At 44.7% G+C, this 57,671-nt stretch carries 34 protein-coding genes (1 of these 34 running past the window's edge); 24 read left to right on the top strand and 10 right to left on the bottom strand.

What is annotated here, in order from left to right; all coding sequences use genetic code 11:
- The 5 genes from ACVBDU_RS22680 to ACVBDU_RS22660 all read left to right on the top strand — a co-directional run.
- Positions 1–613, top strand: the 3' portion of a protein-coding gene (locus ACVBDU_RS22680; protein ID WP_447181953.1) for a helix-turn-helix transcriptional regulator. Its footprint begins 371 nt before the window's first position; 613 of the gene's 984 nt are visible here — the last part of the coding sequence; its start codon lies beyond the left edge, outside the window; the stop codon is at positions 611–613.
- Positions 614–1,070: 457 nt separating this feature from the next.
- Positions 1,071–3,725: a TonB-dependent receptor gene (locus tag ACVBDU_RS22675; protein WP_447181952.1), complete on the top strand. Its 2,655-nt coding sequence runs from the start codon at positions 1,071–1,073 to the stop codon at positions 3,723–3,725.
- 18 nt (positions 3,726–3,743) lie between these two features.
- Complete coding sequence (locus ACVBDU_RS22670; protein WP_447181951.1) at positions 3,744–5,096, top strand: DUF4876 domain-containing protein; 1,353 nt, start codon at positions 3,744–3,746, stop codon at positions 5,094–5,096.
- A gap of 12 nt (positions 5,097–5,108) precedes the next feature.
- The gene (locus ACVBDU_RS22665; RefSeq protein WP_447181950.1) at positions 5,109–6,689 is read left to right on the top strand and encodes a DUF6850 family outer membrane beta-barrel protein; all 1,581 of its coding nucleotides are present in this window, start codon (positions 5,109–5,111) and stop codon (positions 6,687–6,689) included.
- 15 nt (positions 6,690–6,704) lie between these two features.
- On the top strand, positions 6,705–7,871 hold the full coding sequence (locus ACVBDU_RS22660) for a cytochrome-c peroxidase (protein WP_447181949.1): 1,167 nt from the start codon (positions 6,705–6,707) through the stop codon (positions 7,869–7,871).
- A gap of 63 nt (positions 7,872–7,934) precedes the next feature.
- Here the strand turns inward: ACVBDU_RS22660 and ACVBDU_RS22655 are convergent, their stop codons facing one another.
- The 10 genes from ACVBDU_RS22655 to ACVBDU_RS22610 form a co-directional block, all read right to left on the bottom strand.
- Positions 7,935–9,029 (bottom strand): bile acid:sodium symporter family protein, encoded by a 1,095-nt coding sequence (locus ACVBDU_RS22655; protein ID WP_447181948.1) that lies wholly within the window; start codon positions 9,027–9,029, stop codon positions 7,935–7,937.
- A gap of 30 nt (positions 9,030–9,059) precedes the next feature.
- Positions 9,060–9,548 carry a nuclear transport factor 2 family protein gene (locus ACVBDU_RS22650; protein ID WP_447181947.1) on the bottom strand — a complete coding sequence of 163 codons (489 nt, stop codon included), beginning with the start codon at positions 9,546–9,548 and terminating at the stop codon, positions 9,060–9,062.
- 39 nt (positions 9,549–9,587) lie between these two features.
- Positions 9,588–10,829, bottom strand: coding sequence for an aminotransferase class V-fold PLP-dependent enzyme (locus ACVBDU_RS22645; protein WP_447181946.1), 1,242 nt, complete (start codon positions 10,827–10,829; stop codon positions 9,588–9,590).
- Positions 10,830–10,856: 27 nt separating this feature from the next.
- Positions 10,857–11,786 carry an RraA family protein gene (locus ACVBDU_RS22640; RefSeq protein ID WP_447177242.1) on the bottom strand — a complete coding sequence of 310 codons (930 nt, stop codon included), beginning with the start codon at positions 11,784–11,786 and terminating at the stop codon, positions 10,857–10,859.
- Between the two features lie 24 nt (positions 11,787–11,810).
- Positions 11,811–13,076: an amidohydrolase/deacetylase family metallohydrolase gene (locus ACVBDU_RS22635; protein WP_447181945.1), complete on the bottom strand. Its 1,266-nt coding sequence runs from the start codon at positions 13,074–13,076 to the stop codon at positions 11,811–11,813.
- Positions 13,076–14,308 (bottom strand): DegT/DnrJ/EryC1/StrS family aminotransferase, encoded by a 1,233-nt coding sequence (locus tag ACVBDU_RS22630; RefSeq protein WP_447181944.1) that lies wholly within the window; start codon positions 14,306–14,308, stop codon positions 13,076–13,078. Before ACVBDU_RS22630 ends, ACVBDU_RS22635 begins: the two co-directional genes overlap by 1 nt.
- A gap of 3 nt (positions 14,309–14,311) precedes the next feature.
- On the bottom strand, positions 14,312–14,800 hold the full coding sequence (locus tag ACVBDU_RS22625; protein WP_447181943.1) for a RidA family protein: 489 nt from the start codon (positions 14,798–14,800) through the stop codon (positions 14,312–14,314).
- A 14-nt stretch (positions 14,801–14,814) separates the two neighbouring features.
- On the bottom strand, positions 14,815–16,353 hold the full coding sequence (locus ACVBDU_RS22620) for a SusD/RagB family nutrient-binding outer membrane lipoprotein (protein ID WP_447181942.1): 1,539 nt from the start codon (positions 16,351–16,353) through the stop codon (positions 14,815–14,817).
- Between the two features lie 11 nt (positions 16,354–16,364).
- Complete coding sequence (locus ACVBDU_RS22615) at positions 16,365–19,823, bottom strand: SusC/RagA family TonB-linked outer membrane protein (protein WP_447181941.1); 3,459 nt, start codon at positions 19,821–19,823, stop codon at positions 16,365–16,367.
- A gap of 139 nt (positions 19,824–19,962) precedes the next feature.
- Entirely contained in the window at positions 19,963–21,126 is a 1,164-nt protein-coding gene (locus ACVBDU_RS22610; RefSeq protein WP_447181940.1) for a FecR family protein, read from the bottom strand.
- A 117-nt stretch (positions 21,127–21,243) separates the two neighbouring features.
- On the opposite strand from ACVBDU_RS22610, the gene ACVBDU_RS22605 reads away from it, so the two are divergent.
- The 19 genes from ACVBDU_RS22605 to ACVBDU_RS22515 all read left to right on the top strand — a co-directional run bounded on the left by ACVBDU_RS22605 (position 21,244) and on the right by ACVBDU_RS22515 (position 57,641).
- Entirely contained in the window at positions 21,244–21,864 is a 621-nt protein-coding gene (locus ACVBDU_RS22605; protein WP_447181939.1) for an RNA polymerase sigma factor, read from the top strand.
- 658 nt (positions 21,865–22,522) lie between these two features.
- Positions 22,523–25,387: a TIM-barrel domain-containing protein gene (locus ACVBDU_RS22600; protein ID WP_447181938.1), complete on the top strand. Its 2,865-nt coding sequence runs from the start codon at positions 22,523–22,525 to the stop codon at positions 25,385–25,387.
- Positions 25,388–25,435: 48 nt separating this feature from the next.
- Positions 25,436–29,440 (top strand): hybrid sensor histidine kinase/response regulator transcription factor, encoded by a 4,005-nt coding sequence (locus ACVBDU_RS22595; protein ID WP_447181937.1) that lies wholly within the window; start codon positions 25,436–25,438, stop codon positions 29,438–29,440.
- A gap of 191 nt (positions 29,441–29,631) precedes the next feature.
- Positions 29,632–32,799, top strand: a complete 3,168-nt coding sequence (locus tag ACVBDU_RS22590; RefSeq protein WP_447181936.1) for a SusC/RagA family TonB-linked outer membrane protein — start codon at positions 29,632–29,634, stop codon at positions 32,797–32,799.
- Between the two features lie 13 nt (positions 32,800–32,812).
- A complete protein-coding gene (locus ACVBDU_RS22585) occupies positions 32,813–34,396 on the top strand; it encodes a RagB/SusD family nutrient uptake outer membrane protein (protein WP_447181935.1) in 1,584 nt (527 codons plus the stop codon).
- A gap of 18 nt (positions 34,397–34,414) precedes the next feature.
- The gene (locus ACVBDU_RS22580) at positions 34,415–35,629 is read left to right on the top strand and encodes a glycan-binding surface protein (RefSeq protein ID WP_447181934.1); all 1,215 of its coding nucleotides are present in this window, start codon (positions 34,415–34,417) and stop codon (positions 35,627–35,629) included.
- Positions 35,630–36,041: 412 nt separating this feature from the next.
- Positions 36,042–38,792, top strand: coding sequence for a T9SS type A sorting domain-containing protein (locus ACVBDU_RS22575; protein ID WP_447181933.1), 2,751 nt, complete (start codon positions 36,042–36,044; stop codon positions 38,790–38,792).
- 370 nt (positions 38,793–39,162) lie between these two features.
- Positions 39,163–41,124: a sialate O-acetylesterase gene (locus ACVBDU_RS22570; protein ID WP_447181932.1), complete on the top strand. Its 1,962-nt coding sequence runs from the start codon at positions 39,163–39,165 to the stop codon at positions 41,122–41,124.
- Positions 41,125–41,160: 36 nt separating this feature from the next.
- Complete coding sequence (locus tag ACVBDU_RS22565) at positions 41,161–42,639, top strand: cellulase family glycosylhydrolase (protein ID WP_447181931.1); 1,479 nt, start codon at positions 41,161–41,163, stop codon at positions 42,637–42,639.
- A 35-nt stretch (positions 42,640–42,674) separates the two neighbouring features.
- Complete coding sequence (locus tag ACVBDU_RS22560) at positions 42,675–44,261, top strand: glycoside hydrolase family 43 protein (RefSeq protein WP_447181930.1); 1,587 nt, start codon at positions 42,675–42,677, stop codon at positions 44,259–44,261.
- Positions 44,262–44,381: 120 nt separating this feature from the next.
- A complete protein-coding gene (locus ACVBDU_RS22555) occupies positions 44,382–46,367 on the top strand; it encodes a retaining alpha-galactosidase (RefSeq protein WP_447181929.1) in 1,986 nt (661 codons plus the stop codon).
- A gap of 501 nt (positions 46,368–46,868) precedes the next feature.
- Entirely contained in the window at positions 46,869–47,678 is an 810-nt protein-coding gene (locus tag ACVBDU_RS22550) for a PhzF family protein (RefSeq protein ID WP_447181928.1), read from the top strand.
- Between the two features lie 486 nt (positions 47,679–48,164).
- Positions 48,165–48,335, top strand: coding sequence for a beta-xylosidase family glycoside hydrolase (locus ACVBDU_RS22545; protein ID WP_447181927.1), 171 nt, complete (start codon positions 48,165–48,167; stop codon positions 48,333–48,335).
- Between the two features lie 5 nt (positions 48,336–48,340).
- Positions 48,341–49,975, top strand: coding sequence for an alpha-L-fucosidase (locus tag ACVBDU_RS22540; protein WP_447181926.1), 1,635 nt, complete (start codon positions 48,341–48,343; stop codon positions 49,973–49,975).
- Positions 49,976–49,986: 11 nt separating this feature from the next.
- Positions 49,987–52,413: a glycoside hydrolase family 2 TIM barrel-domain containing protein gene (locus ACVBDU_RS22535; RefSeq protein WP_447181925.1), complete on the top strand. Its 2,427-nt coding sequence runs from the start codon at positions 49,987–49,989 to the stop codon at positions 52,411–52,413.
- Positions 52,414–52,436: 23 nt separating this feature from the next.
- Positions 52,437–52,877, top strand: coding sequence for a nuclear transport factor 2 family protein (locus tag ACVBDU_RS22530; RefSeq protein ID WP_447181924.1), 441 nt, complete (start codon positions 52,437–52,439; stop codon positions 52,875–52,877).
- Between the two features lie 25 nt (positions 52,878–52,902).
- Positions 52,903–54,702: a glycoside hydrolase family 2 protein gene (locus ACVBDU_RS22525; protein ID WP_447181923.1), complete on the top strand. Its 1,800-nt coding sequence runs from the start codon at positions 52,903–52,905 to the stop codon at positions 54,700–54,702.
- 53 nt (positions 54,703–54,755) lie between these two features.
- Positions 54,756–56,951 (top strand): glycoside hydrolase family 3 C-terminal domain-containing protein, encoded by a 2,196-nt coding sequence (locus ACVBDU_RS22520; RefSeq protein WP_447181922.1) that lies wholly within the window; start codon positions 54,756–54,758, stop codon positions 56,949–56,951.
- 519 nt (positions 56,952–57,470) lie between these two features.
- Positions 57,471–57,641, top strand: coding sequence for a hypothetical protein (locus ACVBDU_RS22515; RefSeq protein ID WP_447181903.1), 171 nt, complete (start codon positions 57,471–57,473; stop codon positions 57,639–57,641).
- The last annotated feature ends 30 nt before the right edge of the window (positions 57,642–57,671 follow it).

Here is a 57,671-nt window from a genome sequence, read left to right as displayed (position 1 = left end):
TCTTCAATTTGTATGCATACAACTAAACCGTGACTTTTTAGAAAAGTTTCTGCCATCGGATGAACGTTTTAATGACTTTCGAAAAATGATGGTCAACGGACAAACGGGCTGCATTAAAAATGTCAACTGCCCAATAACCCCGGAAATGCATTTTCTCCTTAGAGATATTGTACAATCCACGGAAGAAAATCATTTCCGAAAAACCTTTTTGTATGCCAGAATACTGGAACTTCTTTTGCTGCAAACGCAACAATACGGTGACCCGTATACGGAAGCCCTGAAAGACATTTCGCATTCGGACAGGGATAAAATATACAGTGCTAAAGCGTATCTGTTAAAAAACTACAGCCAGAAGATCACCCTGCCCCAACTTGCCAGGAAAATCGGCACTAACGAATTCCTGCTCAAAAACGGGTTTAAGACGGTTTTCGGAACTACGGTCTTTGGCTGTATTCACCATTTGCGGATGACAAAAGCAAAAAAACTCCTGTTGGAACAAAAACTGACCATAAGCCAGGTATCGGACATTGCCGGATATAAAAATCCGCAACACTTCTCCACGGCCTTCAAGAAAAAATTCGGGATGACTCCCAGTAAATTAAAGAATTGCTGATCTTGAGGATACTTTCTTAGAACAAATTATTTCCGGATTTTTATCCGAAGTACTTTCTTCTGGTTTCTGACGAGTGAAGTGTCATGAGGATATTTTAATTCTATTAAACGGGTCTAATTCCCAACGCCCGTCCTGATCCCGAATTATCGGGATTATCGGGATGCTCCAAGGTAGTTGATTTAAGAATTTTTTATGTTCCTCATTTTAAACAAATGTTTCAGATAAAGTCAGGGAACTCTATGCTATAAAAATCATTGGCTGTGAACTGTTTCAGTAATCAAAAATATAGTTTGTTTCGCACGAATAACTAAATCAAAATTATATAATAAAATTATATAAATCTGGTATAACCAAATGAAAAATCTTACCAATTATCATATCTGAAGATTATCGAATATTTTATTTTTATTCAATCTAAATAAATATATATTTGCATCCGATTTTTAGGAATTAAACCATGAAGTATCTGTTTTTCACTTTCTTTTTTTTAGTCCATATTTTGACATCAGCGCAAGAAAATGTTATTAGCGGTGTCCTATTTGACGGTACTACCAAAGTAGCCTTGGATGGAGTGGAGATCATAGATAAACGAAGCGGGAAGTGGACAATCTCGGAAAAAGACGGTCGGTTTAGCATTTACGTCAACCCGGAAGACTTTAAACTTTACTTTCATATTCTGGGTAAGGAAGAAATAATATTAACCCCTAAAAACACCAAACCGGGTCAAAATCTTTCTTTATACCTAAAGGACAATAACCTCAGACTTGAAGAGGTGGAGGTAGTCGTTGCTCCTAATCGGAATAAACTGGGGTCTTCCGTAGTGTTCGATAAATATGCTATAAACCAGGTTCAAGCTTTCAGCCTTGCAGAAATTTTATCACAACTACCAGGTCATACCATTAAAAATCCGTCACTTAACAAAGCTAATATATTAACACTTCGCACTGCCATGCAGCAAGATATTAACTCATCGGGGATATCCTTTGTAATCGACGACATGCAATTGTCCAATGATGAAAACATGCAGATCTACCCGGGCATAAAGACTTTTACGTCATATAACAATGCCGGTTCCGGAATTGATCTTCGTAATATACCTGCATCAAACATAGAGAAAATAGAGGTCGTCGCCGGAATTCCTGATGTTCGCTATGGCAATCTCACCACCGGATTGGTAACAGTAGACCAACGCGCAGGAGTGTTTCCTTTGAGATCACGCGTAAGTATCCAGCGCGGTAATACCTCTGCCAGTGTAGATCGAGGAATTTCCCTAGGTGACCGGGCCGGAAAACTAAGCCTGTCCCTGGACTATCTAAACGCCAACTCCGATCCTAGAAAAAGCCTGGAACAATACAACAGGGTTACAATCGGTGCTATATGGAGTACCCAAAACAAGATGAAGAGTTTTCGTAATACACTGTCCTTATCATTTCAAAGTAATCTTGACAACAAAAAATACGACAAGGATGCCGACAGCGGTAAAAAAGAAACCCGGCATCATAAAAATTCCGGGGTCCGCCTTAATAACAGGGCCAATTGGAGGATAAAATCTGTCTTGATGGACCAGTTGAGCCTTAATACCGGGATTTCTTTTTACACTCAGGAAACACAAAAGCAGATATTCATGAACGACGGAGCAAAAGTGGCTCCCGTATCAACAGAGACGGCCCTGGCACCTGGGGTATATACTCCGGTTGCCTATCTACAAACCACGAAAGTACACGGTAAACCTTTCAATGCTTCAATTCGTCTGGAAGCTGAAAAAAAACTGGTACAATCCGGTATCAACCATTTACTGAGCTTGGGAGTGGATATGGCTTTCAGCCATAATTTTGGCAGAGGCCGGATCTACGACACTTCTCATGTACCTGCTTCCGCGTCTCTTTCGGGAGTATCAGCATCCAATGAAGGTGCACGTCCTCTTGATTTTAACACCTATGTAAGACCACAATTAAAACTTGGTATATACCTACAGGACAACATTAACTATAATTTCCTGGACAACACCGCATTCTATGCCAATATAGGTGTTCGGTTCGATAATCAAAGTGGATATTCGAGTTTTAGTCCGAGAATAAATATGGCCTATGAGTTATCGGAGAACTTTAAGCTTCGTGGCGGACTCGGATTTGCGACCAAAGCCCCTTCATTATCACAATTATTCCCCGGGGATAAGTACTATGACTTCCTGATCGCTGATTTCCGTACAAATTATTATTCATATAACCTGGTACAAACCTATGTAAAACAACTTGACAAGCAGCATCTTTCTTCTACCAAATCCTGGAAATATGAACTGGGAACAGACCTGAACACTTCTGTAGCGAAACTATCATTAACCGCGTATTACAATCACACATATGATGGTTTTGCCGATTCTGACATCCTTGAGCTTATAAATATACCCGAACTCCATTTTCAATTTGCAGATGAAACCACACCTCCTTCCTACACTATAACAGGTTATACCCCACAAATTCTTAAATACGCCCTCACTACCAACAGCCAGGAAATGATTAACAAAGGAATAGAATTCTTCATCAATTTTAAGAAGATCAACGCTCTCAACACATCATTCAACCTATCCGGATCCTATGTGGAGTCTAGGACAAAAAATGCACTTCATTTCTTCCTAAAAAACCAGGATCCCCTGGAAAAGGAAATGCCCTACGGTGTATATAATCGTGATATTAACAGGAGTGACCAGATAAAACTTAATTTGGTTGTCTCCCATCACATTCCGGATATTGGTCTGCTTCTTTCTCTTACAGCAGAGCAATTTCTTACATCCACAACGTATGCCACCATCAAGGATATTTATCCGATTGCGTATATATCCGATAATTTAGAGTACATAGCAATCCCGGAAAACGAAAAGACCGAGGAGAGATATAGCTCCCTTCGTTTAGTCCCCGCAAACACTTTAGACAACCGAATTCCCATTTACCATAATTTTCATCTCAGGGCTACCAAAGAAATGCTCAACGGTCTAAGTATATCATTTTATGCCAATAATATATTTAATTACCGTCCTTATACCAGAACCAATGGTTACTACACTAAACAGAATGAACAAATTTCTTTCGGTGCCAATCTCAGATATATTTTTTAATTACTAATACATGACATTATGAAAAAACACATTAGCCTTTTAGTTCTTTGCCACCTCTTACTAACCGGGTGCCAAAATGATGACGAGGACTTCCTAACTCAGGTAAACCACCAGATACAGATAAATTTTGAAGAAGCTTACGGAAATGGTTCCGCAGAAAATGTTAAAGTAACTCTTCGCAGTACCGAGGACGGTAAAACCTATAGCGGAACTACAGGTGCTAACGGAATTTTATCTCTTGATCTTACTCCGGGCACGTTCGATATAAATGCCACACTCGCTCTTTCTCCCGGAGAACTCCTGGAACTCAGCGGACAGGAATCAGAAGAAGATGTACAATTCAATGCTTCGGTAAAAAATATAGCTATAAACCAATATTCCGAAGGCCCCACCGAACTAGTATTAGTGACCGGTACCATAGGTAATCTGTTATTAAAACAAATTTACTTTACCGGATCTCATGTCAGAAATGGAGCCAGTTTCCGGGATCAGTTCTTTGAGATACATAACAATTCCAATGACACCTTGTATCTCGATGGTCTGTGTTTTGCCCAGATATATGGTGCCGGCAGTACAACATCCTATCTAAAGGATTATCATCTTCCCAACGGACAATATGACTGGAGTAAATCCCTGTACCAGACTAAGGGAAGTAAATCCAATACAGACTATGTTTATGCGGATGAAGTACTTCAATTTCCGGGTTCGGGGCTGGAATATCCGTTATTACCAGGTAAAAGTACCATTGTAGCCGCTACGGCAATCAATCACAAAGAACCTCTGACCGTAACGGATGCTAACGGGAATATTAAAAAATATGAAGTTCCGCAACCGGAACTAACCATAGATCTCAGCAATGCTCCTTTTGAAGCCTATTACAGGGATTATTTTGAAGCACAGGAAGGAGGAAAATTTTCTCCTACGGATATAGACAATCCATATTCCGTAAACATGATAATCTCATTTAAGAGTTTTGCTGGTAACGATCTTATTCTCGATCCCAACGGAAGAGATGCCTTCGCCATATTTTATGCAGATGAGCATACCTTGGAAAACTGGGACAGATTACCACTGCCGAGCATCACAGAAGAGAATATTGCAGGGACTACCAGTAGGTATCTTCAGCTTCCCATTACTGAAATAATCGATGCTGTTGAAATACAGAATACAGACATTTCCAAATTAAAACCAAAACGTTTGCCGGATGCCTTGGATGCCGGAGAAATTGCGGCCACGAAAGGAAATTATTCATCACAGTCTGTAATACGTAAAGTTGCCAAGATCATCGGTGAAAGGACTGTTTATAAAGACTCCAATAACTCTTCCGAAGACTTTGAAGTTCTGGACTTTCCCCTGGTAGAATTCGAATAAAGTCAACATTCCATGAAAAAGCAGTATCTTCTTTTATTCTACGTATGCTTTCCTGTTTTACAGGGATACACACAAAGTTTTCCCTCCGATTCCCTGAAAAAAGCGTATCATAACATCTTTTTTCAGGAAGTATATTCGGTGTATACAAAAACAGGTAGCCTTTTAAGGTATGTTCCGGTAAAGGAATATACTGCTTCTTCTTTGTACTATAAAAATACTACCGGCAACTTTCGCCAGGGGCAGGCCCCCAATATCCGGCATGATATAGGTATGAACACCAATGGTTTCTTCAGGGGAAAAAACGTAACCTACTATGGTGAAATTGATTTGTACAAAACCTACATTCACGATTTGTCCTGGAACCTTTCTTATCAGGATTTAGAGGATGGTATGATGGCCGATCCGCACTATTTTGCCGTTTCCAGACCCGGTAACTGGAGTAATCAGACTTTTCACCTGACCGGTGGAATAATATTTCCGGTTCTCGGAGAAAAAGTATTGGCTTCGACCGAAGTAAATTTCGATGTATATAACAAATTTCGAAGTAATATGGATCCCCGCCCCGAGATCACCTACAGCGAACTGAACTTCAAAAGCACGATAGCTTATGAAATTGCAAAATATCACCGTATTAACTTCGGAGGCTCGTATGGATATTTTTATGTCAACAATGACATAACCTTCAATAATTCGGACATAAATACCCCTTACTATTATTCATCCTTTGTAAGATGGATTACCGGATATGGCACCATGATAGGGGCTTTCAGAGATGACAGCAAAAGAAGAAACCGACAATGGTCGACACTTTTCAACTACCTTTTCGACAATTCGGCAACAAAGGTACTCGCAGGGCTGAATTATAGAAAAAGCATTACCCACACCTACAAAAGTAATCAGAGCAATCCGAACAAAGAAGAAGATGTTATGGCCACCTTAAATTCGGAAACGCTATCAGGGCAATTTACTTATCTGAACTACCAAAACATAAATAAGGTTTACAAAATACAATGGTCGGCTCTTCTTAATAATGGCAGCAATTTCCTTACTTCAAAAGGAGGGAAAAATTATCAGAGTAAGAAAATCAAAAGTTCGTTGGGTGCCAGCATGATAGAATTTAAGCAAAATAGTGATGTGAATTATGACACCGGAATAAGTCTTTCCTATTTGATGACAGACCAGAAAGATGCCCTTGCCTCAACAGCAATAAAGAATGCCTTTCTGCAAGCTTCATATTACCTCCGGAAAGATTACAGGTTGCATCGTAAGTTATTACTAATTCCATCAGTCAGAATTGCATACCAGCAGAATATACAACATACATTTATAAACGGTAATACAACTTACCTGGAAAGTATCCGTGAAGATGACTATGCTGGTCTCGCGCTAAAGACATATTATGAGGAAGTAGTATATTATGATAATATGATCTTGTCTCAAAATAGCCTCTACGGAGACCTGGGTATAGACTTGCGGTTTTTACAGTTAAATAATTTTAACCTTACCCTGAGGCTCCGGGAACAGGTCAGTACAGGGCTGAGTAGTTCCTCTCAACGTTGGCAAACTAATATTTCTGTAATTCTTGATTATTAAATATATCCAAAAATAATGGAAAAACGGAGACTAATTTTAAGATCACTTGCTTCTCCGGCAATACTCATTCTTATCGTCATTATTTCTTTTTCCTTCAGGCAAAATACAGTGACCAGTTCTTATTATACTATAGCTGAACTTCGGGAATTGTATAATTCCGGGAACAGTTCTCTATGGCCCCCCCCTTCCCTGGATAGTTTGACAATGGATGGCTTTAAAGACATCGGCTCCCTTCCCGAAATGGTCTTCCCTCCGGGAAATCCATACTCCGATGCGAAGAAAGAACTTGGCAAAACACTCTTTTTTGACCCCAGGTTGTCGAGTTCCGGACAAATTGCCTGTGCTTCCTGCCACGATTCCGAAATAGGCTGGGGAGACGGCAGAAGGTTTTCCTACGGTCATAACAGGCAGTTAGGCGTAAGAAATTCCATGACTTTATTTAATGTAGGTTATGTGGACAGTCTTTTCTGGGACGGCAGGGCGGAATCTCTCGAACAACAAATTCATTTTCCCTTGCAGGATACCCTGGAAATGCACTCCAGTCAACAGATTGCCATTAGCAATATTCGTGAAATAAAGGGATATAAAGACCTGTTTCAAAACGCTTTCGGGGACAGTATTATTACTTTTGAACGGATGGAAAAGGCCCTGGCAACCTTTGAAAGGACCATAGTCAGCGAATCTACACGTTTCGACCGCTTCATACAGGGGGAAGCCGATCGCCTGTCGGACCGGGAAGTACTCGGTCTACACCTTTTCCGTACCAAGGCCAGGTGCATCAATTGCCATAATTCTCCCCTGTTCTCCGACAACAAATTCCACAATACCGGCCTTACATATTACGGACGCAAATTCGAAGACCTCGGCAGGTATAATCACACAAAAAATAAAGAAGACATAGGTAAATTCCGAACTTCTTCCTTAAGAGAGATTGCAGAAACAGGTCCATACATGCACAACGGATTATTTCCGCATTTAAGGGGAGTAATTAATTTATACAATGCCGGGATGCCTCGTCCCAAAAGAAAAGAACATCAGCTAAACGATTCTCTTTTTCCAAAAACCTCGCCACTGTTAAAGGAATTACATCTCACCGAAGAGGAAAAACTAGCTCTTCGGGCTTTTCTGCATACCCTCACTTCCAGACAGAAAAGAGAAGAGCCCCCGATATTACCGGACTAAGCCAGTATAATCTGTGTAATTATCGCCAAAAATCACAGCGTCAGAATAACTTATAAAAAGACCTTACTCCTCCCGGTTAGCTTTCGGTTCTTTTTTATGCCAGTAGGAGGCCAGTATAGACCCCGTGATGTTCATCAACGGACCGAAAATAGCAGGGGCAAGACCCATCGTAGCGATCTTACCTATAGAATTCGCTATCCCCGAAGCCAAACCACCGTTCTGCATCCCCACTTCGATGGCTACCGTCCGCGCATCACGCTCCGGTAAACGGAAAAAACGCGCATACCAATAGCCTAAAGTATAACCGAAAAGGTTATGGAAAAGTACGATAAGAAGCAGGACCAGGCCGATGTCCAGCAGGCTGTCACGCCCCGCGGCTGTGATCACCACGATAATCAGGGCTATGCCCAGCATGGACACCACCGGCATGGCATTGTCCAGCCATTTCGCCCTGCCGTGTAACAGTTTGTTGAAAAGCAACCCGGCGCCTATGGGAATAATGATCATTTTGACAATGTCCCACATCATCGCCATAACATTAATCTCTATAAACTCTCCCGCCAGCAACTTCATCAACACCGGGGTGAGGAACGGGGCTAAAAGGGTAGCTATGGACGTAATGGTCAGGGACAACGCCAGATTGGCTTTGGCCAGGTAGGCCATCACATTGGAGGCCATACCACTGGGGGAACAACCGATAAGCACAATTCCCGCTGCGATCTCCGGGGGAAAATCACTCACCGTAGCCAGGGCAAAACCCGACAAAGGCATGATGATAAACTGTGCCGTTACCCCGATAAATACCCCTTTGGGAGATTTGATCACGGACTCAAAGTCCCGAGCACTCATCGAAGTACCCATACCGAACATGATCACCTGGATCAAGGGGGTGATCAAACGGGTCAGTTTAAAATCGCCGATGCGGATAAAGTAATGCGGGTAATACATCGCCATGGATACGGCGGCAAAGATCATAATGGTGTACACATAGCCCCGTAAATGGGCAAAACCGGAAAAGCCTATGGCCAGAGTAACAAAAAACAACACCAGGACAGGGCCTGCCTCCGGGATAAATCCCATCAGGGCCATAACGGCATATACCAGTAATAACAGGGCTGCGAGGCCCAGAACGGTGAAAAATACTTTCCTTTTCTCCAAAATATGGGTTTTTAATGGTGGGTAAGAAGATTACAGTTTATATGCCTGCCGGGCCAGGAGTTTCCACTCCGCTTCCTGCTTTACATAAACCAGTACATTGCCGATACGGACATCCACAGGCTCCCCGGCATTGGTCGCCTTTGCTTCGAATACGTGACGTACAATGGCGGTACTGCCCGAAACCACAATGCGCTGATCTGTAAAATCTACCTCTGTAAAATCGAAAGCACCATGGACAAGATCGTCTATAAATTCATCCTTGTCCTGGATAACACCGCTCGAATGACCATAGGTCAGCTGATCGGCAGTAAGATTGTCGAGAAGCTCAGCGTCCGGTTCTATAATAGCGCCACGGAGCAACTCCACCACGTCTTTCACCGCGTTCTGTTCCTGGGCAACGCTAATCATCGTTTCCCCTTGTGCTATCCCACTTTTCTGTTGTTCTTTTTTGCCTTCGCTACAAGATATAAACACTCCTAAAAATAAGAGCAGAAGAGAAACCTTTTTTATTGTTTTCATAATTCGTTTTTTGGTGTTTTGGTGGGTCTGGTCTATGTATCAACCTTGTTTTAATATCTCTTTTACCCTGTTGGCCACAATATCTACCTGTTCCGGTTTTAATAAAACCACGCCAACATTCAATACTTCTCTCGAATTTCTGGTAGCCAGACTGGTAACTATGCTCGGATTACCGTTTTTCAGTTTTTCATAAACCTCCTTGGGGCCTATGGAAATATCTTTCTTGTCCCAAAAAACATCTAAAGTCGGAAATACGTTGGCACGCCCTTCCGGAACATAAACCTTTGTCCTGACACCCGAAACTTCTGTTAGAATATTCTTTACGGATGAGATTCTCTTAAGCCACTCCTGCCACTCTTTTTTATGATCTTTTTGTAAATACGCTTTCAGGGCCGCATACATTCCGAAAATTTCTTCTTTATTCACTTTCATCGGTCTTCCGATGGGGGCTTCGTAAGGACTGTGATTCAGTTTGGCAGCTTCAATCAGGTCTTTCCTGCCGAAAAGCAGACCTGCACTTTGCGGTCCCCGGATCATTTTACCTCCTGAAAAAGTAACCATGTCAAATCCCATTTCCTGGTATTTAAACAAATTCTCAACCGGGGGAACGTCTGCCGCCGCATCGATAAAGGTCGGGATATTATGCTGTTTGCAAATCGCTATGAAGTCCTCATGGTTAATACTGTCTTCTCCGCCATACCAGGATGTGGCCGCGTTAAAAAACAAGGCCATGACCGTTCTTTCGTTTATGGCTTTTTCCATGGCCACGGCATTTTCCACCTCTACGATCTTTGCACCGGTAGTGGTAATGGCCTGGTCAAAAACGTAGCGGTGTTTCTTCTGCATGATCACCTCCGGCCGTGGTCCGGGGAGATTGGGAATTTGTTTGCGCTTGTCTTCATCCATCCCTGTAATGGCAGCAGCCGTTCCCAGAACCAGGGCACATGCGGCACCGGAAGTAACCATCGCCGCTTCGCAATGTAACATTTCGGCGATTTTTACCCCTACTTTATCCTGCAATTCATGCATGTCGGCAAAATCATGTGCCGTAGCGTTAATGGCTTCCAATACTTCCGGCAGCATCAGGGAACCCGACAAATAGGTCATGGTCGCCGCGGCATTGATAACCCTGGTAACGCCCAGTTCCTCAAAATAATCGGGAACGTTGGGCCGGGGAGCAGTATTTTCTGCAAAAAGGGAACCGGAAGAGAACAATCCTCCCGTAATACTTCCCATCAAGGGGAGTAACGGTAATCCCTTGACGATATCTCTTCGTTTCATGTATTTCGTTTTAGTGGTTATGTTGTGTTACCAGGTCCTCTGCTTCATGAATTCTTCCAGTTCTTCCCGGCTCATCGGTAGTTCATCTTCATGCTGGCTCAGCCACTGAAGAAAATGCTCTCTGATCTTACCTGTCCATTCACTGTCTATCTGTCCGGAGGTATACCTTCCCTCTCTCAGCATTTGCTGGCCGAACTTGTCCCGGAGCGTTATAAACTCGGCAGTAATAACAACCTTTTCAGCCAGATGGGCAGGAATGAAAATAACTCCTTCCGGTTTAGCCAGGACCAGATCACCCGGCATCACCAGGGCTTGTCCCATTCGTATAGGTGTATTTAACCCGGCAAGCATCACATCCTTTAAATAGGTAGGGTTCCAGTTTTTCACAAAGGCATTAAAGCCATTTATCCGGGACAATCCCTCCATATCCCGGGAAGAACCGTAGAAAACAACTCCATTACCGCTTTTTGCGTAAATGGCATTTCCCAGGTTATCGCCTATCAAAGTCCCTCCCATAGTCTTCCCGAAAGAATCGGCAACATATACATCGCCTTTGGTGAGTGTTTCAATAGGCCATGAATTGGTATTTCCTGCACGGCCTTCTTCTTTTCCTCTTTCTTTGATCCGGTCTTCCACATCCGGGCGACTGGGCAGGAACATTGCCGTTACGGCACGGCCTGTTATGGTTATGTCTTTATCCAATATTTTCCAATCGCCTTCATACTGGGAATTATATCCTTCGTTATTTAATATCTGCCAGGCTTCATCTATAGAAATATTGCTTGCCCGTTCGATAAGGTCGTCCGGTATTTTGGGGCGGCCGTTATCAAACCGTTCACCTTTCCAGGCCCCGGTTAAATACACGAGTTCTTCTTTACTGATTTCCTGGCCGTATGATTGTATGAAGCAAGAACAAAACAGGGCCAAAAACAAGAATGTCTTATTGGGTTTATACATAGGTAGAGTCTTTTTTTAGATTATTTATCGGGCATCGGGAGCGTCCCACAGAGGGCTGGACAACCCGTTGAGATCATACACGATTTCCCCGGCCCTGACAGTCATTTCACATTGCAGCTTTTGATTGCCTTTCATTTTGTTTCCCGCACTGTCCACAAAGCCAAAATCTCCTTTTAATACAGATAAAACAGCAATATCCGCCACGCTACCCACACTCAGGTTTCCCAATTCCTCATGGTGAATTACCCGGGCAGGTTTCCAGCTTGAAGCTTCGATAACATCAGCAAGGGGCATACCCAGGTTCAGGAATTTGGACATGACGTTGAGCTGGTCTTTCATTCCCCCGTTCATACTTTCCGTATGTATATCGGTACTGATGGCATCCGGGAAAAAGCCCTTTTTAATGGCCGGTATGGCCTGGGCAAATGCGAAGCTACCACCGCCATGACCGACGTCGAAAACGATTCCTCTTTCCCTCGCTTTGGTGGCATAGTCATACAGCTCTCCGGTTTCAGGGTTTAGTATGGTCATACGGACATCGGCAAGATTGGCGTACATATGGGTAAAAATGTCACCGGGACGCAATTCCTCTAACAGCAATTTGGTGAGGGACAAAGGAGGTTCATGTCCGCCGAAATCTATCATTACGGGAACATTCGCCAGTCTTCCTGCTTCAACGGCACGCTCAATAGGTGTCCATTCGGCACCGGAATAATGTGCTACTTTTATACCTACCAGCTCGGGATTCTGCGCTATGGTCATAGCCGTCATTTTTGCATTCATGTCTTCCAGGTCCTGCTCCCATACGCCGCCACGCATTCCTTCGCCTACAATATTCAAAAAGGACAAAATTCTTGTTTTGGAATGTGTTATCGTCTGTTTCTTGTATTTTTCGAAACTCTTCCAGCCCGGGCTTCCGGCATCAACGGCCGTGGTCACTCCCGAACGAAAGGTAAACGCATCGGGCTGTACGGCATAATACCCGTTACAGAGATAGTGATTTTCTTCTGTACCGAGAAAATGGTGACTGTGCAGGTCTATAAGACCCGGGGTTACATATAACCCTTTTACATTAACCACCATTTTGGCATCTTTGATATTCAAACGGTTGGATACGGCCACTATAGTATCGTTACTAACGGCTATATCCATTACTTTTTCGCGTATTTTATTTTTGGGGTCTATTACTGTCCCTCCCTGGATCAACAGGTCATATTTCTGGGCTACAGCATGTAATAGCGGAAATAAAACACATATAATAGTACTAAGGATTATTCTTCTGTTTTGCATCATATACTTTTTTGGTGTAAGATCTCTGATAACCTGGAAGCGACTATGCGCTCCTGACCGGGTTTTAGCATCCAGGTGGTAATACTTACCGAATTTTTACCGCCACCTGCAATTTCTATAGAGGGGTGCCCTTTTCGCATTTCCTCTTTCAACTGGTCCCCGGAAATCCCCAGTTGTTTTGTATCCCATAAAAGGTTTAGAGTAGGTACCACGTTGGCCAAAACGGGCACATCTATTTTCGCTTTTAATCCGGGAATATCGTCAATACCGCTTTTTATAAGATTGACCTGGCTTTCCCACAAGGCCCAATCCTTTTTATGGTCGCGTTTCAGATAACTTTCAATCGCTACCATCATGGCTACGATCTCTTCCTTGTTTACTTTCATTCCCCTGCCGATGGTATTTCCCCGTGGCGGGGCGCTTACCCTGGCGGCATCGATATATTTCTTCTTGCCGAGAAGTACTCCCGCGCTTTGCGGACCACGAAGACCTTTGCCTCCGGAAAAACATACCATATCGAATCCCATATCGGTGTGTTTCGAAAGGTTTTCCACGGGCGGGACATCGGCTGCACAGTCTATCATCGTAGGTATCTTGTGCTCCCGGCAAACTTCGAGGACACCGTCCCACTGTATTTGTCCTTCGTAATTCAGAAAATTCACGAAGTAGTACATGGCCGTGTTCTTATTGATCGCTTTTTTCAGTTCGTCTTTTGTATCTACATATACGATCTTCACCCCACAGTTCTCAATAGCATGAGCATATTCTATGTAATGCTTACGCTGCATGATCACTTCGGTTTTCATACCGGTCCCTGCCAGATGCGGAAGCTTTGCCGCTTTTTCCGGATCGGTACCGGTCAACACCCCGGCAGTGCCAAGGGTAATTGCCGAAGCCGCTCCCGAAGTCACCGTAGCTGCCTCACAGCCAAGTAAAGCAGCTATACGTTCACCTACTTTATCCTGAAGTTCATCGATATTGACAAAGTCTTCGGAAGTTCCCATATAGGCCTGTTTCACCTCATCTGCCATCAAAGATCCGGTCATGGAAGTATAGGTGCCGGCTGCATTGATAAAAGTCCGGACACCCAGTTCCTGCAAATAATTACGGGCGATTGGCATTGTCGTTTCTGGCTGTATTAACCGGGACGCTCCTACGAGATCAAAAGACATCAGACCTCCCATAAGCGGGAGGGCTGATAATTGTTGTATTAACCTGCGTCTGCTGATCATAGCTTATGATTTTAATGCAGCTATACAGTCTATTTCCACCAGCGAATCCCCGGGAACACCTCCATATACCGCTACGGTAGTACGTACCGGAGGTTTCTTTCCGAACTTGCCGTGGTACACCTCGTTCATGGCTTTGTAATCGTGCAGATCGGCCAGGTATACATTCACTTTCAATACATGCTCCATAGAGGAACCTGCCTTTTCCAGCTCTTTTTTCAGTTCTTCCAGGACGTGCTCCGTATGGTCTTTGATATCTCCTTCGAAATGAGCTCCCTTCCCGGCAATATACACCAGCCCGTTATGCACTACCGAGCTGGAGAACAGGGGTACCTCCTGATCCTCATCTTCTTCTCTTTTAAACCTGGTAATCGGTGAAGCTGATGCGTTTCCGGGGCTTCCCGAATTCAAAGTTCTTCCGAAAGCAGCTACTCCGATCAAACCGAAAACCGAGGTAGCAATTTTGCGCAAAGCGCCTCTTCTTTGTGTTTCCATAATAATCTCTGTTTTTATTGTTCGACATCCCACCAAACCCGTGTTACAAACGTGTCCGCTCCCTGGATCTTAATCGCTTCCTGGTAGCTTTCCGTATTCACGCTTATTTCACTTGGCGGATAAGTTAATCTCCTCGGTATAGTCCCGTTGGTCAGGTTTCCGGTGACATCTACCGGGGTCAGTTCGGGGTATCCCGTTCTTCTCCAATTGGAATATACTTCTATTTCATCCGGGAAAACGGACACCCAGAACTGGGTATGAATAGCTTCCATCTGCTCTTCAAAAGAAGATGGAAGAGGATGACTGTCAATATAATCCTGTATCTTGTCACTTGGGATAGCCGCGGCATTTCCATAAAGGCTTCCCATATTATTCATAGCGTTGCCAATTGCTTTCTCATAATAGGCAGACGGATCTCCGGAAGTCCATCCCCTTACGGCGCTTTCGGCCAGGAGCAGGTTCATTTCCGCACTTCCCATTACTGTTAATGATGCGGTAAGGGAAAGGAAAGTCCCCAGGTTAGGTTCGGATAACGATCCGAAATCCCCAGGTTTGTTTACCAGTCCGTTCGGCATCCCCTGCTGGATCGCGGTAGTGGTATCCTGTACACCATTTACCCAAACTGCGGCTATAGCGGTTAAACGAGGATCGTTATTCTCTTTGAGATGGTTTATAAATGTCGCCGAAAATTTTCCTCCTTCCGTATTGCTTGACCCGCCGTTGGATTGACTGTAATTGTTATTGCGCAACTGAAAGGAAACAGGGTTCGAATTGATTTCCTGTCCGCCTGCATAAGGCATGATCGCCTCATCCGCAACATTCTCTATAACTCCTCCGGCAATAGCTGTCTGTGCCCATGTTTGTGCGGAAGAAGCATCGACCTTGGTCATTCGCATAGCCAGGCGAAGCATGAGGGAATATGCGAATTTTCTCCATTTCCCGATATCTCCTCCGTAGATAAGATCGCCACTACCAAAGGTTTCTTTGCCACTGTCGAAAGCATCAATAGACGTTTGTAATGCGGAAAGCATACCTTTATAGATATCTTCCTGGGTATCGTAAGCCGGACTGTAGTTTCCTTCACCGTATGCGGTAGCGGCCTCCGTGTACGGGATCATCCCGTACAGATCGGTTACCCGGTGAAAGATGTACACTTTCCATATGGAAGCGATGGCATGCATATTCACTTTATCTTCATCGTCTTCCAGAACATTTACGACTTTTCCGATCTCATTGATCCCGTCTACATAAGCCCCGGAAAAATAGGCATAAGGATATGTCCCGGATGTATAAACATATTTATCTCCCAATCCCGGAACTTCGAGATAGGTGGCAAAATGTTGTACAAACCCTCCCGCAGAAAACTCATATACTGTTCCGGTACTATTGTTCAGTGCATCGTAAAGCGATTTGGTAAACATATATTCGGGCTCCACCTCGGTAGAGGCATCCGGATTGGTGTTCTCTTCTTCAAAACCTTTATCGCATGACACCATGATCAAAGGTGCACATATCCACAAAGCAATGAGGTATTTTATGTTTAGTTTCTTCATGATGATTTCCATTAAAATTTTAGCATTAGGTTCAGACCGTAACTCCTTGTTCTCGGAAGTGCAAAAGATTCGAATCCCTGGGCATTGCCATTGGTAAATGCAGATTCGGGATCAAAATTGTCCGTTTTACTGTAGAGCAGGGCCAGGTTCCTGGCTATGAACGATACGGATGCGGATTGCAGTTTGAACAACTTGAGTTTATCTACCGGGATATTGTAACTCAATACGACCTGTCTCAGTTTTACAAAACTCCCATCGTATACGAACTGATCCGAATAGTTTTTCATATTCTCATAATAGGACCGGATTTCGGAAGAAGGAATATTATTGGTATAGGGGTTTCCACTTTCATCAACACCGGTTAATGTCAGGCCTTCTTCACGTCCTTCCAGGGTTCTTTTGGACAGGCCAAAGCGTGTGGCATACACGTTTAACACGGAGAATACATCGTTACCAAATCTTCCGTCAACCAGCACATCCAAAGAAAAGTTCTTGTATTTAAAATGATTATTAAGCCCCATGGAAAGCGGAGCTACGGAATTCCCGATTTTTTTCAGTTCGCTTTTTACGGGGAAACCGGAGGAGGAATCAAAAACGATGTTCCCGTTGTCGTCCCTTAACATGGAATATCCCTTGATAATACCGAAAGGCTGCCCGACTTCATGGTGGATTTCCGCCCAGGCCCCTACGGAGCTTGCTACGGAAATCGTATTCAACCCTTCGGCCAGTTGTACTACTTCGCTATTGTTATAGGCAAAATTATAACCGACATTCCAGGTGAAATTATCATTTCTCACCGGGGTTCCGTCGAGAGTAACTTCAATACCTTTATTGACCACTTTACCTACGTTGAAATAGGTATATTCATATCCTGTGGTAACGGGTAATTGTGCATTTACAATATCGTCGGTTGTCGTTTTGTTATAGTAAGCTATATCAAAACCAAAACGATTACCGAACATTTTGGATTCCAGACCGAATTCATAGGTAGTGGATGTATACGGCCGTAAATTAGAATTGGCCAGCAGCCGCTGCCCGGAAACCTGGGTAACCTGTTGCAACGGTTCTCCGCTACTGGGCACCATGGTATAGCTTTCGCTAAGGGTATAAGGGTCCGGCAAACCTCCGCCTACCTGTGCCCAGGAGCCCCGTAGTTTACCGTAATTTACCCATTCCGGCAATTTCAGTACCTGCGAAAATATAAGCCCGGCACCTACGGACGGATAAAAAATATTGTTATTGCTGTTACTGCCGTCCGCAGCTGTTAAGGTAGAGAACCAGTCTTCCCGGGCTGTGGCGTTAAAGTACAGGAAATCCTTATAACTCAGATCTAAAGAAGCAAAAACGGAATTTGTGGTCAGGTGTTTATTTGTAGGGATGGTAGTACTCGTGGCCAGGTTGGTAAAGCTGTAAAAAAACGGGATAATAAACTGGGTACCGTCAAAAGACGTCTGTTCATTCTTGTACTTCCGGATGTTACCGCCTACCATGACCCCGAGGTTTATATCCTCCGATATGTCCTTATTGTAGTTAATGTTCAACATGCTGTTGGTTTCACTGACGATAAGATCAAAACCGTGATATTCACCCGCAGCGTTATTGGTATACAGGGTTCCGGTGGGAAGTATCGCGGTAAAATTAAAATTGCTGTAATCCTTGCTTACCGATCCTTTAACAGACAGCTCTTCGGTGACCTGGTAGTTCAATGAAAACTGCCCTATAAAACGGTCCCTTACTTCGTTATTTCTAAACTTGTTCGCCACGAAATAGGGGTTCGAGGCATAAGGTGTTTCGTTCCATTCTATTTCGGTACCATTTTCGTCATAACCGGGGTCCAGCCACCTGGCATCTACGGTATTGGCCAGCATATTTAGCCAGTTGGGATTTCCGGTTGCATCTCCTGCACTCGATTTGTTATACGCTTTGGACTTATTGAACTGGACCATTCCTTCCAGGGTCAGTTTTTCCCCTATTTCAGAATTGAAGTTCAGGCTGAAAATCCGCCGGTTAAAACTGTTATTGGGCACCAAACCTTTATTATCGGTATCCGATGCCGAAAACCTGTAACTGGTCTTTTCTCCTCCTCCACTGATCGCCACCGTGTTGGTAAAAGTAGTACCGGTATTGTAAAAGTTTTTGACGTTGTTCTTCTTGGCTGTATAAGGATGTAGCTGTCCGTCAAAGGCGATATAGTCAGAGCCATCGATGAGGGCTCCCCAGTTTCTCCTGCCCCAGGTAACGGCCTCGGATTGATTACCGGGTTTTTGCCCGCCGTTGCCCTGGCCGTATACGTATTGCCAGTCGGTAAAATCCATAGGAGAATCGAAGGTAAAACTGGAGTTCACTTCTATGCCTATACCGGTTTGTAAAGCGCCTTTTTTGGTGGTGATAATTATGGCCCCATTGGATGCCCGTGAACCGTAAAGGGCAGCGGCCGTTGCTCCTTTCAATACACTTATGGATTCGATGTCGTCCGGATTAATGCCTCCCGTACCATCGCCATGGTCTATATTAAAACCTCCTCCGCTTGTAGAGGCACTGCCTCCCATGGTAGTATTGTCCATTGGCATCCCATTAATAACGTACAGTGGTTGATTATCTCCGGACAGCGAGGTATTACCGCGGATGACAACCCTGCTGGACCCTCCGGCCCCGGTAGCAAGACTGGAGACATTTACACCAGCTATCCTCCCGGAAAGCGCATTTGCCAGGTTTGTTTCCTGGGCCTGTGTAAATTTATCGCCGCCCACTTCGGTAACGGCGTACGTCAGGGAGCGCTTTTCCTTTTTAATACCCAATGCCGTTACCACAACTTCTCCCAGTTGCTCCGTGTTGGGCAATAGTTTTACGTCTATTGCAGTTTCGTTTCCAACCGTTATTTCCCGGGGCTTAAACCCCATTGCCGAAAATATGAGTACCGCGCCTTCCTTTACGGTAATGGCATAATTTCCGTCAAAATCGGTAGACGTTCCGTTATCGGTCCCCTTTTCGACAATATTTACGGCTGGTAAGGGTATATCCTGATCATCTGCAACAACCCCGGTAACCTGAAGCTGTACCGGTCCCTGCACGCCTGGTTTTGCAGAAGGCGGGGTAACCAGGCTTTGATTTTTTCTCTTTAAAAGAAAGACCTGCTTGTCCAGGATGGCGTATTCCGTCTCCGAACTATTAAAAATCACATCGAGTACCCGGGTTATTAATTCGTTGGAGACTTTTAGTGTTACCTTCCGGTCCAGGTTTACATCTTCCAGTTTGTACACAAACTGGTAATCTGTTTTGCGCTCTATCTGCTCCAGAACCTGCCGGACAGATTTTTGACTGATGTCCAAAGAGACCTTATTACGCTGCGAATAGGAATTATTTGCATGCATTGCAAAAAGTGCCGTAAATAGGAAGAGTGCACTTAGCTTCATCTTAAGGTCAAATTTGAATAGCTGAAAATTACTTTTACGCTTAAGAAGTTTTTTCATACTTTTGTACTGTTTATGAGTGGTTAATAACTAAGGATTAATCGCATCGTATATAATCGGGAAATGGGCCAACATTTTCCGATTTTTTTATCTCCGATGCGCGTCTTTTTCGTTTCGAAATATTACATAGGCGCTTTTTTTATTTTATAATAATGGTATCTTCTTTAATAGTATAGCTAATGCCGTACATCTTTTCAAAGTAAAAAAGAATACGCTCCAGCTTGACATCGCTTCCGAAACTGGTATTGAATTTTGATTTTCCCAGTTCCTGGTTTTCATTGACAATTTTTACGTTATAATGTCTTTCCAGGGTTTCGAGGATCTCATTAAAGGTCTTGTTCCGGAATATAAGTTTACCATTCATCCATGCGGTATACAGGTACGTATCCACTTCTTCCACATCTATCGTCTCGGAATTGCTGTTCAGTTCTCCCCTGAAGCCGGGTTTTAATACCACCCCGGTTCTGTGCCTTTTATCCGGCGTATTGGGCTGCATCTTTACGGAACCTTCTATCAGCACTACTTCCGAAAGGTTTTTGTCCCGATAGCTGGAAATATTGAACTTCGTTCCCAACACTTCAATTTGCAGATCATCCGAATTAATCACAAAGGGATGTTTTTTATCCTTCGAAACCTCAAAAAATGCCTCTCCCTGCAGATATACTTCCCTGTTTCCCGTATTGCGGAAATACACCGGGTATTTCAGAGTTGTCCCGGCATTCAGATGCACTATAGTACTATCGGCCAGTACCAGCTTAAACCGGTTGCCGTTAGGCACTTCGATGGTATTGTACTCGGGATCCCCGCTATTTTTTGCTTTTGACGAAATATTGTAGTAATTGAGCTGGTTGGACTTGTAGTGACTTTTAACCCTTCCATTGCTCGTAACATCTACCAGCGTATCCGCCAGGTTCAAAACCCGGATCTTTCCGTCACCCAATTTCAGGACTACCGATGTATTGGTATCTACCAGATCATCGGGATTGACTTTGGAAGAAATATATACGCGGATAAAAAAGACAGATCCTAAAAGCAATATTAAAACAGCGGCTGCCATGGAATAAGTAAAAATCCTGGTTTTTAATTTTCTAACCGGTTTTTCTTTTTCATTGATTTTATTCCATATTTTTGGATAGGCTTCGTCCACATCGCCATTATGAAGTAGCTGTAACAGGTCCTGGTTTGATTTCACATAGCCCTCAAACACCTTTTGATTGTCCGGAATGGCTAACCAATCCCGGAGTTCTTCCAGTTCTTCCGGCGTCAGGGAATCCGATAAAAATTTAACTATTAAAACTTCCAAGTTAACATCATTTTTAACCTATTACGTCAATTTCAACAAAACCCTTAACAATAATTTAATTTTTTTTCCAATATTTATCTGTTCAAGGGATTTTTTCTAAAACTAAACTCACTCAGAATGGATAAAAGCATAGTTAAATCTATTAAAGAAGATGATGAAAAAGCCTTTTATACCTTTTTTACGGAATACTACAGCAAGCTTTTTGCCTACACCATGTCTTATGTGGTAGATAAAGACATTGCCGAAGACATAACACAACAGGCTTTTGTCAATTTCTGGATAAACCGGAAAAAGATAAACGAAAACGATTCTCCAAAAAGTTATTTATACACTACCGCATATAATCTCTATGTAGATTATTACAGGAAAGAAAAAATGCAGTATTCTGTTTTCGACCAGCTTAAGGCGAAAGCCATTGAAGAAAACGAAAGGGAAAACAAGGAACTTACCGAAAGGCGTATCCAAAGGTTAAAAGAGACAATAGAAACACTGCCCTACCGATGCCGCAGAGTATTGGAAATGAACAAACTGGAAGGGCTGAAATATCGGGAAATATCGGAAATACTGGGTATCTCAGTCAAAACGGTGGAATCGCAAATGCGAATAGCATTTCAAAAAATACGGGAGGCATTTAAAGACGAGGAACTGTTCCTTTTTTTCCTGTCCAGAACTTTTAATAATGAGAAAAGCACGCTTAAATTCGGCCACCCGCAAAAACTCCCGGCTCAAGATTACTAAATCCTGCTCCGACAGGGAAAAGGATTTTCAATTTTTATAGTTGGCCTACAGGGTCTACAATCGAACCATTAATTCCACTTTTGGTATTCCTGAACGACTTGGAAAAGGAAGAATCTTTAAAGAGTATATTTAAACTTTTTAGATTGATGCGAACCTGACTTTGTGGGCTTTGTGAAAAACTTTGAGCCTTTGTGGTTTTCCCTGTCACGGGTCTTATTTTATCACAGAGACTCACAAAGCAGGCACAGGCCTGCCTGTCGGCATAGACAGGGTTGCACAGAGTATTGTAGAGAAATTAAATGTATAACTCAATAAGCGAAAAATCATCATTTTGCAGGTAATAGAACAACTCAAAACGAGTTCATGAAATTCATTGATACACCTGCAACCTCTCCAAATAATTCTTTTACCTGTTCAAAATAATCAGTAGAATTACCGTTTTCAGTCGTGATTTTATTCAAAGACTTTTCAAAATCATTTTATGGATAATGTCCAAAAACTCCCCGAGCTTTTATTCATACAAACACCTAATCTATCGGTATAGGATGATATTGAATTCATAATGACACCGATTTAGAAACATGAGAACCCCATGAATGTATTTTTTTATAAGAAATTTGGAAGCTGAATATTTTGTTGAAACCCTTTCCGATATCAAATGAAAAACCAAAAAAAACTATTGAATTTATTGGTACTGCTGATCTTTGCCGCATGTGCTAAGCCTTATTATCAAAAAACTGACGATGGAGTCGTTATCGATGTAAAACAACAACAGGATACAGGAGCCCGAAAGGTTCGTTTGCAAGTATTGGGAGACGAACTGATCCATGTTTCCGCTACCCCCGAAAAGGAATTTCCCCGGGATTCCAGCCTGATCATTGTTCCGGGGCTCCGGACAGTTCCTTTCACCATAGATGATACCGGTGATTCTATCACGTTGAGCACAGCAAAGCTAAAAGCAACAGTATCCAAATCGGATGGCGGAATACGGTTCAAAGATAAAACCGGCAATGTAATACTGGCCGAAAAGCAAGGTGGGGGCAGGTCATTTATCCCCATTGAAGTAGATGAAACAAAAGGTTACTCGGTCAGGCAGCTATTTGATTCTCCTGCTGACGAGGCCTTTTATGGCCTGGGACAGCATCAGGCCGACGAGTTCAACTATAAAGGAAAGAGCGAAGAGCTGTTCCAGTACAATACCAAGGTTTCCGTACCTTTTGTTATTTCCAACAAAAACTATGGCCTCTTGTGGGATAGCTATTCCTTAAGCCGTTTTGGCGACAGCCGGGAGTACAGGCAACTGAACAACACATTCACATTATATGATAAAGAAGGCCAGCCAGGCGGGTTAACAGGCACCTATGTATCCCCGGCTCTGGAAAGGCCACGACTGGAACGCAAAGAAGATTCCCTTTACTTTGAAGACATAAAAGGCATAAGGAATTTACCCGAAAATTTCCCTTTAAAAGAAGCTGATGTAACCTATGAAGGTGCCATTGAAGCACCTTATGACGGGACATACCGGTTTATCCTGTATTATGCCGGTTATGTCAAGGTTTACCTGAATGACGAATTGGTGGTGCCCGAACGCTGGCGGACCGCCTGGAACCCTAACAGCTATAAATTTACTTTTGAGCTGGAAGCCGGTAAGAAGGTCCCGTTGCGCATCGAATGGAAACCTGACGGGGGAAAATCGTACTTTGGCCTGAGGGTACAAACTCCACAGGAGGAAGAAGAATTAAATAATCAGGTGTGGTGGAGCGAAATGAACAAAAAAATGGATTATTATTTTGTTTATGGTGACTCTATGGATGAAATAATCAGGGGATACCGGACACTGACCGGAAAATCCCAGATCATGCCGAAATGGGCAATGGGCTTCTGGCAAAGCCGGGAAAGATACAAAACCCAGGATGAGATGCTCGGCACACTCAAAGAATTCCGGGACCGGAAAATTCCGATCGACAATATTGTCCTTGATTGGAACCACTGGCGCGAAGATGCCTGGGGAAGCCATGAGTTTGATGAAAGCCGTTTCCCGGACCCGAAAGCCATGGTAGATTCCATCCATGCCATGCACGGAAAAATGATGATTTCTGTGTGGCCCAAGTTCTATGAAACAACAGAGCACTACAAAGAGTTTGACAGCAAAGGCTGGATGTACCGGCAAGCCGTGAAAGACAGCATCCGGGACTGGGTGGGTCCCGGGTACGTAGGCTCATTCTATGACGCATATTCTCCCGGCGCCAGGAAGCTGTTCTGGAACCAGATGTACGAACATTACTACCCATTGGGGATAGATGCATGGTGGATGGATGCCAGCGAACCGAATATACTCGACTGTACGGATATGGAATACCGGAAAGCCCTTTCCGGCCCTACAGCCTTAGGTTCTTCTACGGAGTATTTTAATACGTACGCATTGATGAACGCCGAGGCTATTTATGACGGACAACGCAGCGTGGCTCCCGATAAACGTGTTTTTTTATTGACCCGTTCAGGGTTTGCCGGTTTGCAACGTTATTCTACCGCCACATGGAGCGGTGATATCGCAACCCGCTGGGAAGATATGAAAGCCCAGATCTCTGCCGGTCTTAATTTTGCCATGAGTGGCATTCCCTATTGGACAATGGACATCGGGGGTTTTTGTGTGGAAAGCCGGTACGTTGATGCGCAACTGGAATATGACAGAAGCGGAAAAGAAAATGCCGACCTGAAGGAATGGCGTGAATTGAATGCCCGATGGTATCAGTTTGGCGCTTTCGCACCGTTGTACCGGGCACACGGACAGTTTCCGTATCGCGAACCATGGCATATCGCTCCCGAGGGGCATCCGGCATACCATTCTATTTTGTATTATACCGATTTGCGCTACCGGTTGATGCCCTATATTTATACCCTGGCCGGAATGACCTATTTCGACGATTACACCATGATGCGCCCATTAGTGATGGATTTCGGGCATGACAGGAAGGTGGAAAATATAGGTCACCAGTTTATGTTTGGCCCTGCATTTATGGTATGCCCTGTTTACGAATACCAGGCACGGAGCCGTGAAGTTTATTTTCCCGAAGGAACAAACTGGTATGATTTCTACACAGGGCAATCCATATCGGGAGGACAGCAGTTGAAAGTGGATGCCCCCTATGACCGTATCCCGTTGTACATCCGGGAAGGCGCTATTATTCCGGTCGGTCCTGACATACAGTATAGTGATGAGAAACCGGCAGAAACCATTGTTTTGTATGTTTACCGCGGTCAAAACGGCAATTTTACACTGTATGAAGATGAAGGGGTAAACTACAATTACGAAAAGGAAGACTATGCAACGATCTCTTTTAACTACAATGATACAGAGGGGACCCTGACCATCGGCGAGCGAAAGGGAGCGTTTGACGGGATGCTCAGGGACCGGAAATTTATCGTTGTCCCGGTAAGCAAGGAAAACCCCCGGCCATTTCAATACACTGCTCAGGGTAAACAGGTGAACTATGATGGGAAGCAGCAGACCATAAAATTGTAATCACATTTTTTATATCTTAGACGGCTCATGTTTATTCGGAGCGAGGTGATGAGAGGATTTATCAGCATATTTGGCACACTTATTTTGAGCCTGGTGGTTACCATGCAGGCAACAGGGCAATCTCCTTACATATTCCATCACCTCACCACCGGAAATGGGCTTTCCAATAGTCATGTCAGCGCCATTCTAAAAGACAGCTACGGGTTCTTATGGGTAGGAACGGCGTCAGGATTAAACCGCTATGATGGCTACGGATTTAAAACCTATACCGCAAAGCCCGGGGAGCCCGGTACAATGCCTGCAAATAACATCTGGGGACTGCAGGAAGATGGCCTGGGTAATATCTGGATCAGTAGCGTCACTTATACGGTGTATAACCGGGACAAGGACAATTTCATTACGGATGTCCCCGGGTTTTTGAATGATCTGGGTATTACCGTAGACCGCAATTATAAGGTTTACGTAGACAGGGAAAAGGATCTGTGGGTGTTGAGCGGACAAAAAGCATACCTGTACGATACCCGTAAAAAGGCCCTGAAGGTCTTTAACATCAAAACGCGGGTGGATGAAGTGGTAACTGCAGAGTTAAGCGATGACGAGGACACTTTGTATAGCATGCTGAAGCCCGGATTTTTGTGGCAGATGGACAAACGTACCGGCAGCCAGACGGTACTCGAATTAAAGCATCTCATAAAACCGAAATTATACAACAAAGTATACGCCGATAGCCGTGGCGGGTTATGGCTGTTCTCCGGCAAAACCGACCTGATCTACTACCGGAAAAGCCCGGACTCGGATTGGGAGAAATTGCTGTTGAGCTCCGTTAGCGGGGCCCGGCGCAATAGAATATTAAATATGCTTGACGATGAGAACGGCCGCATCTGGATAGGTACCGACCACGATGGATTGTTTGTATATGACCGGGCTACCGGAGCGCTTACCAATCTGTCGGAGAACCCGGCAATAAATTCTTCGATCGCATCCAATAATATCGCATGCCTGTATAAAGATGATAGCGGAATAATATGGATGGGCCACAACAAGAAAGGCATTTCGTATTATCACCATAGCTTTCGCAATATCGTAAATGAAGAGCACCCGGATTGCAGGAATGTCAGTGTCATATTAGAAGACCGGCAAGGTAATATCTGGCTGGGCACAGACGGAAAAGGATTATTTCTGAAAGAGAGGACGAAAGAAAATGAGATCAGGAAACTTCCGTTGCAAAGTGGTGTCATCGTGTCTTTGCTGGAAGACCGTAAGGGACGGATATGGGTCGGGACCTATATGGATGGCCTTTTTTGCTATGAGAACGAAAAATTCAGTCACTTCACCAAAGACAACAGCAGTCTGGCAGCCGACAACATCTGGAGTTTGGAAGAAGATCGCTACGGGAATTTATGGATAGGCACCCTGGGTGGCGGAATACAATGCCTGCGCAATGAAGAAGAAAACATGAATGCTCTCGCCACGGTGTGCGAAGAGATGAAACACCCGATGGACATGTATTACGACAACGGGGACAAACTATATATCAGTACGGTCTATGGGCTCTATGTAGTCGATATCACCACCGGCAGCCATGTCGTCCATACAGGGAATAACCGGGGGACGCAGCATTTCACTAAAATGCTGATATCTAATGTGTATAAAGATTCGAAAGACAACATCTGGCTGGGGCATCTGGAAGGACTGACATTATGGGATTTGAAGAAAGATACGCTCTACTTCATGGATAAAGGCACCGGCCTTACCGATAACCTCATCCAGGGTATCATTGAAGATGACCATCGGAATATATGGGTGACCACAAGTAATGGTCTGTCCGTTCTTTCCGTGGAACGCGATAGCCGGGATGTTATGAAGATCAGTTACAGAAATTTCTCTTCCAAAGACGGGTTCAAGGACAATCATTTTAATAATAATGCCACTTATAAACTCCGCAACGGGGATATTCTTCTGGGCGGAGTTGAAGGACTAACTGTTGTGAACCCTAATAAAATGGCTGAAAAAAACCAGCCTCCTGCCAAAGTGATCTTTACAGGGCTGAGCGTGGGGAACAGCAGTATTAAAGTAGATTCGCTCTATAAAGGAAATAAGCTGTTGAAACATCCGATGGAACAGACAGACTCACTGATTTTCCGGCATAACGATAAGCTGATCTCCATACAATTCACCACCGGCGACCTGTTGCATGCCGACAAGGTAAAATATGCCTATAAACTGGACGGGTTTGATTACCAGTGGCTTTTCACACAAGACAATAAAATTGTATTTTCCTCCCTGGCCCCCGGCAGTTACAGGCTCCTTGTCAAAGCCAGTAACAGTGATGGTGTATGGAATGACGAGGCTTCGGTACTGAATATCACGGTTACCCCACCCTTTTACCTGTCGGGATGGGCAATCGCTCTATATGCCGTATTGGCTATCGGTTTTATCTTGTTTATTGTTTACCGGACCAGGAAACATCACCGCAACAAATTCGAACAGCAAAGAATACAATTGAGACGCAAGCAGGAAGCCAGCCTTAACGAAATGAAACTCAGGTTCTTTACAAACATCAGTCACGATCTTCGCACCCCGCTTACACTTATCACCACTCCCCTACAGACCATATTAGGCCAAGAATTGGAAGCGGGTTTACGCAAAAAGCTGGACACAGTAAACAAAAACGCAGAACAATTGCTGTCGCTGATCAATTCTTTACTTGATTTCCGTAAGCTCGACACAGATGCCGAATCTTTGCACTTACGGCAAGGTGATTTTGTGGCCTTTATGGAAGAAGTATGCACACCCTTCCATGTTTATGCCGTTGATCGCCATATAAGTTTTTCATTTTCCGGAGAGGTAGAAAACCTTTCCATGCAGTTCGATCCGGATAAAGTGCAGAAAATAATGCTGAACCTGCTTTCCAACGCTTTCAAATTCACAAAGGAAGGGGGCGCGATCGATGTCCGTATTTACAGGGAAGAAAGCAACGCATGCATAGATGTAACAGATTCCGGACCAGGTATAGGTGATACGCATAAAAAGCACATCTTTGAACGATTTTACCAGGGGCCACAACTACAGGAAAAGACAGGCAGCGGTATCGGCCTCCATATCGTAAGCGAATATATCCGTATGCACGGCGGCACCATTACCGTAAAAGACAACATACCGCAAGGCAGTACGTTTACATTTACATTGCCGGTAACCGAAACCGGGGAGACGGAAGAACTGAGCCCCGAAGAAGTATCTGTGGATGACATTGCGGAACAGGTGGACATGCAAAACCTGCCCGAATGCCCGGTATTGCTGTTCGTTGACGACAATAAGGATTTATGCGAGTTCATGGCAGACAGCCTGTCTGACGAGTATACCGTACTGCTTGCCAATAACGGCCGGGAAGCAATGACACAACTGGAAAAACACGACGTTAATGTAGTGGTAAGCGATGTGATGATGCCTGTTATAGACGGTATTGAGCTCTGCAACCACATAAAGACAAACATACAATGGTCTCATATTCCCGTTATCCTGCTGACCGCCCGTACAGCCGAAGAATATGAAATAAAGGGGCTGGAAGTCGGAGCCGATGACTACCTGACCAAACCTTTCAATTTTAACCTGCTGAAATTGCGTATCCGAAAATTCCTGGAGTGGACGGAAAAGTGCCATATTTCATTTAGCCAGAAGATCGATGTCTCTCCCGGCGAAATTACCATCACCTCCCTGGATCAGCAACTGATCGAAAAAGCCATTAAAGTGGTAGAAGAACATATCGCCGACCCGGAATTTTCCGTGGAGGAATTGGGTAACGAGGTCGGACTGAGCAGAAGCCACTTATATAAAAAACTGATGAACATCACCGGAAAAGGACCGGCGGAGTTTATCCGTACCATTCGCCTGAAACGGGGCAGGCAGCTTCTGGAAAAAAGCCAGATGCAAATAGCGGAAGTGGCTTATAGTGTAGGCTTCAATTCACCAAAAAGGTTTACCATTAACTTCAGGAATGAATTCGGTATCTCACCTTCGGAATACCTACGCAGCATAAAACAGAACGATTTCTAAAAAAACATCCGGGTTTTTTAACAATACAGTATAAAATTGGCTGTATTTTTTCGAAAATACGGAAAGATAACACATTACTCTCCCTTATTAAAAACATAGCGAACCCTGTCCCGGCAACAGAAACAATACTTTCACAACTTTGAACGACCGCTAAATAAGGTCAACTATTAAAAAACCAAAACCACTATTTTATGAAGACGTGTACACGTATTAAATGGCCGGGTAAGAGGCTAAGGCGCTCTCTTGTCCCGTTGCTAATGAATTTGTGGATGATACCTGTTCTGGGACAGGCCATCCCGGTATCCGGAGTAGTAACCTCAGGCGAGGATAATGAACTTCTGCCGGGGGTTAATGTTGTTATTAAAGGAACTAACCAGGGGACGGTTGCAGACTTTAACGGCAATTATTCCATAGAAGTCCCCTCCCCCGAAGCTATCCTGGTATTCAGTTCCATAGGCTTTACCTCAAAAGAGGTTGTCGTCGGACAAAGATCGGTGATCAATGTTAGCCTGTACTCCGACATGACCGCCCTGGATGAAGTGGTAGTCATCGGATATGGAACCACAAAACGAAAAGACATTACAGGCTCTATTTCGTCAATAACCGGCGAGGATCTTCGGAAAACCAGCCCTGTTACTATGGACCAGGCCCTGCAGGGAAAGGTTCCCGGACTTGTGGTACAACAGGTTTCGGGGCAGCCGGGTGGAGCGGTATCTGTCCAGGTCAGGGGGTTATCTTCTTTCGGGTCATCCGGTCCCCTATACGTCATAGACGGTGTCATTATAAGCGGAACAGCCACCCTGGGTTCCGGCACCAATCCCCTGGCCGGAATAAACCCGTCTGAGATCGAATCTATCGATGTGTTAAAAGATGCGTCTGCTACGGCCATTTATGGTTCGCAGGCTACTAACGGAGTTATCGTGATTACTACAAAGAGAGGAAAAGATGCTCCGCCCAGTATTAATTATGAATTTTATACGGGCTTTCAACAGCTGCCCGGTAGGCTACCTCTCATGAATTTGCAGGAATACGCTGCTTTCATTAATGAAAGAAATACAGGATTGGGTTGGGGCTTCGATGAAAGACCCGAGTTTGTCAATCCTGAATATTTGGGCAAGGGAACGGACTGGCAGGATGAACTATTCAGAAATGCGCCTGTCAGCAATCACACCATTACGGTCAAAGGAGGCGACAAAAGAACACAATACCTGCTTTCCGGTTCCTATTTCAAACAGGAAGGAATTGCTTTGGGGTCCGATTTCAAAAGGATGTCGGTACGGCTTAACCTCGACAACCAAACAACCGATTGGTTAAAAATAGGAACAAGCCTTCAATTGGCAAACATCAAAGAAAACGTTAACTCCACCAGTTCAAATGTGATCGGAACGGCGCTCAGCCAAACGCCGGATATTCCTGTGAGAAATGCTGACGGTAGCTGGGGTGGTGCTTTTAATCCGAACGGTTGGGTCAACAGTACGGTAAATCCGTATGCCATAGCACTTATCAATAAGGATCGTGCAAAGCGGAATCAAATATTTGGCAACGCCTACAGTGAGATCACATTTACAAAAGACCTGGTACTGAGAAATGAGATCACGGGAAGTTTTTCCATGGCTACCCAGGACAGGTTTTTTCCAAGTTATAAAATGGGGCTTGTGGAAAGAACGATCAATGAAGGTTCCTACAATTTTGCACAAAGCTACAATTCAACGGTACGAAGTTACCTCACCTATTCCCGGTTGTTCGTCGACAGGTACAATATGAACGTCATGGTGGGACACGAAGCACAGTTGAACAAATCGGAGAACGTAGCTGCCGGCCGTACCAACTTCCCTTCCAATAACGTACAGGTGATCAGCGGTGGTGACCCTAATACGGCTACAAATTCAGGGATTAAGACCCACAGTGCATTGGAATCGTATTTCGGGCGGATAAATTTCGGAATGGATGACAAATACTTATTGACCAGTAACGTCCGGGTAGACGGCTCTTCAAAGTTTGCTTCGGGAAACCGGTGGGTGACTACCTATTCGTGGGCTCTTGCCTGGAAAATCAATAAGGAGGCATTCCTAAAGGATGTAGAGAAAATCAATGAATTAAAACTACGGGTCGGTTATGGACTGACGAACAATCAGAACATCAGGGATTATGCTTATACCTCTACACTGGCAACCGTGACTACAGGTCTTTCCGGAATATCCCAGATTACCAGCAACATGGCAAACCCCTATGTAGAATGGGAAAAGACAAAATACACCAATATCGGTCTTGACGGAACATTCTTTAACTGGCGTCTCAACTTCTCGGTAGATTTTTACAACAGGGACACCGATGGCCTTTTGATGCAAATTCCGTTGCCATTATACTCGGGAACAGCTACCGGCTATTCTCCCGGTTCCATAGCTTCCCCTTATGTGAACGTTGGACAGATCAATAACAAAGGGTTTGACTTCAGGATAAGTTCTAAAAACTTTACTGGAGAAGATTTTTCATGGACAACAGATCTCACCGTATCTCATAATATCAATAAGATCAAAAAACTCAATACCGAAGGCGCTTCATTAGACGGACAGTACAGCAAAACCACCGTAGGAAGATCGATAGGTGAATTTTACGGATATGTGGTAGAAGGGGTTTTTTCGAATGCGGAAGATTTTGAGACGCATGCCATACCTGTCAGAAACGGGGAGAAACTTAACATTGGCCCGGCAGGAGGAAGTATCTGGTATGGAGACCTGATGTTTAAGGATTTTAACGGTGACGGGATCATTGATGAACGGGACCAAACGTATCTGGGTTCGCCGATCCCCAAATATCAGGTAGGACTTAATAATACATTTTCCTATAAGAATTTTGACCTGAATATATTTTTCAATGCCAATTACGGAAACAAGATTTTCAACCAGTTGCGTATCAACGGAGAATATCCCGGTACCAGTTTCGGTTACCTCAAAGCATTAAACAACTACGCTAAACTTGCACTGATAGACCCGGACGGATCCGACAGTGACGTTAACAATGTTTATGTTACCAATCCCGATACAAGGATCGTGGGTATCAGAAATGATAATACCAACGATAATAACAGGACTTCGGACAAATTTATCGAAGACGGATCTTTTATCCGGTGCAAAAACATTTCCTTAGGGTATACCTTGCCGAAGGAGCTCACGCAAAAAATACATATCAATTCCCTTCGGGTTTATGCGAATGTTACCAATGCGTTTATCATTACCAAATACAAAGGAATGGACCCCGAAATCGGTTCCTGGGACCCACTTAACGCCGGTGTGGACAATGGTTTCTATCCCCAGTCGCGCGTATTTTCGGTTGGTGCAAGCATTACTCTTAACAAATAAAATACTGAAAACCATGAAATTCAAATATATCATAATGTATTCCCTCATCGCGGCTACAGGGCTTTTGGTGTCCTGTGGTGAGGATTTTCTTGAGCGCGCTCCATTATCGGAGATCAGTACCGAAAACTTTTACCAGACCCCCGAAGACCTGAGACTGGCAACTGCGGCTTTATACGGAGGTGCTCCCTGGGCTGACTGGAATTATAATTGTTATTTGCCTGTTGGCGATGTGCTTAGTGGCAATATGGCCGTAGGTTACTGGGGTGATGCGGTTCAGCTGAATACATTTTCCGTAACCGGGTTGAATGAGATTATGATATCCAACTGGAAATCCATGTACAAGGTTATTGCCCATTGCAATACCACCATTAATGCCATACAGGAAAAAGCGCCGTCTTCCATTCCTGAAGAGGACAAGAACGCTGCCATTGCCGAAGCGAGGTTTATACGCGGGTTTGCTTATTATAACCTGGCTTTGTTATGGGGGCCGGTCCCCATTATAGAGGACAACACCAGCCTTATCAGCGCTCCCCTGGTTTACAGAAATGAAGTTAACGACGTATACCAGTTTGCGGTGAATGACCTCACTTTTGCGGAGAGTCACCTCCCCGATTCTGATACGAAAGGGAGGCTAACCACCTGGTCTGCACAGGGTATGTTAGCTAAAGTCTATTTGACATGGGCAGGGCTGAATTCGGAAGGCTCCGGGCAGCGCGACCAGGCATTACTGGACAAGGCCAGATCTTATGCCGGCAATGTCTGTAAAAACAGCGGGCTGATGCTACTGGACAATTATGCAAACCTCTTCAAAACTGAGTACAATGACAACCAGGAATCATTATTTGCCTTGCAATGGGCGCCGGGCCTCGGCTGGCTGGAGGGCAACATGCTACAGGTATATTCTCCCGGAGGTATTGAAATATCGGCCAATGGACAGGCGGGCTGGTTTAATATTGAGCCTACTATTGACATGTATGCTTTGTACACCGAACAGGATTCCATAAGACGCAAGGCCACTTTTATGCTGAGAGACGATTATTACCCGGAGTTAAATGCTGCGGGAGGCGGTTTTACATTTGATAGCCATACCGGTTTAAAGAAACATATTATCGGCACCAATGTGGACAATAACGCGCCGACCATGACCATGACCTCTTCTACGGAGCACAATGCATTACTAAGACTTGCCGATGTTTATTTAGTGTATGCCGAAGCTATCCTCGGGAATAACGCCACCACATCAGATGCCGATGCACTGTTTTACTTCAACGAAGTACGTGCAAGGGCAGGACTCGATCCCGTTGGCTCGATTGATGCAGACATGTTACTGAATGAAAGGAGAATTGAACTGGCAGCCGAAGGCCACTTCTGGAACGACCTCGTAAGGCTTTCCTATTACGATCCCCAAAAGGCCATCGGTATTCTTAATAACGAGCAACGTGTGCCTTTTGACTATGAAGACGGGGCGGCAACCCCCCGGGACCCGTACGGGGAAATAACCCCGGCTACGTTGAATACATTTACGTTCCCGCTGCCCTCATCCGAGGTAACAGCCAATCCTAAGCTGTTGGAACCTGCGGTACCTTATTCATTCTAACATAATCAAGAACATATCATGGAAAAAACTAAATATAAATTTAATCACTTTCTACTTCCCTGTCTGGCGGCAATTTTTATCCTGATGCTTGCCTGTGAGAAGGAAGATACCGCGCCGGCACCGCTCATTACGAGTATTAGAAATTATGAAGCGGCTCCCAACGACACATTAATCACTGAAATGGTTGCCGGTCAGTGGGTGGTAATACATGGAAAAAACCTAAGCCTGGTTGGCCAAGTGACTTTTGGTGGTATCCAGGCAAGCATCAACCAAACTCTTTTAACTGATGGAAATATAGTGGTTCAGATACCTTCTGTTCCGTTCCAGTCGGTGCCCTTGGAAGAACTGAATAAAGTAACCGTTGTAAGCGCGGGAGGATCTTATACGTATTCGATTGACTTTGCCATTGACCCACCCATGATCACACGAGTATCAAACGAACTCCCGAATGAGGGAGACCCGGTGTTCACTTATGGAAGCAATTTCTTTTACGTTGAAGAGGTGACTTTTGCCGGTGCGACGATTTCGGAATACGAATTATCGGATGATGGTACATCAATTGGGTTTAAGGCCCCGGCACTCAATCAAAGTGGGCCGGTAACGGTAAAAACAGGTTCAGGAGCCTATACTACTTCTTTCAATGTCAATGATACCACAGGTATGCTTTGTAACTTCGATGATGTAAATACATTCGACTGGGGAGCGAGTATAAGCAATAACAGCGCCACCTTTCCGGGCAACAGGGGCAACTATGCAATTTTAAGCAATAATGGTCTAAGCGCGGATAATTCCAGTTGGTGGGAAGAAGGAAGGAGTATTAATACCAATGGAGTCCAGTGGGTTCCGGAGGATGAGTTGGACGATCCTATTGACGATTATGCTTTTAAATTTGAGATCAATATACCCGGACAATGGAACGGAACGTCTCTATTCATTTTAAAAGATTTTAATTGGGCCTACGTGGCGCGCTATGAACCCTGGAAACTCGGGGATAATCAGGCCGCTCCCTTCACCACAAACGGCAATTGGGTCACGGTAACTATTCCTTTTTCACAATTCCGTAATAAACCCGATGGAGGAAAAGATGGAACAGGCGAATCAGCGGGAAGTTTAAAAGCCTTGTTGGGAGACTCTGGTCATGGAGGTATCAATATCTTCACGATCAATGATTCCGATCAGCCTGCAGCCGCTATGAATTTTGCAATTGATAATATCAGAGTAGTGAGAAGGTAATAGGTAAAAGAAGTTGTCTGAAAAGTAGCTTTACGTCACCCTGTCCCGACAGCATCAAGGACTTTTTCAGACAACTTCTTCCCAAAATGTTTTTCGCAACCAAAACCACCAAAAATTTACACCATTTAGAGTCTGTCTAAATTTTGTTTTTAGAATATTTTATAGTGCATTCCTGCACGCCGGCAGGCGGGTTTTTGTCAGGCGAAGGTATTTTGAAGCATATAGCCTAAGCTACGTGACGAAAAATAGCTGAAGCCTGCCTTTGCCGGCAGGCAGGTATGGCAGGACCGAACGTTAAGAAAACAGCTGATAGCTGTTTTTAGTGAAGGGGCCAGCTGGCGTGTGGGCAGCATAAAAGAACCAAAGGATAAAACTTAGACCGACTCTTAATTAACCCCTTAAAACTTAAATTATGAAAAAAATCAATCATGACTATGGAAAAAATAGTTTCTGGCCTAAAACACCTGCCTTTCTCTGTTTATTTGTAGCAATTCTTATGTTTCAGGGGCATAAAGTGAAGGCCCAGACCGCAGCAGACTACAACTGGAAGAATGTAGCTATTGGCGGTGGCGGATTTGTATCTGCCATTATAACAAGCAAGACTCAGCAAAACCTGGTTTATGCCCGGACCGATGTAGGAGGCGCCTACAGATGGAATGCTTCGACGGACAGCTGGATACCTCTGACGGACTGGGTATCGGAAGACCAGGTAGGATTTCTGGGGGTCGAATCACTGGCAACAGATCCGAATAATCCCGGCAGATTGTATATGCTTGCAGGCATCAGTTATTTTAATAATGGCAAAACTGCAATCCTTCGCTCCAGTGATTATGGCAACACGTTTACCGTAACAGATGTCACGGATCAATTTAAGGCCCACGGTAACGGTATGGGGCGACAAACCGGTGAGAAACTTGTAGTTGATCCCAACAACAGCAATATTCTATACTGCGGTACGCGATGGAATGGATTGTTCAGGAGTACGGATGCCGGTGCAACATGGAGCAGGCTCAATGCGCTCAACGTCACCACGACTCCCAATGAAAACGGGATAAGCTTTGTGATTCTGGATGGCAGCAGCGTTTCGGGGGGAGTTACGCAACGGATCATTGTCGGAGTTTCGCGCAGCGGCAGTACAAACCTGTACCGAAGTGATAATGGCGGCCAGTCTTTTTCAGCAGTTTCAGGCGCTATTACCTCCTATATGCCACAACGGGCGGCTTTGGCGGGTAACGGAGACCTGTATATCGCCTATGGCAACGGTGCGGGTCCCCACGGGCACTGGTCAGAACCGGAGCCCATGGATGAAGGACAGATCCGGAAGTATAACATATCATCAGGTGCATGGACCAACATTACACCTTCGGGTTTCAACAGGGCATTCGGAGGAATAAGCGTTGATCCGAATAATCCCGGCAGGATTGTGGCATCTACCATCAATACCTATATGGATCAGAATGGCGCCTGGGGTGACCGGATATTCCTCAGCACAAACGGCGGATCGAGCTGGGTTGATGTAGTAAACCGGGGGTTCACCATGGATCCGGATGGCGTAACCTGGATTAACGGCCACTCTATCCATTGGGCAGGTTCCCTAGAATTCGACCCATTCAATACACAAAAAGTCTGGGTCACTTCGGGTAATGGTATTTTCGTAAATGACAACATTAATACCAGCAGTACCTGGCGGTTTAATGTCCGGGGGATCGAAGAAACCGTGCCCCTTGGATTGGAAAGTATTCCCGATGGTCCTGTAATTTCGGTTATCGGGGACTATGACGGATTCAGGCACACCGACATGGATCAATACGCATCCATCCATAATCCGCAAATGGGGACCACCACCGGGTTGGCCGTAGCGGCTCAGAATACAGGCAAAATGGTTCGGGTGGGCAATTCCATGTATTATTCCACTGATATGGGATTGACCTGGACCCAAAGCAATATAAACGGAACGCAGGGAAAGGTGGCATTATCAGCCAATGGCAATATCGTTTTGCATTCGCCCAGGGAGTCTTCTGTAACTTACCGTTCAACTAATAACGGGTCTTCCTGGTCTACGGTAAGCGGTTTAGGTTTTAATGAAGCGCGGCCGGTTGGCGACCCGGTCAATTCCAATAAATTTTATGCATACAACCCTGGAAACGGAGCGGTAATGGTGAGCATCGACGGCGGATCTTCATTTTCCCAGGCAGGTTCAGTCACGGGCTGGGGCTCAAAAGTCATCCGGCTGGCACCCGGAAGGGAAGGGCACATTTGGATAGCGTTAAATAATAGTGGCCTGGTACGTTCAACCGATTCCGGCCAATCATTTTCAACCATAAGCGGTATCAGTAATTGCGGAGCCGTTGGTTTCGGTGTGGCTGCCCCCGGAGCAAATTACCCTACCATTTATATTTGGGGTACCATCAACAATGTTAAAGGTGTTTATCGCTCCACAGACCAGGGAACATCCTGGACCAGGATCAATACGGACGCGCAACAATACGGAGGTCCGGGAAACGGGCAATTCGTGCAGGGAGATATGAATGTCTTCGGAAGAGTATATATGAGTACGGCCGGTCGTGGTATAGCATATGGAGACCCTGCCACCTGTACGCCTACGACCATTACGCCGTATGTACAGATCGATAACGGAACCTGGCAGCAAACGGCCAGTGCAGGCCTGGACGCGGGCGGGACGGTGAAATTCGGGCCCCAGCCTATTGAGGGAGGATCATGGAGCTGGAGCGGACCGAACGGTTTTAGTGCTTCCACCCGGGAGGTAACCATTTCCAATATCCAGGCCAACCAGGCAGGGAGTTATGAAGCTACCTATACGAACAGCGGGGGATGCCAAAGCAGGCAGACTTTTGATATCACAATAACAAGCGGAGTCCAGGGGGAGAAAACTATCGCCCTTCGGGTAAATGACAATACCGAAACTAACGAAGTTATTATTTATCCGAATCCTACCCGGGCAGGGAAATTTTCGATAACATTACCGGCCCCTTTACAAAAAGCGATCATCAGTATTTATGATAACCGGGGCAGATGGTTGTACCAGGAAGTTACAGAAGGGGATGAAATACTGGAATTCGATCAGTCATTGAAAAGAGGAATTTACCTGATCCATATACGATCCGGCCAGTATAAAATAACGAAGAAGTTAATTGTTAATTAATAGGGAAACGTGAACGGTGGTATGTTGGGTTTTAGGCGTACCACCACTCACTATTATAAACCAGGCAGGATAAAACATAAAACCCCTTATCAGACACATAGCATCCCCTGTCCGGATAAGGTTATAAATACTTTAGCCAAACTGAACGGCAGATGTAAAGCCACAGTTAAATTAAACCACTCTGGACTGCAAGTCCAGAGGTTTAGAAAGGCAATCCTGCCCGTCCGGCAGGCGGGGAAATTGCCATAGTTATTAGGTCATTAAGTTGTTTAGCCAACACACCATAAACCAGCAACTTAACAACTCAATAACGACAACAAATTGCAGGGTTTAAACCTAAAATTAAGACCAGTAAATTAACCTGAAAACAATGTTGAATACGAAAACAAGAATAGCGGGAAGACTTTGCATACTATTCCTCTTTTGCCAGGGGCTATGTTATGCCCAAATCACTTTGCCCAAAGTATTTGGGGACGATATGGTTTTACAAAGAGGCATAAAAATTCCTGTCTGGGGGAATTCAGCCCCCGGAACACACATTACGGCAGAACTGGGAGATGTACGTACCACCGCAAAAGCCGATAAGGACGGAAAGTGGATGGTCCGGTTTCCAAAGTTTGAAGCAGGAGGTCCCTATACGCTCAAAATTTATGAAAAGGGAAGTAAGACTGAGGGCTTAGAGCTAAGCGGTATCCTCATCGGGGATGTATGGGTGGCTTCCGGGCAGTCCAATATGGAATGGCAGGTGCAGCAGTCCGCAGATGCAGAAAATGAAATTGCAAATGCCGATTTTTCCGATATACGTTTCCTTTCGGTAGCGCATAATAAGAAATTAACCCCGCAAACGGATATTTCTTCCGGAAAATGGCAGGTATGCGACAGCGTCAACGTAAAGGAGTTTTCGGCTGTAGCCTATTTTTTTGCGAGAAAGATTCATAGGGACCATAATGTTCCTGTAGGCATTATCCAGAGTACCTGGGGAGGGACGCCCGTAGAATCCTGGACAAGCCGGGAAATGTTACTTTCTTCCCCCATTTCCAGGCAGGCCGTGCTAGCCAACGATACGCTCGACGAAAACCGTGATTTTGTACAGGACAGTCTCAACGTAATACGCTTCTGGGAAATCGTACTCAACCCCCAGGACAGGGCAGACAAGATAGTTACTTCCACAGAATACGATGACTCCGGCTGGAGCGAAATAGAAATGCCCGGGTTGATCAAAGATTTCGGGATCGGACCTTACGAAGGACTGTTGTGGTTACGCAAAAAGGTGTTATTGCCGGAAAGTTTTGAAGGCAAAGATCTGGTAGTAAATATAGGAAACCCGGAGTTTAACTATTCTTTGTACTTCAATGGCGAGGAAATCTGTAAGGCAGTATGGAACTCAAATCCTACCCATCATTATACCATTCCGGCCCACCTCGTAAAAAAAGGGGAAAACGTAGTTTCTATCCGTCTGGCCATGATCTGGAACGGAGGCGGCATCTATCCCCCGGCCGACAACCTCTACATCACGGACGGTTCTTCAAAAATATCTTTAGCCGGAAAGTGGTTGTATCAAAAAGATATTGAACCTGCTCTTCCCAGGATCATGGATTATCATTACAGGCCCGCAGTATTGTTCAATGCCATGATTAACCCGGTCATCCCTTATGGGATCAAAGGATTCCTGTGGTACCAGGGAGAATCAAATGCCCCGCAAGCCTATCACTACAGGAAGCTTTTCCCCATGCTCATTACGGATTGGAGACAACGTTGGAACCAGGGCAATCCCCCCTTTTTGTACGTACAACTGGCAAATTTCAAAAAAAGAAAAGATACCCCTTCGGAGAGCGATTGGGCAGAGTTAAGGGAAGCACAGACACTTACTTTGTCACAGCCCAACACGGGAATGGCCTGTATCATCGATATAGGCGAAGCGGATAATATCCACCCCCCAAACAAGCAGGAAGTAGGCCGGCGACTGGCCCTGATCGCCAATAAAATGGTATATGAACAAAACGACGGTATTGCATCCGGTCCCGTGTACAAAAGCGCTAAAACAGAAGGAAACCGGATCCGGCTCGGTTTTGCCCATACCGGAACGGGACTTTCGGTCAATGACGGAAGTGAATTGACAGGCTTTGCTGTTGCCGGAGATGACCGGAAATTTCATTGGGCAAAGGCCGTAATTGAAGGAAATGAAGTGGTGGTTTATTCCGATGAAGTTGCCAGGCCGCAAGCAGTACGCTATGCCTGGGCCGATAACCCGGAATGCAACCTGGTAAACTCCGAAGGATTGCCTGCGGTCCCTTTCAGAACGGATGACTGGAAAGGGATAACTCAGAAATAGCCCCATGATAAACATCAATAATTAAAACCAACTAAAATGAAGAAAACAAATTTGGCCTGGATACTGGCAGTACTTTTTGCAATAATATCGCTTATCGCTTGCAGTAAAGAAGAAGGAGGAGATCCCGTGCTTGACGTTTCTGTCAATAAAGCCGATTTTGAAGCGGAAGGAGGAAATGTGGAAATAACCATAACAAGTAACAGTGAATGGAGTATCAGCAACCCGACAACTTCATGGTTACAGTCCAGTCAGACAACAGGTAACAGCGGAAGCACAGCTGTTCAGTTAACCACAGAGGCTAATGGCACCGGTTCAACCCGGACCTCCGTATTGGAGGTTACCGCATCAAACGGCCAGGTCCGCAGGGTTAATGCTTCACAGGGTTCGATGATTTACCCGTCTTACAATACTTCTCCACTGCCGCCCGATGCCACAGGAATGAGCAGCAATGCAGTGGAGCTGGCGGCTAAAATGAAACTGGGCTGGAATATCGGCAATACCATGGAGGCTACAGGGCCCGAAAATGCCTGGGGTACAGGTATCTCATATGAAAATTACTGGGGAAATCCGGATATCACAAAAGAATATGTGGACGCCCTCAAAGATCTAGGTTTCAACGCCATACGCATCCCCTGTTCCTGGGATCAGTATTCGGATCCGGAAACAGCAAAAATAGAAGACTGGTGGATGGCCCGTGTCAAAGAAGTAGTAGATTATTGTATAGACAACGGCCTGTATGTCCTGCTCAACATCCACTGGGACGGTGGTTGGCTGGAAAAGAACTGTACGCCGGATAAAAAGGATGAGGTAAATGCCAAACAAAAAGCCTTTTGGGAACAAATTGCTACGGCAATGAGGGATTACGATGAACACCTGATGTTTGCCAGTGCCAACGAGCCCGAAGTCCATAATGCCATAGAGATGGCGGTACTTCACTCCTATCACCAAACTTTTATCAATACTGTTCGTGCCACAGGTGGTAAGAACAGTTATAGGGTGCTTGTGGTCCAAGGTCCCGGTACGAATATAGAAAGGAGTGCTGAGCTAATGGATATGCCCACAGATGAGGTAGAGGGACGTTTAATGGCCGAGGTGCATTATTACACGCCTTCTCAATTCTGCTTCTTGGCAGAAGACGTAAGTTGGGGCAATATGTTCTATTACTGGGGTGAAGGGTATCATTCAACCATTGAACCCGACCGTAATTCCACTCATGGTGAAGAAGATTCAGTAGACGCATCTATGGCCTTGGCAAAAACAAAATTCGTTGACAATGGAATCCCGGTAATCCTCGGTGAGTACGGAGCGTACAGGCGTGATAATAATGAACATGTCCCTCAGGATTTGGAAACCCACAACAACTCCGTGGATCATTGGATCGATTATGTAACAAGGAAGGCCTTGGCCAATGGTTTGATTCCCTTCTGGTGGGATGTGGGTGAAGCGGTGGATAGAGACAACGGTTCCGTAAAAGACCAACGTACCATCGATAAACTTTTTCAGGCAATAGAATAATAAAAACCTGTCCGTATTTCAATTAAAAATAACTCATGATAAGTAAAAAAATCACGTGGCTTGCCTGTTTACTGTTTTTACAGGCAGGCCTGCTCATAGGTCAAACTACCTATAAAAATCCGGTAATCCCCGGATTTCATCCCGATCCGAGTATCTGTAAAGCCGGCGATAGTTTTTATCTGGTAACCAGTACTTTCGAGTATTTTCCGGGAGTCCCGGTTTTTCACAGCAAAGACCTTGTCAATTGGGAAAAAATAGGACACTGCTTAACCCGGCCTTCACAAGTAAATTTGGAGAAATGTGGCGTTTCGGGAGGTATTTTTGCGCCCACCATCCGTTATCATGACGGGATTTTTTACATGATCACTACAAATGTAACCGGCGGAGGTAATTTCATTGTGCACACAACAGATCCGGCCGGCGAATGGTCAGACCCCGTCTGGTTGAAGCAGGGGGGGATTGATCCTTCGCTCTATTTCGAGGGTGATAAGTGTTACCTCACAACCAATCCGGCCAACTGTATCTACTTGTGCGAAATTAACCCATTGACGGGGGAACAACTTTCAGAGAGCAAAGCCATTTGGAATGGGACAGGAGGGCGCTACCCGGAAGCCCCGCACATTTACAAAAAGGACGGGTGGTATTATTTGTTGATTTCGGAAGGAGGCACAGAGTATGCGCACAAAGTGACCATTGCACGTAGCAAGCATATCGACGGACCCTATGATTCGAATCCCGCCAATCCCATTTTAACGCACATGAACGCGAATGCCCAATCACATCCCATCCAGGGCACAGGACATGCTGATCTGGTTCAGGCCAACGACGATTCCTGGTGGATGGTGTTCCTCGCTTTTCGGCCACAGTCCGGGTTGCACCACATACTGGGCAGGGAAACCTTTCTGGCTCCCGTGAGATGGGACAAAAATGCGTGGCCGGTTGTTAATGGCGATGGTACGGTCGATCTAAACATGGATGTTCCTACTTTACCGTTGCAGCCGTTTCCCCGGGTATCGTACAGCTCCGATTTCAACGAAGATAAACTGGGGCCTGAATGGAGTTATTTGAGAAACCCCAAAAGCGAAAATTATTCGTTAAGCGCGAGAAAAGGCCACTTGCGTTTAAAGGCAACGCCAGTATCGCTCGACGATCTTGATTCGCCCACTTTTGTCGGACGCAGGCAGGAGCATATCAACTTTACTGCCACTGTTGCCATAGAACTTTTTGATGCCCGAAAAGGAGACGAATCAGGGATCACCGTGTTTATGAATAACACATCGCACTATGACCTGTTTGTAACTCAGGATGAGTCGGGGAAACGCGTTTTGAGCCTGCGTTACCGCCTGGGGACATTGTCCCATACTGCTTATGAGATTTCCGTGCCTGAAGGAAATGTACACCTACAAGTCAGCGGCGATAAAGACTATTATTCATTTGCCTATTCGACTAACGGCAAGGATTTCGAGACTTTGGATAAAGTGGATGTACGCTATATCAGTTCCGAAACGGCAGGTGGATTTACAGGAATATACCTTGGCCTGTTTGCAAGTTCGGGCGAAGAATCTTCCAAAGCCTATGCCGATTTTGACAAATTTGTCTATATGCCAGGAGTTACGGACTGAGTAAAAGCGATGTTTTCAATGTTCAATTTCAATAAGCGTATTATCGACTGAAATTATCGTGTTACCCGCTCAAATCAGAATAGAGTCATTTTTTGTCATGTATTAAAATCAATATATCAAATGAATAGAATTCTCTTATATGTAGTCTCTATCGTGTTTTTATCAACCGGTGTTGGTATTGCGCAGGTCATCCATGTAAAGTCGCCCGACGGGAAGATTGACATGGCTTTGGAAAGCGGAGAGAAAATTTCGTGGTCTGTCAAACATGAAAATACGGAAGTTATTGCTCCTTCCACGATTTCATTGACACTTGGCAGCGGAGAGGTTTTAGGAAATAATGCAAAAATTATCAGTGCTAAAACTTCAAAAGTCAGCAACACTTTTGCCACACCTGTTTATAAAAAGGAAAAGGTGATTGACGAATATAATCAGGTCGTAGTAAAGTTTAAAGGGGGGTTCGGTTTGATTTTAAGGGCCTATAATGATGGGGTGGCCTACCGCTTTTTTACCAGCAAGAAGAGACAGATCATTATTGAATCTGAAGAAGCCAATTTTAACTTTAGCAAGGATTATAAAGCCTTTGTTCCCTACGTGCGCGATCTGAGGGAAAATGATATGTATACATCTGCTTTCGAAGCGATGTATACTGAAATTCCCCTTTCCAAATTTGTAAAAGATTCACTGGCTATTTCCCCGCTCCTTGTTGATCTGGGAAATGGGAAAAAAGCGGTTATCATAGAGGCTGACCTTGAGGATTATCCCGGTATGTTCTTAACAAGCAATAATCAAACACAGCAAGGTTTGAAGGGGGCGTTTGCCCATTATCCGAAGGAAGAACGCCTGGGAGGTTTTAACAATATGAACTACATGGTAGTGAAGCGTGAACCTTATATTGCCAAAACAAGCGGAAACCGCAATTTCCCATGGAGAGCAATAATAATAAGTGAAAGCGATAAAGACCTGTTGAATAATGATATGGTGCAAAAGCTTTCTACCCCTTCACAAATTGCTGATGTAAGCTGGATAAAACCGGGTAAAGTAGCATGGGATTGGTGGAATGACTGGAGTATATCGAAGGTCGATTTTAAAGCAGGAATCAATACGGAAACCTATAAGTATTATATTGATTTTGCCGCCGAAAACCATATTGAGTATGTGGTGCTGGACGAAGGCTGGAGTGAAGAAAACGATATGCTGGAAATTTCACCAGGTATGGACATCGAAGAAATCATCAACTATGCAAATCAGAAAAATGTTGGAATTCTCTTATGGGCCACCTGGTATGCCATAAATCAGGATCTGGCTAATACCTTTTCTCACTATTCAAAATTAGGGGTTAAGGGCTTTAAGATTGATTTTTTAGATCGTGATGATCAGAAAATGGTAAAATCCGTTTATGACATTTCCAAAAAGGCGGCCTCTTATAAACTCCTGATCGATTTCCACGGCATTTATAAACCTACAGGTATTCAGCGAACCTACCCTAATGTGGTCAATTTTGAAGGGGTCAAAGGTTTGGAGAATGTGAAATGGACGCCGAATGATGATATGCCGTATTATGCAACCTGTATTCCCTTCATCAGAATGTTGGCGGGGCCTATGGATTATACTCCGGGAGCAATGCGCAATGCCACAAGATCAGATTTTCGTCCAAGCAATTCCATGCCGATGAGCCAGGGAACCAGGTGTCACCAATTAGGGATGTATATCACTTATGAAGCCCCGTTGCAAATGATGGCAGATAGTCCTACGGCATATATGAAAGAACAAGAGAGCACTACCTTTATTTCCAGGATCCCTACCACTTTTGACGAAACAATTGCCCTGGATGGAAAAGTTGGCGAATATGTTGCTTTGGCCAGGCGAAAGGATGAAAGGTGGTTTGTAGGCGGTTTAACCAATTGGTCGACAAGAGAAATGACGATAGACCTGTCTTTCCTGGGAGAGGGAACCTATTCCGCAGAGATTTTTAAAGATGGGGTTAACGCAGATAAAGATCCCACAGACTATAAACGCGAGATAATTAAGGTAGTAAGTACCGATAAACCAGTAATAAATATGGCTAATGGTGGTGGTTTTGCAATCATAATCAAACCGGAAAAGTAAGGCGTGTTTGCACAGCTGACCTACCTTGCCAATGCTCAGTCCCCGGTATATTACATGATGGGAAAAGGAAGTGTAAAGTTTAAGGATTTCATGTATAAACCATTAAAGTCAACTACCGCGAGGCATGAGGCGGAAACCATAGATTACTTTTCGACGCAAGCCTGCCTGACGGTAGGCAGGCGTCGGAGCATTTATATCTCACTTAGTGAGTAAATAATTATGAGAATTATAATACACGCTGTTTGCATGCTTCTCTGCCATTCACTGGTAGCCCGGGAAAATATGTGTATAACGAAGGCAGCGACCAATATAACTGGCCGGTAATATATCTTGTTTTGAAATCAAAACAATTACAAAACGCAAATAGTCATAATGACAAAATAAAATTAAAAGCTAACTTTGAGACATGCGGTGCTTGCTGATAAGTATAACAACCGCTGAACAATCAATAAAAAATAAAGAGTGGAAGTCGAAGTAATTGTTGAAATTGAAGATTAAGAAATGGGTATAAAAATATATATAATTGATGGTTTTACAACAGGGCTTTTCAAGGGAAATCAAGCTGCTGTTTGCCTGCCTGAAACTGAACTTGATGAAAATACAATGCTCAATATAGCAAAGGAATTTGGGTTTTCGGAAACCGCTTTTGTTATAAAGCAAAATACAGATTCCTTTTCCATTCGCTACTTTTCACCTGCACAAGAAATTCCATTGTGCGGACATGCCACATTAGCTTCATCCAAAGCCTTATTTACGGAGAATGAAAATCTGTCCAAGATCACCTTTTATACCCGTTTGGGCGATGTCTTGGAAATCTTCAGGAAAGAGGAATTAATAGAAATGTATTTTCCACTGCATAACACCGAAAAATCAACAGTAGATGAGGAAATTAAAAAAGCATTGGGTATAAGCAAAATTCTAAATTGCGAGTATAATAAATTTCACAATATGCTTTTAATGGAAATACAAAGCAGCGTAGCACTTCAAAATCTTAAACCCGATTTTTCTGTACTAAGGAATATCAAAACATCCATTAGTGGCGTGCTGGTAACTGCTAAATCAGTGCATAAAAATTATGACTACGAATACCGGTATTTCTTTCCCTGGTCAGGTATTGACGAAGATCCGGTAACAGGTGGGGTCCAAAGTTTTTTAGGCAAGTATTGGGCAAACAAATTGGGTAAAAAAATAATGAGAGCTTACCAAAGTTCAGCTCGTACAGGGAGTATGGAAGTCGAATTGATGAATGATTCTGTAGTGATCAGGAGCAGTGCTGTAGTATTTTCGTCTGGAATATTGCACTTGCCTTAGTTGGCTTCCACAGGATAAATATAAACGAAACAGACAGCTGCTATTGTATACATGTAATGCTGTTTTCGCGGATGAAGTCAAATTTTTTTGCTTAAAAGGAACCTTACGGTAATCGGACGGTTCTCACAAAGAATGTAAAATACACCCATTAATACTATAATAAATAAAACAAAAAAAATTGATCTTAATTTGTGTTCAAACAGGGGCTTTGGCGAATGCCCGGTACCAGACCACAGCTGATAATAATGGAACCGGCGACTATCCCGACCCGAACATATTGCGCGATGGTGACGATTGCTCTCCCTTGCTATATACACCCACAAACCATTCCTATATGGCAGAAGTGGAGATGATCATAGAAGGAGAAGCAAAAGGGGGCTTGGTCATTTTTTATAATGACAGGGCGTATTCCGGTATCCTGGCAAATATTAAAGGCTGGCAAGTCGTGTATTTCTTCGTCTTAAGAATGCCAGCAATACGGTCGATATGTATTATAGTACGGACGGTAACAATTGGATCAAAATCCGGAACTCTTTGGAAATCTCTGGCTTCCATCACAATGCCTTTGGCGGATTTTTAGGAGTTCGTATCGGGCTTTGCGCAATGGGAGAGGGTAGTGTAAAGTTTAAGAATTTCAGTTATAAACCATTAAAGTAAATAAAATGAAAATTATAATACATACAGTTTGTTTTCTGCTCTGTCATTCACTGATAGCGCAGGAAAATTATCCTTCCCCCGTGAAGGAAGATAACGAGCCTGTGACCCCCGGAAAATTTGAGCCCACCTGGCAGTCGCTTGAGCAATACGAAACGCCCGAATGGTTTCGCAATGCCAAATTCGGGATATGGGCACACTGGGGGCCACAGTGCCAACCCGAACAAGGCGATTGGTATGGCAGATCTATGTATGACGAAGGGAGTGATCAATATAACTGGCATGTGGAAAATTATGGGCATCCTTCCCAGGCAGGTTTCAAGGAAGTCATTCACGACTGGAAAGCGGAAAACTGGGACCCGGAAAAACTGGTAGCCCTTTATAAAAAAACCGGCGCCCAGTATTTCTTTGCGATGGCCAACCACCATGATAATATGGATTTATGGGACAGCGAGTACCAGGAGTGGAATTCCATCAGGGTCGGACCAAAGAAGGATATCATAACCGGTTGGGCTGAAGCGGCCAAAAAACAAAACCTCCCTTTTGGGATAAGTGTGCACGCCTCGCATGCCTGGACGTGGTTTGAAACCGCTCAGCGATCGGACAAAAAAGGGGAATTTGCCGGGATACCTTACGATGGAAAACAGACTAAAGCCGACGGTAAAGGGACCTGGTGGGAAGGGCTTGATCCACAGCATCTTTATGCACAAAATCATCCTTTTAGCAAGGGAAGTAAAGACAGCATAACTGCTTTGTGGGGGCAATGGAACTGGGAAAACGGCGCGAGTATCCCGGACCAGGCGTATTGCGAAAATTTTTATAACCGTACCATGGACCTTATCAATAAATATGATCCCGATCTGCTGTATTTTGACGATACCGGTCTTCCGCTGTACCCCGTAAGCGATGCGGGACTGAAAATAGCCGCCCATTATTACAACCGCAACATAGCCAAACACAATGGCAAACTCGAAGCCGTCCTGTTTGGTAAAATACTGACTGAAGACCAGAAAAAATGTATGGTATGGGATGTAGAACGAGGGGCGCCCGACAATATGCAATCTTTACCCTGGCAAACCTGTACCTGTATCGGCGACTGGCATTACAACAGGGCGGTGTATGACGAGGACCGCTATAAATCGGCAGCAAACGTTATCCGTACCTTGATAGATATTGTCAGCAAAAACGGTAACCTGCTGCTAAGCGTACCTGTTCGCGGTGATGGTACCATCGATGAGAAAGAAGTGAAAATACTGGAAGACATTGCCGCATGGATGGATGTGAACCGGGAAAGCATTTTTGATACACGTCCGTGGAGAGTGTTTGGCGAAGGACCCGTGGCTGAAGGAATAAACCCTATGGATGGACCTGGTTTCAACGAAGGCAAAGTCAAATTATCAGAAAAAGATATCCGGTTTAACCAAAAAGGAGATGTCCTGTATGCCACAGTGCTCGGAGCCCCTTCCGGAAACATCAGCATAAAATCATTGGGGGAAAATGCGAAGTCCATGAAAATCAAAAAGATTGAAATGCTGGGAAGTGATGAAAAACTTTCGTGGAAGCAATATCCGGAAGCATTGGTGATCAGGAAACCAAAAACGGCCCCAAATGATATTGCGGTGGTGTTTAAAATAATGAAATAACCTATAATGTAATGAGAAGAATTCAATTAATTCCATCGTTGCTACTCCTTTTCGTGGCGCTTGCATCATGTAACGAAGAACAGCGCGAAAATAATACCAAGATACCTTTCGATTTCGATTGGAGATTTGCCCCGGACAATCACCCGGGAGCGGAGCAGCCTGGTTTTGACGATTCAGCCTGGCGTGTACTGGATGTGCCGCACGATTTCAGCATTGAACATCCTTTTGATTCAACTTATACTACCGGACCAGGTGGTGGCTATACGTACAGCGGTATCGGCTGGTACAGGAAAACGTTCAGGACAGAACCGGATTTTTCAGACAAGAAGGTTTCGGTATTGTTCGATGGCGTGTATCGCAACAGCGAAGTCTGGATCAACGGACAGTACCTGGGCATCCGCCCTTATGGATATTCTTCATTTTATTATGACCTGACACCGCATCTGAATCCCGCGGGTGAGAAAAATGTACTTGCTGTGAAGGTGAATACCAGTGAACAGCCCAACTCGAGATGGTACACCGGTTCGGGCATCTACCGGCATGTCTGGTTGCTTACCAAAAATAAGCTGCACATCGATCAATGGGGAGTCTTTGCCCGCACGGCTGATGCGGATGAAAAAGAGGCAAGTGTAGATGTTTCCATCGAATTGACCAATGAGAACGATGCTGATCAACCTTGTACGGTAATTACCAGGATCATAGATACTACAGGCAAAGAAGCCGGAAAGGCCGGATCGGAAATCGCAGTCAAAGCCGGCCAACCGCTGAAAATCGATCAACGCGTCCGTATCGCTCAACCTTTGTTATGGTCCATTGAACAGCCCAATTTATATCGTTTGCAGGTGGAAGTCAGGTCCGGGAACACCTTGCTGGATAGTTACACCACTCCTTTTGGAGTCAGGACATTCAATTTTAATCCCGACAAAGGCTTCTCCCTTAACGGAAAACACGTAAAACTAAAAGGGGTAAATAACCATCACGATGGCGGGCCATTGGGAGCGGCTGTTTCGGATTACACCCATAAACGGCAGTTGGAAATCTTAAAAGAAATGGGCTGTAATGCCCTTAGGATGAGCCATAATCCTCCCTCACCTGAATTGCTTGCCTATGCCGACAGTTTGGGTTTTGTAGTCATCAATGAACTATTCGACGAATGGATGGATGGGAAGACCCCTGCAGGCTATGCACCGCATTTTGAGGAATGGTATGAAAAGGACGTAGAAAACTGGATCAGGCGCGACCGTAACCATCCTTCTGTCATTGCCTGGAGTATCGGCAACGAGCTCAGGGAACAATACAACAAGGAAAATGCCCTGAAAACCGTCGAAATGCTAACCGAAACTTCGCGTAAGCACGATACCACACGACCTTTGACCCTGGCCTGCAATGAGATCCTTAACTTCAATTCTTTTGGTGTACCGGAATTGCTCGACATTGTAGGATATAACTACCAGGAAGCCTACTACAAGGCAGACCATGAAAAATACCCCGACCGGGTAATCTATGGTTCCGAAACAGTGATCTACCCCTACCACCCCGGTGATTGCTGGCAGCTGCGATCCTATGAGCAATGGCTGGATGGGCAGTTGGAAGATTACGTAGCCGGCGAATTCCTTTGGACAGGTTTCGACTACATAGGCGAAGCGGGTATAGGCGATGTAGGTACCGGGTGTGAATTCTGGAAAACATGGCCTGAATGGCCCTGGAGGGGAGCCAATTGCGGTGTGATCGATATGTGTGGCTTCTCCAAACCCGCCTATTGGTTCAGGAAAGCCCTGTGGAATGACGAACCTATGGTGTATATCTCGGTACAAACCGATGAATCGGCAAGGGACAGGGAACACTGTTCTTTCTGGAGCTGGCCGAAAGTGGAGACCCACTGGAATCACTATAAAAAGGGTGATACGCTGGCCGTTCATGTATATACCAATGTACCTGATGTGGAACTGAAACTGAACGGAAAATCTTTGGGAAGCCGGAAATGGGACCTTAAGAAGGAAGCCTTCCTGTTTTGGGAAGTGCCCTATGAACCGGGTAAGCTGGAAGCCATCGGAAAAACGGAAGAAGGAAAAACCGTTTCCTTTGCCGTTCAGACCGCGGGAGAACCGGCCAGAATAGTGCTTTCCCCGGACCGGAAAACAATAAAGGCAGATAGACAGGATTTAAGCTACGTAACCGTGCAGGTACTGGATGCCAATGATGTGCCGGTTCCTTTTGCCAGTAACATGATTGAGTTTGAAGTGGAAGGTGCGGGCAAACTCACTGCAGTGGGTAACGGGGATCAGCAGAGCCATACCCCGTTAAAAGGAGACAAGATGGAAGCTTACTTGGGGAAATGCCTGGCCATCATACAGTCAACAGACCAAAAGGGTGAAATAACCATCACCGCAAGGAGCGGAACGCTTCCGGTAGCATCGGCTACCCTAAAAGCGGAATAGACACTAACTTAAAAAGCAATACCATGAAAACACATCATTTCCTGCTGATCGGTTTTATTTTCGTTACCACAATTTCCTTTGGACAGTCCGAAGACGAAACAGAAATCAGGCGATTGGAAAAACACTGGACAGAACTGCTTGACCTGGGGGATACCACTTCCCTATCACAAATATGGTCTGAAAACTATGTGGTAAATAACCCCAATGGAAAAATCGTGACCCCAAAAGATATTGTGGCACTGATGAAAAGCGGACATAAATTCCCTGCTGTTGAGCGAATCATTGAGCAAATAACTTTCAATCAGAACATTGCCATAGTAATGGGCAAGGAGTTACAACAGCCGGCAAGCCTGGTCGCCGTTCGGGATAAATGGATACCGAGAAGATTCACCAATGTATGGATAAAGTCTGAAAACGGATGGCAGCTGGCCGCACGGCAGTCTTCAAGACAAATTATGGAATAATTGTCAAAATTGAAATAAAAAAGAAATGAATACATACGAAAAGACGGCTATCAGGAAATGGATATTGATAATTCTATTTACTATTATCTCCGCTGAATTGGTAAGTGCGCAGACCGCAATGGTCAACGTCCAGTCCAGGAACCGGACAAGCCTGAACGGCGAATGGAAAGCCATTATTGACCCGGCCGGAAGCGGCGAATACCTCCAGGTATGGCTGGAGAAAAAACCGCAGAAAAAGACCGATTTTTTTGAATATTCGTTTGAAGGCGCCCCGGTATTGAAAGTGCCGGGAGACTTCAACTCCCAGCTGTGTGAACTCACCTATTACGAAGGAACGGTCTGGTACAAAAAGCAGTTCACCCCTTCCCTTCGGGCAGGGAAAAGGCTGTTTATTCATTTCGGGGCGGTTAATTATCTGGCGGATGTGTACCTCAACGGGGAGAAAATAGGGAGTCACGAAGGCGGTTTTACCCCTTTCCAGTTTGAGATTACCGACAAAGCGAGGGAGGGGGAAAATTCCCTGGTCGTTAAAGTAGACAACCGGCGTTTAGTGAACGGGTTGCCAAGTACAGGATACGACTGGTTCAATTACGGGGGTATCACCCGGGATGTCGACCTGGTGGAAACCGATGGCACCTATGTTGAAGATTATTTCATTCAGTTAAAAAAAGGCAGCCTGGACACCGTTCAGGGGTGGGTTCGGCTAAATGGGCCGGAAGCTGCACAAAAGATTAACATACGGATTCCCGAACTCAACATTGTCTTCGATACAAAAACCGACGGCAAAGGCGTTGCCCATATTGAATTTTCTTCGGATTTTGACCTTTGGTCGCCCGAAAACCCCAAACGTTACAAAGTGATCGTTGAAAGCGAAACGGATACGGTTACAGACCATATCGGGTTCAGGAGTATCGAAGTACAGGGGGACAAAATTCTGCTCAACGGGCAGCCTGTATTCCTGAAAGCGGTGAATATCCATGAAGAAAACCCGTACGAGGGGAACCGGGCGTATTCCACGGAGGATGCCAGACAGCTACTTACCCCTGCAAAAGAACTGGGTTGTAATCTTGTACGGCTGGTCCATTATCCGCACAGTGAGAACATGGTGAAAGAAGCCGAAAAAATGGGCCTGATGGTGTGGAACGAACTCCCGGTATATCAGAACATCCGGTTTTCCGATAGCCTGGTGCCGCAAAAAATGGAAAACATGCTCAACGAAATGGTTCGCCGGGACCGAAACCGCTGTGGGGTCGTGATCTGGGCCCTGTCCAACGAAACCTATCCCGGCACCTCCGGCCGGAATAATGCCCTGGCAGAGCTTACCCGGAAATGCAGGGCAGCCGATCCCACCCGGCTGGTTACACATGTGACAAACACCCAAAATTATGAAAACAACACCTTTGAGGTAAAGGATTCGCTTTACCTGCATTCTGATATTGTTTCGATCAATCAATATATCGGCTGGTATATCCCCTGGCAAGGCCGGCCGGCAGACACCCGGTGGAATATTGCATTCCCTGATAAACCCGTATTCATCTCCGAATTTGGGGGAGAAGCCCTGTACGGGAGCAATAATGGCCCCGCGGATGAAGCCGCTTACTGGACAGAAGGGTACCAGGAAAAAATTTATACCGACCAGGTGGAAATGTTCGGTACGATACCCAACCTGGCCGGTGTATGCCCCTGGCTGCTGTTTGATTACAGGTCACTCGGACGGATGCACCCTGTCTATCAACAAGGCTACAACAGGAAAGGGTTATTATCCGAAAAAGGTGACAAGAAAAAAGCCTGGTATATCATGAAGAAATATTTCAAAAATAAATAACATATACGCTTTTAGCATTCAAACCGAATGACGACTTTAAATAAAAAACAGATATGAAATCAGGAATATTTTATATTATGGTATTATTGTCCATGCAAGTTATTGCACAGCATGAAATACCTGTTTACCTCGATGTTACAAAACCCGTTGAAGAGCGTGTTGAAAGTGCACTTTCGCTGATGACCACCGAAGAGAAAGTAGCGCTATGCCATGCCCAATCCAAATTCAGTTCAAAAGGAGTGGCCAGGCTCGGAATACCGGAGGTCTGGTCTTCTGATGGTCCGCACGGCATACGGGAGGAGGTTTTTTGGGATGAATGGGGCGGCGCACAATGGACCAACGATTCCTGTACCGCATTCCCTGCGCTTACCTGCCTTGCAGCTACATTTAACACAGACCTGTCCCAATTGTACGGGGTATCCATCGGGGAAGAAGCCCGATACCGTAATAAGACCATATTGTTAGGGCCAGGGGTAAATATATACCGGACGCCATTGAATGGAAGGAATTTTGAGTATATGGGAGAAGACCCTTATTTGGCTTCCCGTATGGTAGTACCATACATTCAAGGTGTACAATCCACAGGAGTGGCAGCTTGTGTGAAACATTTTGCCCTGAACAACCAGGAGGTATGGCGAGGGCATATCAATGTCCATGTAAGTGACCGGGCCCTTTATGAGATTTATTTACCTGCTTTTAAGGCTGCTGTTCAGGAAGGCCACGCCTGGTCTGTCATGGGAGCCTATAATCAGTTCAGGGGAGAACATTGCTGTCACAACGATTTGCTTTTGAACAAGATCCTTAAACAAGATTGGGGATTTGACGGATTGGTGATCAGTGACTGGGGAGGAGTCCACAATACCGATCAGGCTGTTAATAATGGGCTTGATATAGAAATGGGGACTTATACCGATGGATTGACAACAAGTGGCCACTTCCCCTATTCGTCCTATTATCTTGCCAACCCTTTCCTGAAAGGGATTAAGGAAGGCAGATATGATACGGATGTACTGGATGATAAGGCACGCCGCATTCTACGTGTGATCTTCAGGACTACAATGAGGGCAGATCGTCCATTTGGAAAGTTTGTTTCACCTGAACACAGTGAAGCGGCAAGAAAAATTGCACAAGAAGGTATAGTTTTGTTGAAGAACAAGGGGCAATTCTTTCCTATACCTGTAGATAAATACAAAAAAATAGCTGTGATCGGGGAAAATGCCTCCCGGAGCCTGGTCATAGGAGGCGGATCGTCTTCATTAAAAGTAGCTTATGAAGTTTCCCCTTTACAAGGGCTTAAAGACAAATACGGAGATGAGCATATAATCTACAGCCCTGGATATGCATCCGGACCTTCACTTTACGGGCGCGAAGAGCCATCAGGTTTGGATGCGGATTCATTGAGAATGGCTGCAGTAGAAGTTGCTAAAAGCGCGGATATTGTACTGTTTATAGGAGGCCTTAATAAAAATCACTATCAGGACTGTGAAGGAGGGGACAGAAAATCTCTGGATCTTCCATTTGAACAGGATAAACTGATTCAGGATGTATTGAAGGTCAACAAAAATACAGCCGTAATATTGCTCAGCGGAAATGCTGTAAGCATGCCCTGGGCAGACAATGTTCCCGCGATAATGCAGGGCTGGTATTTGGGCTCGGAAGCCGGAAACGCGCTAACGGATATTGTTTCCGGTGATGTAAACCCTTCGGGAAAGCTGCCTTTTTCTTTTCCTAAAAAACTGGAAGATAATGGAGCGCATTTTTATGGGGAACTTTCATATCCCGGTGACAGTATCGATCAATTTTATAAGGAAGATATTCTCGTAGGATACCGCTGGTTTGATACCAAAAAGATTAAACCGCTCTTTCCTTTCGGTTACGGATTGAGCTATACCTCCTTCGACTATGCCGATCTTTCTATGGATAAAATTCGATTTAGTGATAAAGAAACCGTAAAAGTATCGTTTACCCTGACTAATTCGGGAAAATCCGACGGAGCCGAAGTACCGCAATTATATGTAGGCAAATCAAAATCGCAGGTGTCACGGGCTGCAAAAGAACTGAAAGCTTTTAAAAAGGTCTACCTCAAAGCCGGTGAAAGTAAAAAGGTGGAACTGGAAGTGCCAATCGGCAACCTGGCATACTATGATGAAAATATAAGCGATTGGGTTGTAGAACCCGGTACTTATGCACTTATGTTGGGCAGCTCATCCGGTGATATAAAAGCTAAGGTGAATTTAAAAGTTGAGTGAGATTTTCGTTATCATGGTTAATGCTTAAAGATATAAGGTAGTCCATAATCTAATAACACCTGAGTTCGACATAAGAGTGATCCTAATCGTCAGGCCGATTTCTACGACGCGGAGTAGTGTATCGAAGCCCTTCTCCGTCCAAATAGTCAGACGAAATGAGATGCAAAGAACGCTATAAACTGGAAATAAAGACAAGGCCTCCGAGAGACCGGGACAATCGGGATTAAAGGGAGGGAAAAACGGCCATTAAAGCAATCCCTTTGACACCGGAAGTAGTTGGTTTAGCGGCTAACCCATTCCCTTTAGCCGCTAAACAGGTTGCTTTTGATGTCATACCCAACTGCTTTGACGGTAAACCGGACTACGTTGACCGCTAACCGGGTTACTTCTGATGTCCTACCCAACTACTTCAGCGGCAAACCGGGTTACGTTGACCGCTAACGGGTTTGCTTATGATGTCATACCCAACTACTTCAGCGGCGAACCGGGTTACGTCAACCGCTAACCGGGTTGCTTCTGATGTCATACCCAACTACTTTGACGGTAAACCGGGTTACGTTAACCGCTAACCGGGTTGCTTCTGATGTCATAACCAACTGCTTTGACGGTAAACCGGGTTACGTCAACCGCTCAAGGGAATGGGTTTACGGTGCCATGAATCCCTTTAACGGTAAAAGGGAAAGGGAATGAATGCGTAAGCAATTGGGTTAGCGGTTAACC

Source organism: Sinomicrobium endophyticum, from assembly GCF_052983315.1.
Note: the sequence above shows the minus strand (reverse complement) of the source record. Positions and strands in the feature narration are given on the sequence as shown.

Coding starts and splice junctions, on each gene's coding strand:
- ACVBDU_RS22675 (WP_447181952.1), top strand. CDS start 1,071: ATGAAGTATCTGTTTTTCACTTTCTTTTTTTTAGTCCATATTTTGACA.
- ACVBDU_RS22670 (WP_447181951.1), top strand. CDS start 3,744: ATGAAAAAACACATTAGCCTTTTAGTTCTTTGCCACCTCTTACTAACC.
- ACVBDU_RS22665 (WP_447181950.1), top strand. CDS start 5,109: ATGAAAAAGCAGTATCTTCTTTTATTCTACGTATGCTTTCCTGTTTTA.
- ACVBDU_RS22660 (WP_447181949.1), top strand. CDS start 6,705: ATGGAAAAACGGAGACTAATTTTAAGATCACTTGCTTCTCCGGCAATA.
- ACVBDU_RS22650 (WP_447181947.1), bottom strand. CDS start 9,548: ATGAAAACAATAAAAAAGGTTTCTCTTCTGCTCTTATTTTTAGGAGTG.
- ACVBDU_RS22645 (WP_447181946.1), bottom strand. CDS start 10,829: ATGAAACGAAGAGATATCGTCAAGGGATTACCGTTACTCCCCTTGATG.
- ACVBDU_RS22640 (WP_447177242.1), bottom strand. CDS start 11,786: ATGTATAAACCCAATAAGACATTCTTGTTTTTGGCCCTGTTTTGTTCT.
- ACVBDU_RS22635 (WP_447181945.1), bottom strand. CDS start 13,076: ATGCAAAACAGAAGAATAATCCTTAGTACTATTATATGTGTTTTATTT.
- ACVBDU_RS22630 (WP_447181944.1), bottom strand. CDS start 14,308: ATGATCAGCAGACGCAGGTTAATACAACAATTATCAGCCCTCCCGCTT.
- ACVBDU_RS22625 (WP_447181943.1), bottom strand. CDS start 14,800: ATGGAAACACAAAGAAGAGGCGCTTTGCGCAAAATTGCTACCTCGGTT.
- ACVBDU_RS22620 (WP_447181942.1), bottom strand. CDS start 16,353: ATGAAGAAACTAAACATAAAATACCTCATTGCTTTGTGGATATGTGCA.
- ACVBDU_RS22615 (WP_447181941.1), bottom strand. CDS start 19,823: ATGAAAAAACTTCTTAAGCGTAAAAGTAATTTTCAGCTATTCAAATTT.
- ACVBDU_RS22605 (WP_447181939.1), top strand. CDS start 21,244: ATGGATAAAAGCATAGTTAAATCTATTAAAGAAGATGATGAAAAAGCC.
- ACVBDU_RS22600 (WP_447181938.1), top strand. CDS start 22,523: ATGAAAAACCAAAAAAAACTATTGAATTTATTGGTACTGCTGATCTTT.
- ACVBDU_RS22595 (WP_447181937.1), top strand. CDS start 25,436: ATGAGAGGATTTATCAGCATATTTGGCACACTTATTTTGAGCCTGGTG.
- ACVBDU_RS22590 (WP_447181936.1), top strand. CDS start 29,632: ATGAAGACGTGTACACGTATTAAATGGCCGGGTAAGAGGCTAAGGCGC.
- ACVBDU_RS22585 (WP_447181935.1), top strand. CDS start 32,813: ATGAAATTCAAATATATCATAATGTATTCCCTCATCGCGGCTACAGGG.
- ACVBDU_RS22580 (WP_447181934.1), top strand. CDS start 34,415: ATGGAAAAAACTAAATATAAATTTAATCACTTTCTACTTCCCTGTCTG.
- ACVBDU_RS22575 (WP_447181933.1), top strand. CDS start 36,042: ATGAAAAAAATCAATCATGACTATGGAAAAAATAGTTTCTGGCCTAAA.
- ACVBDU_RS22570 (WP_447181932.1), top strand. CDS start 39,163: ATGTTGAATACGAAAACAAGAATAGCGGGAAGACTTTGCATACTATTC.
- ACVBDU_RS22565 (WP_447181931.1), top strand. CDS start 41,161: ATGAAGAAAACAAATTTGGCCTGGATACTGGCAGTACTTTTTGCAATA.
- ACVBDU_RS22560 (WP_447181930.1), top strand. CDS start 42,675: ATGATAAGTAAAAAAATCACGTGGCTTGCCTGTTTACTGTTTTTACAG.
- ACVBDU_RS22555 (WP_447181929.1), top strand. CDS start 44,382: ATGAATAGAATTCTCTTATATGTAGTCTCTATCGTGTTTTTATCAACC.
- ACVBDU_RS22550 (WP_447181928.1), top strand. CDS start 46,869: ATGGGTATAAAAATATATATAATTGATGGTTTTACAACAGGGCTTTTC.
- ACVBDU_RS22545 (WP_447181927.1), top strand. CDS start 48,165: ATGTATTATAGTACGGACGGTAACAATTGGATCAAAATCCGGAACTCT.
- ACVBDU_RS22540 (WP_447181926.1), top strand. CDS start 48,341: ATGAAAATTATAATACATACAGTTTGTTTTCTGCTCTGTCATTCACTG.
- ACVBDU_RS22535 (WP_447181925.1), top strand. CDS start 49,987: ATGAGAAGAATTCAATTAATTCCATCGTTGCTACTCCTTTTCGTGGCG.
- ACVBDU_RS22530 (WP_447181924.1), top strand. CDS start 52,437: ATGAAAACACATCATTTCCTGCTGATCGGTTTTATTTTCGTTACCACA.
- ACVBDU_RS22525 (WP_447181923.1), top strand. CDS start 52,903: ATGAATACATACGAAAAGACGGCTATCAGGAAATGGATATTGATAATT.
- ACVBDU_RS22520 (WP_447181922.1), top strand. CDS start 54,756: ATGAAATCAGGAATATTTTATATTATGGTATTATTGTCCATGCAAGTT.
- ACVBDU_RS22515 (WP_447181903.1), top strand. CDS start 57,471: ATGTCATACCCAACTACTTTGACGGTAAACCGGGTTACGTTAACCGCT.